Consider the following 44,742-nt stretch of genomic DNA (forward strand, 5'->3'; position numbering starts at 1 on the left):
AGTTTTTCAGAGAATCTCTAACAACTTCAACCACTTGGCTCGCTTCGATCTCTCGTTAGCGGGAGGCGAATTCTACAGCAACTTGCGTTGCTGTCAACTGCCTTTTTCACCGCTTTCGACGTTAAGACCGAAACCTTTCGGAGTCGCTTACTTCGGTTAACTCGTTGAAACTCAAGGAGTTTTCCGTTTCGCTTGCGCCGGAAGTGGGGCGGATTATAGAGAGATTCGAAGGGAGGTCAAGCGTTTATTTCAGAAATGTTTCAGCGTGGCTTTCGAGGCCGCCAAAAAGCAAAAAGGCGGGCCTGCCGGCCCGCCTTCTATATAGCTACGCAGCAATCAGCCCTGCTTGAGGGTAATCCGTGCGAAAGCCTTCTTGCCAGCCTGGCAGACATGCGTCGCTCCCAGTGCGAAGACAAACCCACGATCAACCACTTCGCCATCGATACGCACACTACCCGCCGACAGCAGGTCGCGGGCGGCCGCCGAGTTCTTCACCAGGCCAGCCTGGTTGAGGATCGCGGCGATAGGCATGTCTTCACCACCCGTGAGCTCCACCTCTGGCAGATCTTCCGGCAGCTCACCATCCTTCATGCGGTTGCCCGCACCACGGTGCGCGTTGGCAGCGGCTTCTTCGCCATGGAAACGGGCGACGATCTCTTCGGCCAGCTTGATCTTGATATCGCGCGGGTTGGCACCGGCCTCGACCTCGGCCTTGAAGCCATTGATCTCATCCATGGAGCGGAAGCTCAGCAGCTCGAAGTAACGCCACATCAGCGCATCCGGGATGGACACCAGCTTGCTGTACATAACGCCCGGCGCTTCCTGGATACCGACGTAGTTGCCCAGCGACTTGGACATCTTCTTCACACCGTCCAGGCCTTCGAGCAGCGGCATGGTCACGATGTTCTGGGCTTCCTGGCCGTAGGCGCGCTGCAGTTCACGCCCCATCAGCAGGTTGAACTTCTGGTCGGTGCCGCCCAGCTCGACGTCTGCCTTCAGGGCAACCGAGTCGTAGCCCTGCACCAGCGGGTAGAGGAACTCGTGGATGGCGATGGACTGGTTGGACTTGTAGCGCTTGTCGAAGTCATCGCGCTCGAGCATCCGCGCCACGGTGTACTGGGACGACAGGCGAATGAAGTCCGCCGGGCTCATGGCGTCCATCCAGGTGGAGTTGAACGCCACCTCGGTCTTGGCCGGATCGAGGATCTTGAACACCTGGGCCTTGTAGGTCTCGGCGTTGGCCAGCACCTGCTCGCGAGTCAGCGGCGGGCGCGTGGCGCTCTTGCCACTCGGGTCGCCGATCAGGCCGGTGAAATCCCCGATCAGGAAGATCACGTGGTGCCCCAGCTCCTGGAACTGGCGCAGCTTATTAATAAGCACCGTGTGCCCCAGGTGCAGGTCAGGCGCCGTCGGGTCGAAACCAGCCTTGATACGCAGCGGCTGCCCGCGCTTGAGCTTCTCGACCAGTTCGGCCTCGACCAACACCTCTTCCGCACCACGCTTGATCAGCGCTAGCTGCTCTTCAACCGACTTCATAACCTACCCGCAAGGCTTGGATTCAAATGGAGCCAACGATACAAGATCAGACACCAATTACAAGTTTTTGACTTGCGTGTGACCCCAGGGGCGGGTCGAGGCGTCTGCGAGCTTGCTTTGGCAAGGATTTGGTTATATTTTATACAGTTATTTCATCTTTATCATGTCATTCATCTTTTCCATTTCATCTTTTTTCAAAGTCAAAATTACCTATGACCAGCGAACCGCCTAAAGCGCCTCCGCTTTATCCGAAGAGCCACCTGCTGGCTGCAAGCGGCATCGCCGCCCTGCTCAGCCTAGCCATGCTGATATTTCCCTCCAGCGAAGTGGAAGCCAAGCGCAACTCCACGCCGCTGGAGCTGGAGACCCCAGCCGACCAGCTCAAGCAGGCGCAGAAAGACGCGCCAGCCACCGACCTTGGCGAAGAACAGGCCGCGCCAGCGCCCTTCGCGCACATAGACAACGAAGACGACCAGGACCAGGACACCGCGCAAGACACCCAGGACAAACCGGAACCGGTGGCCAGCGCCGCCGACGACGCGCCCAAGAAGGGCCCGAACCACCGCGAAGTCACCGTGCGCAAGGGCGATACCCTGTCCAAGCTGTTCGACGAAGCCGGCCTGCCCGCCTCCGCCGCCCAGGAAGTCATGGCCAGCGACAAGCAGGCCAAGCAGTTCGCCCAGCTCAAGAACGGCCAGGTGCTGGAGTTCGAGATCGGCCCGGACGGCCAGCTCGCCAGCCTGCACACCAAGCTCAGCAACACCGAGACCATCCGCCTGGTGCGCGGCGCCAAGGGCTTCGCCTTCAACCGCGACGTGATCAAGCCCGTCATGCGCGAGGCCTACGCCCACGGCGTGATCAAGAACTCGCTGTCGCTGTCCGGCCAGCGCGCCGGCCTGTCGCACAACCAGGTCATGGACCTGGTGCGCATCTTCAACTACGACGTGGACTTCGCCCAGGATATCCGCCAGGGCGACGTGTTCGACGTGATGTACGAGCAGAAGGTGCTGAACGGCAAGGTGATCGGCACCGGCAATATCCTCGCCGCGCGCTTCAGCAACCGTGGCAAGACCTACACCGCGGTGCGCTACACCAACAAGCAAGGCACCACCAACTACTACAGCGCCGAGGGCAACAGCCTGCGCAAGGCCTTCGTGCGCTCGCCGGTGGACTTCGCCCGTATCAGCTCGCGCTTCTCGGTGGGCCGCTTCCACCCCATCCTCAACAAGATCCGCGCGCACCAGGGCGTGGACTACGCCGCCCCGCGCGGCACGCCAATCAAGGCTACGGGCGACGGCAAGGTCGAACTGGCCGGGCGCCGCGGCGGCTACGGCAACACCGTGATCATCGAACACGGCAAGACCTACAAGACGCTGTACGCGCACATGCAGGGCTTCGCCAAGGGCATCCACGCAGGCTCGGTAGTGAAACAGGGCCAGGTCATCGGCTACATCGGCACCACCGGCCTGTCCACCGGCCCGCACGTGCATTACGAGTTCCAGGTGAACGGCGTGCACGTCGACCCGCTGGGGCAGAAGCTGCCCATGGCCGACCCGATTGCGCGCAACGAGAAGAGCCGCTTCATGCAAATCTCGCAGCCCCTGATCGCCCACATGGACCAGGAGAAATCCACCATGGTCGCGAGCAAGAAGTAAATCATGGCCCTTTATATCGGCGTGATGTCCGGCACCAGCCTCGATGGGCTGGATATTGCGCTGGTTGAGCAAGGCGCCAGCGTGCGCCTGGTGGCCAGCCTGTACCTGCCTATGCCCAGCGGGCTGCGCGGCGACCTGCTGGCCCTGTGCGCCAGCGGCCCGGACGAGATAGCCCGGGCCGCCCTGGCAGAGAACCAGTGGGCGACCCTGGCCGCGGAAGGCATCCATACCCTCTTGCAACAACAGCACCTCACCCCCGCGGATATCCGTGCCATCGGCAGCCACGGCCAGACCGTGCGCCACGAACCGGCACGCGGTTTCACCGTGCAGATCGGCAACCCGGCGCTGCTGGCCGAGTTGACCGGCATCACCACCGTCGGCGACTTCCGCCGCCGTGACGTGGCCGCGGGTGGCCAGGGCGCGCCGTTGGTGCCCGCCTTCCACGATGCCATCTTCGCCAGCCAGGGCCGGCACCTGGCCGTGCTCAACGTAGGTGGTTTCAGCAACCTGAGCCTGATCGAGGCCGACAAGCCGGTCAGCGGTTTCGACTGCGGCCCCGGCAACGTGCTGCTCGACGCCTGGATCAACGCCCGGCAGGGCCTGGACTACGACCGCGACGGCGCCTGGGCTGCCAGCGGCAGCGTGCACCCGGCGCTGTTGGCCGAGCTGCTCAGCGACCCGTTCTTCGCTGGCACCGGCCCGAAGAGCACCGGCCGCGAGGTATTCAACCTGCCCTGGTTGCAGGCACACCTGGCGAAGGTGAGCGACGTGGCCGATGCCGATGTGCAGGCGACCCTGCTGGAATTGACCGCCCGCACCATCGTCGACTCCCTGCGCCACGCCCAGCCTCACACCGACGAGCTGCTGGTGTGCGGCGGCGGCGCCCACAACCGCGCGCTGATGCAGCGCCTGGCGCAGTTGCTGCCCAACACCCGCGTCGACAGCACCGGTAGCCACGGCGTGGACCCGGACTGGGTAGAAGCCATGGCATTCGCCTGGCTGGCCCATTGCTGCCTGGAAGGGATTCCCACCAACCGCCCCAGCGTCACCGGCGCCCGTGGGCTGCGCGTGCTTGGGGCCATCTACCCCGCCTGAATGCCAGACAGCAAAACGCCGCGTATGAACGCGGCGTCTGGCCTTGCCCTGCAGGTGATCAGATCGAGAACGACTGACCGCAACCGCAAGTGGTAGAGGCATTAGGGTTGTTGATAACGAAACGCGAACCCTCCAGGCCTTCCTGGTAATCCACTTCAGCACCTGCCAGGTACTGGAAGCTCATTGGGTCGACCACCAGGCTCACGCCTTCGCGCTCTACAATGGTGTCATCCTCGGCCACATCTTCATCGAAGGTGAAGCCGTACTGGAAGCCCGAGCAACCGCCACCGGTCACGAAAACCCGCAGTTTCAGACGCTCATTGCCTTCTTCGTCGACCAGGCTCTTCACCTTGTGCGCAGCACCGTGGGTGAATTGCAAAGCCGTGGGTGTGAAGGATTCGACGCTCATGCTGACTCTCTCCCGGCGTAAGCCGCCATAAAACGTAATGGCGGCATTATCCGCTTCTCCTAGAAAAAGGGTCAACAATTGTGCGCTGACCGGCTTTGGGGCTTACGGCAGCATGCCGGCGTGGGACAGGCCCAGGCGCTCGTCGAGGCCGAAGAGGATGTTCAGGTTCTGCACGGCCTGGCCCGACGCGCCCTTGACCAGATTGTCGATGACCGACAGTACCACCACCAGGTCACCGCCTTGTGGGCGATGAACGGCGATGCGGCAGACGTTGGCGCCACGCACGCTGCGGGTTTCCGGGTGGCTGCCGGCCGGCATGACGTCGACGAACGGTTCATCGGCATAACGCTTCTCGAACAGCGCCTGCAGGTCCACGGCCTTATCCACCACGGTTGCGTAGAGGGTGGAATGGATGCCACGGATCATCGGCGTCAGGTGCGGCACGAAGGTCAGGCCCACGTCGCCACCGGCGGCGCGGCGCAGGCCCTGGGTGATTTCCGGCAGGTGACGGTGGCCCTTCACCGAATAGGCCTTCATGCTTTCGCCGGCCTCGCAGAACAGCGAGCCCACGGCAGCGCCACGGCCAGCGCCGCTGACACCGGACTTGCAGTCGGCGATCAGGCGCGAGGCATCGGCCAAGCCAGCTTCCAGCAGCGGCAGGAAGCCCAGCTGGGTGGCGGTCGGGTAGCAGCCAGGCACGGCGATCAGGCGGGCGTTGCGGATCTGCTCGCGGTTTACTTCCGGCAGGCCGTAGACGGCGTCTTTCAGCAGTTCAGGCGCGCCATGGGGCTGGCCGTACCACTTGGCCCACTCTTCGGCGTCCTGCAGGCGGAAGTCCGCCGACAGGTCGATGACCTTGGTGCCCGCGGCCAGCAGCTCGCCCGCCAGGGAGTGCGCGACGCCGTGCGGGGTGGCGAAGAACACCACGTCGCAGGCGCCCAGGGTCTTGGTGTCCGGCACGCTGAAGGCCAGGCCATCGTAGTGGCCGCGCAGGTTGGGGTACATGTCCGCCACGGGTACGCCCGCCTCGGAGCGCGAGGTGATGACGGCGACTTCCGCCTGCGGATGCGACGCCAACAGACGCAGCAGCTCGACCCCGGTGTAACCCGTGCCGCCGACAATACCGACCTTGACCATATACCTGCCCCTTTCAACGAACCGACTAGGAAACCGCTGATAATACGGGGCCAGAGCATCTGCTAACAACCGTTGAGGTGACGTGCGGCAGCCTGGGGCACTACTATCGGCGCTACCGTGAACCTGGAAACTTCAAAAAATGCTCTATCTATGGATCAAAGCCCTGCACATCATCAGCATGGTCTGCTGGTTTGCCGGCCTGTTCTACCTGCCGCGCCTGTTCGTCTACCACGCCAGCAGCGAGGACGAGCCCAGCAAGCAACGCTTCATGGTCATGGAGCGCAAGCTGTACCGCGGCATCATGGGCCCTTCGATGATCGCCACCCTGGTGTTCGGCGCCTGGCTGCTCTATCTGCTCCCCGGCTATTTGAGCCAGGGCTGGTTGCACGCCAAACTGACCTTCGTGTTCCTGCTGATTGGCTACCATCATATGTGCGGCGCCCAGGTGAAACGCTTTGCCCGTGGCGAAAACACCCGCAGCCATGTCTTTTATCGCTGGTTCAACGAAGTTCCCGTGCTGTTTTTGCTGGCTATCGTAATTCTGGTGGTGGTGAAACCGTTCTAGGATCAACCCAACCCACAAGAGAAACCATCATGTCGCTGCCCCCATCGCTGGACCAACGCCTGCGCCTGCCCGTGGTGGCGGCACCGATGTTTCTCATCTCCAACCCGCAACTGGTGCTGGCCTGCTGCCGCAACGGCGTGGTCGGCAGCTTTCCCGCGCTGAACCAGCGTGACAGCGCAGGCTTCAAGGCCTGGCTGGTCGAGATCGAGGCCGGCCTGGCGGCGCTGGACAAGCCGGCGCCCTATGCCGTCAACCTCATCGTGCACAACAGTAACCCCCGCCTGGAAGCCGACCTGGCGATCTGCATCGAACACAAGGTGCCGATTGTCATCACCAGCCTGGGCGCGGTGAAGGAAGTGGTGGATGCCGTGCACAGTTATGGCGGCCTGGTCTTTCACGACGTCACTACCCGGCGCCACGCCGAGAAAGCCGCCCAGGCCGGCGTCGATGGCCTGATTGCCGTGGCCGCCGGCGCCGGTGGCCATGCCGGCACCTGGAGCCCATTCGCGCTGGTGGCCGAAATACGCCAGTTCTTCGACAAGACCCTGCTGCTGGCCGGCTGTATCAACCATGGCCGCGAGATTCTTGCCGCGCAGCTGCTGGGCGCCGACCTGGCGTACCTGGGCACGCGTTTTATCGCCTGCCAGGAAAGCCACGCACCTGCGGCCTATAAAGACATGCTGCTGGCAGCCCATGCCGCCGATATCATCCACACCCCGGCGGTGTCCGGGGTGCCGGCCAGTTTCATGCGCAAGAGCCTGGAAGATGCCGGTTTCGACCTGGCCACCCTCGCCGCCGCCGGCGCACAAGCCAAACTCAAGCCCATCGATGACGAGGCCAAGGCGTGGAAGACCATCTGGTCCGCCGGCCAGGGTGTCGGCGAGATCGACGACATACCCAGCGCCGACGAGCTGATCGAGCGCCTCGACAACGAATACCGCAAGGCGCTGGTACGGGCCTGCCGCTTGCCCGACCACTGGCCGCGCTGAACCGGCCGCCACTTTCACGACAAGGATGCCAGCATGACAACACTGTTCAAGATCGTCTTCGAAGGCAGCACGCTGCCGGGGGTCGCCCTGGAAACTGCCAAGGCCAACCTGGCCGAGCTGTTCCGTAGCGATCTGTTGGCCGTGGAAAAGCTGTTTACCGGGCGCAAGGTGGCGCTCAAGCGCAACCTGTCCCAGGAGACCGCCGAGAAGTATCTGGATGCGTTGCACCGGGCCGGCGTCGAGGCGCGCCTGGAAGAAGAGGCGCCGGTTGAGTTGAGCCTGGAAGAGGTCGAGCCTTCCCCCGCTCCACGGCCATTTTCGCCCTACGCACCGCCACAATCGGACGTCGCCCCCACCGTGGCTATCTATGGCCCGCTCAAAGTGATGACCGTGCAGGGCCGTATAGGCCGGCTGCGCTACCTGGCCTGGTCGATGGTGCTGGGCTTTACCTTCTGCGCAATCTTCGCCGTTTGCCTGCTGCTGAGCCTCGCATCGAAGCCGCTGGGGATCGGCGTAGGCGCCGTTGCCGTCGCGGCATTCCTGACCATTAGCGTACAGATCGGCGTACAACGCATGCACGATGCCGGCTGGAGCGGCTGGTGGTGGCTGGTGACGTTCGTGCCTTTTGTCGGCAGCTTATTCCCCTTCGTTATCATGGCCGTGCCGGGTCACGCCGGGGTCAATCAATATGGCCCACCCGCCCCACCCGATAGCAAGGCTGTGAAAGTAATGGCCGTGCTGGCATTGATATTCATGGCGATAGGGCTGCTGGGAATACTGCTTGGCGACTTCGCCTCGTTGGCTCGCCTGGCCCACCCCCTTTAACGAACTCGGCACAACCGCGCGGCGCACGGTAGACTAGCGCCCCTGAGTAGACGCCCCCGTGCGCCCCGCCTCATCGACGAGCCGGGGCCGGGGGCGTTCGTATGGAGATTTGCATGACCCGTTACGCCTTGATCACCGGCGCCTCCCGAGGGCTGGGCCTGGCGCTGGCCGAGGCCCTGGCCCGGCGCGGCCGCAACCTGATCCTGGTAGCCCGCCAGCGCGACCCCCTGGAAGCGGTGGCCATCGAGCTGACCCAACGTTTTGGCGTGGAAGTACTGTTCCGTGCCTGCGACTTGAGCGAACCCCTGCGCCTGTCCGGCCTGCTGATGGAACTTGAGGAAAGCGGCCGCCACATTGATCTGCTGGTGAACTGCGCCGGGCTGCGCTCCTACGGGCATTTCCTGGCCCAGGACTGGATGCAGGAGCAAGACCTGATCGAGGTCAACATCCTCGCCCTGGCGCGCCTGTGCCATGTGGTCGGCAACGCCATGGCGGTGCACGGCGGCGGGCAGATCCTCAACGTCGCCTCCCTGGCCGCCTTCCAGCCTGGCCCGTGGATGAGCAGCTACGCGGCCAGCAAGGCCTACGTGCTGAGTTTCTCCGAAGGCCTGCGCGAAGAGTTGCGCCAGTCGGGGGTGAAGGTCTCGGTGCTGTGCCCTGGCCCGGTGCGCTCGTCGCAACGGGTGATAGAACGCCTGAACAACAGCCAACGCGTGCTCAGCCCGGAGGAAGTGGCGCTGTTCACCGTGCGCGCCCTGGCCCGCAACCGGGCGGTGATCATACCCGGGCGGCGCAACCGCCTGCTCACCTACGGCGCCCGCCTGGGCTCGCGCTGGCTGGTGCGCAAGATCGCCGGCGCCATCAACCTCGCCTACCGCCCACGTTGAGCATTGAGTACACTCGAGCCCGACGTCAAACATGGAGCAACCGTTGTGGATACTCTGTTCACCAAGATCATCAACAGAGAAATACCCGCGAAAATCATCTACGAGGATGACCAGGTACTGGCCTTCCACGATATCGCACCCCAGGCACCGGTCCATTTCCTGGTGATCCCGAAGAAGCCGATCCGCACCCTCAACGACCTCACCGAGGAAGACAAGGGCCTGGCTGGTCACATTCTGTTCACCGCCCAGCGCCTGGCCAAGGAACTGGGCTGCGAGGAAGGCTTCCGCGTGGTCATGAACTGCAATGAATTGGGCGGCCAGACGGTCTACCACATTCACATGCATGTGCTGGGGCAGCGCCAGATGCACTGGCCGCCGGGCTGATCGCCGTGTGGCCGCTGCCCCGGGCAGCGGCCACAGGATTGTGTTGACGTGCCGCAGGCTCTGGCACGGTATTTTGAGTTAAACTGCACCCCGTGATTCTATCCGGAGGTGCCCAATGGCTACCGAACGTCACTACTCCCCCCTCGACCGACTGCTGCTGCAGGCCGACACGGCCATGCGCACGCTGCTGCCTTTCAGCGGCCAGCCGTCGCGGCCGTCCCCGGCCATTGTCCAGCCGGACCCCAAGCTCAGTGATGACGAAACCCGCCATGTGGCCGGCCTGATGCGCATCAACCACACCGGTGAAGTGTGTGCGCAGGCGTTGTACCAGGGGCAGGCGCTGACCGCCAAGCTGCCGCAGGTGCGCAAGGCCATGGAACATGCCGCCGAGGAAGAAGTGGATCACCTGGCCTGGTGCGAGCAACGCATCCGCCAGTTGGGCAGCCACCCCAGCGTGCTCAACCCGTTGTTCTACGGCATGTCGTTCGGCATAGGTGCGGTGGCTGGGCTGATCAGCGACCGTGTCAGCCTGGGCTTCGTTGCCGCCACTGAACACCAGGTGTGCAAACACCTGGATGAACACCTGGAACAACTGCCCGTGGAAGACGAGAAGTCACGCGCCATCCTCGAACAGATGCGCGTGGATGAAGAGCAGCACGCCGATTCGGCGCTGGACGCCGGCGGGTTCCGCTTCCCGGCGCCGGTCAGGTTCGGCATGAGCCTGGTGGCCAAGGTCATGACCAAGAGCACCTACCGCATCTAACATCGTAGCCGCTGCCGCCAGGCTGCGCTGGCCCTCATCTACGCACAGGGGCCAGCGCAGCCTGGCGGCAGCGGCTACAAGCGTGCGGTGCTAATCAACCCAGCTCGACGATCTCGTAGTCGTGGGTGATTTCCACCCCGGCACGGCCCAGCATGATCGAGGCCGAGCAGTATTTCTCAGCCGACAGTTCCACCGCCCGCTTCACCTGGGCTTCCTTCAGGCCGCGGCCTTTGACCACGAAATGCAGGTGGATCTTGGTGAATACCTTGGGGTCCTCGGTGGCCCGCTCGGCTTCCAGGAAGGCTTCGCAGCTTTCCACCGGCTGACGCGACTTCTTCAGGATGCTGACCACGTCGAAATTGCTGCAGCCACCCAGGCCCAGCAACAGCATCTCCATGGGGCGCACGCCCAGGTTGCGACCGCCGCTCTCGGGCGGGCCGTCCATCACTACCACATGACCGCTGCCCGACTCGCCAAGAAACATGGCTTCGCCTGCCCACTGGATACGTGCCTTCATCACCAGGACTCCACTGTAAAAAAGGCCGCCAGCTTAGCACAGCAGTTTGCATAAGCCCTGTAGCCCAGCCGTTGCCTGCCGATAAGGTGGTTAGTAAATTGCCTGATACAAACTTGCGTGTCTGATAAGCTGGCGCCAAATCACTGGCGCTTACGCCAGCACTCCTTACCGTTCACTTGCCGTAGACAGTCTTGCCCCGGGATTCAGCCATGGTTGCGCTCACGCGTCCGATCCAGAACATCGATAAACTCTTGGCTCATTGCCAGCGCCGCCGCTATGGCGCCAAGAGCAATATCATCTGCGCCGGCGACCAGTCCGAAACCTTGTCCTACATCATCAAGGGCTCGGTGACGATTCTGATCGAGGACGACGACGGCCGCGAAATGATCATTGCCTACCTCAACGCCGGCGACTTCTTCGGCGAGCTGGGGCTGTTCGAGTCGCCCAACCACGGGCCGCTGCGCAGCGCCTGGGTGCGGGCCAAGACCGAATGCGAAGTAGCGGAAATCAGCTACGGCAGGTTCCGCGAAGTGGCGGTGCAGCATCCCGATATCATGTTCGCCCTGGGCTGCCAGATGGCCCAGCGCCTGCGCGACACCACGCGCAAGGTCGGCGACCTGGCGTTCTTCGACGTCACAGGCCGGGTGGCGCGCTGCCTGCTGGAACTGTGCAAGCAACCCGACGCCATGACCCACCCCGACGGGATGCAGATCAAGATCACCCGCCAGGAGATCGGCCGTATCGTCGGTTGCTCGCGAGAAATGGTCGGGCGGGTGCTCAAGGACCTCGAAGAGCGCAACCTGGTGAACGTGAAGGGCAAGACCATGGTGGTCTTCGGCACACGCTAGGGCTTGGCGCGAATTTCGGCCAGCAACTGGCCATAGGCCTGGGCCAGGTCGGCCAGCAACTGCGGCGCCGGATAGTGTTCGTGCAAGGCCACATGGCTTTGCGGGTCACACCGCTGGGGCAGTTCACACGCCTGGTTGAAGCCATTCACCGCCGCCACCATCGGCTCGCGCTGGTTGTCCATCAGCATGGCGCCGTGCACCAGTACCACCGGCCGCGTGCCGCTCAGGCCTTGGCGCCAACGCTGCGCCGTGCCCACCCATTTGCGTCCGGCAATATTGACGTTGTAGCGACCATCGCAGAACGCCCCCGCCACCTCGCCCACCGACGCCTGCCCGCCCAACGCCGTGACGGCGTCGCACAGCGGCTGGCACAGGCGCTGATAAGCGGTTTCGATGCGGTGTTGGTCGCCTTCGCTGCGCGGTGCCACGTACACCAGCGCGACATTGATGGTGGCCGGCGATTGCGGCACCGGCTCGCCGCCGGTTTCACGCAGCAGCACCGGCCAACCAGCTGCGGCCGATGCCGCGCAGGCGGCATCGAACGCCGGCAGGCGGTTCATACGCCGGGGCATGACCAGGGTTTGATCGGTGGACTGCCAGAACAGCAGGCCATCAGGCTGCTCGCCGCGGCACACGGCGGCAAGCAGGTCCTGTTCGGCCTGCAGGCCCGCCTGGGTGTCGATTCGCAGAGGGTGTTGCATGAGACCTCCGTAGCAGCGGCCGCGAGGCCGCGTCATGGGCCGCGCGATACATGACATCGTCCTGGCACCCCGACGCGGCCTGGCGGCCGCTGCTACGGGCGGGTCAAGACTGGAAGAACAGCCGTTGCAGCTCTTCGCCAGGATGCTCGGCGCGCATGAACGCCTCGCCCACCAGGAACGAATACACCTCGTTGATTTCCATCAGCTCCACGTCGGCGCGGTTGAGGATGCCGCTTTCGGTCACCACCAAGCGCTCACGCGGGATCAGCGGCAGCAGGTCGAGGGTGTTTTCCAGGCTGACTTCGAAGTTGTGCAGGTTGCGGTTGTTCACCCCCAACAGCGGCGACTTCAAGTGCTTGAGCGCACGCTCCAGCTCCTCGGCGTTGTGCACTTCCACCAGCACGTCCAGGCCAACGCCAAAGGCGACGGACTCCAGCTCGGCCATCTTCGCGTCGTCCAGCGCCGCGACGATCAGCAGGATGCAGTCGGCGCCCAGCGCGCGGGATTCGACGATCTGGTACGGGTCGACCATGAAATCCTTGCGGATCACCGGCAGGCTGCAGGCCGCACGGGCCTGCTGCAGGTAGGCGTCGGCGCCCTGGAAGTAATCGATGTCGGTGAGCACGGACAGGCAGGTGGCGCCGCCCTTCTCGTAGCTCTGGGCGATTTCGGCGGGCACGAAGTGCTCACGGATGACGCCCTTGCTCGGCGAGGCCTTCTTGATTTCGGCGATGACTGCCGGCTTCTTGGTCGCCGCCTGGTCGATCAGCGCCTTGGCAAAGCCACGCGGTGCATCGGCGGCAGCAGCCAGGCGCTCCAGTTCGGCATAGCTGACACGCTGCAGGCGTTCGGCAACTTCCTGGGCCTTGCGCGCCAGAATCTTCTCCAGAACTGTCGGCACACTCATCCTTCATTCTCCTGCTTGAATACCGCGGTAAAGGCGCCCAGCTCGTCGAGCTTCTCGCGGGCCAGCCCGGTGTGCAGCGCATCGTGGGCCAGGGCCACGCCTTCCTTCAAGGAAGACGCGTGGTCGGCGGCATACAGGGCAGCGCCAGCGTTGAGTACGATCATTTCAGCGGCTTTCTGGCCGTTTTCGGTCTTGCGCCGGCCCAAGGCATCGCGGATCAGTTCCAGCGACGCCTGCGGGCTTTCCACGGCCAGGCCGTGCAGGGTCTGGCTCTTTATACCGAGGTCTTCGGGTTCTACCCAATACTCGGTAATTTCGCCATTTTTCAGCTCGGCCACGAAGGTGGGCGCGGCCAGGCTGAACTCGTCCAGCCCGTCCTTGGAATGCACCACCAGCACATGCTTGCTGCCCAGGCGCTGCAGCACCTCAGCCAGCGGCCGGCACAGGGCCTGGCTGAACACGCCGACCACCTGGTGCTTGACGCCCGCCGGGTTGGTCAGCGGCCCGACCATGTTGAACAGGGTGCGCAGGCCCAGGTCGCGGCGCGGCCCGGCAGCGTGCTTCATGGCACCGTGGTGCGCCTGGGCGAACATGAAGCCGATGCCCACACTGTCGATGCAACGTGCAACCTGCACCGGCGTCAGGTTGAGGTACACGCCGGCGGCTTCCAGCAGGTCGGCGCTGCCGCTCTTGCCGGACACCGCGCGGTTGCCGTGCTTGGCCACGGTGCAGCCGGCCGCCGAGATGACAAAGGCCGACGCCGTGGACACGTTGAAGATGTTGGCGCCGTCGCCGCCGGTGCCGACGATGTCGACCACGCCGTCGAGGGTCTTGAGTTCAACCTGGCCTGCCAGCTCGCGCATCACCGAAACGGCACCGACGATCTCGTCGATGCTCTCGCTCTTCATGCGCATGCCCATCAGGAAGGCACCGATCTGTGCGTCGGTGCATTGGCCGGTCATGATCTGGCGCATCACATCGCGCATCTCATCCGTGCTCAGGTCCAGCTGCCCGACGATGCGGTTCAGCGCGCTCTTGATATCCATGATGGTTCCTTAGCCCTGACGGCTGCCGCCGGTCTGCTTGAGAAAGTTGGCGAACAGCTCGTGGCCCTGCTCGGAAAGGATCGACTCGGGGTGGAACTGCACGCCCTCGACGTTCAGCGTCTTGTGGCGCAGGCCCATGATCTCGTCCACGGAGCCGTCGGCGTTGGCGGTCCAGGCGGTCAGTTCCAGGCAGTCAGGCAGGGTTTCGCGCTTCACCACCAGCGAGTGGTAGCGGGTCACGGTCAGCGGGTGGTTCAAGCCTTCGAACACGCCCTTGTCTTCGTGCACCAGCGGGCTGGTCTTGCCGTGCATGGCCACGCGGGCGCGCACCACGTCACCGCCAAAGGCCTGGCCGATGGACTGGTGGCCCAGGCACACGCCCAGGATCGGCAGCTTGCCGGCAAAGTGCAGGATGGCCTCGATGGAGATGCCCGCCTCACTCGGCGTGCACGGCCCCGGGGAGACGACGATGCGCTCGGGGTTCATGGCCTCGATGTCGGCGATGGTCACCTCATCGTTGCGCACCACTTTCACGTCCGCGCCCAGCTCGCCCAGGTACTGCACGACGTTGTAGGTAAAGGAGTCGTAATTGTCGATCATCAGCAACATGGTCTGCTTCCTCAGGCGTCTTTCGGGGAGGTTTGTTCGGCCAGCGCTACAGCGCGGAACATCGCGCGGCGCTTGTTCAGGGTTTCCTCCCACTCCAGGGCCGGCACCGAGTCGGCGACGATACCCGCCCCCGCCTGCACGTGCAGTTCACCGCCCTTGATAACGGCCGTGCGAATGGCGATGGCCGTGTCCATGTTGCCGTTCCAGGCAAAGTACCCCACCGCGCCGCCGTACACGCCGCGTTTCACCGGTTCCAGCTCGTCGATGATCTCCATGGCGCGAATCTTCGGCGCCCCGGACAGAGTGCCCGCCGGCAGGATGGCGCGCAGGGCGTCCATCGCGGTCAGGCCGCTTTTCAGTTGGCCGGTGACGTTCGAGACAATGTGCATCACGTTGGAGTAGCGCTCGATCACCATCTTCTCGGTGAGCTTCACCGAGCCAATCTCGGACACACGCCCGGTATCGTTGCGGCCCAGGTCAATCAGCATCAGGTGCTCGGCCAGCTCTTTCTTGTCACTGAGCAGGTCCTGCTCCAGCGCCAGGTCAGCCTCTTCGGTAGCACCGCGCGGGCGGGTACCGGCAATGGGGCGAACGGTGATTTCGTTGTCTTCCACCCGCACCAGCACTTCCGGCGAACTGCCCACCACGTGGAAGTCGCCGAAGTTGAAGAAGTACATGTAGGGCGTCGGGTTGAAGCAGCGCAGCGCCCGGTACAGGTCGATGGGCGCCGCCTTGAAGGCGATGGACATGCGCTGGGACGGCACCACTTGCATGCAGTCGCCGGCCAGGATGTATTCCTTGATGGTATCGACGCCGCGCTCGAAGTCTTCCTGGGTGAAGCTGGAGCGGAATTCCGGCTCGGCCGCAGGCGGGCGGTCCAGCTCCAGGCCACGGCGCGGGGTGATCGGCTGGCGCAGTTTTTCCATCAGCGCGTCGAGCTGGGCCTGGCCCTGCTCGTAGGCCTCGGCCTGGGCCGGGTCGGCCAGCACGATGGCGTGCATCTTGCCGGCCAGGTTGTCGAACACCACCACGGCGTCGGACACCATCAGCAGGATGTCAGGCACGCCGATAGGATCGGGGTTGGGGCACTTGCCCAGGCGCTTCTCGACGTAGCGCACGCAGTCGTAGCCGAAGTAACCCACCAGGCCGCCATTGAAGCGCGGCAGGCCGGGGATGGTCGGCACGTTGTAGCGGGCCTTGAAGACCTCGACGAAATCCAGCGGGTCCTCGACATGGTCGTGGCGCTCCACCTCGATGCCGTCGCGGGTGATGATTACCTGATGGTCATGCACGCGCAGCACGGTGCGGCACGGCAGGCCGATGATGGAATAGCGGCCCCATTTCTCGCCGCCCTGCACCGACTCCAGCAGGTAGGAGTTGGGCGCATCGGCCAGTTTCAGGTAGATCGACAGCGGGGTATCGAAGTCAGCCAGGGTTTCGCGGGCAAGCGGAATGCGGTTGTAGCCGGCAGCGGCCAAGCGCAGGAATTCTTCGCGGATCATGATCAGCCTCGTGGCATGAGGGACAAAACGGTCAGGTATGCAAACGCGCCGGCAGGGCCGGCCAGGTAAAAGTCAGGCGCGCCAACGCCAACGGGCCAAGGCCTTGATGACTTTCATCCAGAGTTTGCGAGTGACCACCACGATGGAATCTCTGCGAGGGGTAGGTGTGATATCCCCCAACGTTATCTCAGCTGTGGGATCTAAGCAACTGATCAGGCCCCGCAGGTTGTCAACAACCATTGCCGGGGACTCCTCGGCGATGGGCCGGCCGTGGTTGTAGCCATAGCTCAGGGCCACGCAGGCCACGCCCGCCGCCTTGGCCGCCAGCACGTCGCTGCGCGAATCACCGACGAACAGGGCATCGGCGGGTTTCACCCCGGCCATCTTCATCACGTACAGCAGCGCCGCGGGGTCGGGCTTCTGCTGGGGCAAGGTGTCGCCGCCAATGATCCACTTGAAGAAGCGCCCCAGTTTCAGCTCGTCGAGCAGCGGCGCGACGAACTGTTCCGGCTTGTTGGTGATCAGCGCCATCTTCACGCCGCGCTTCTGCAGCCATTTCAAGCTCTCGCGCACGCCGGGGTAGCACTTGGTCAGCGCGTGGCTGCCGGCATAGGCGTCCATGAACAGCGCCAGCGCCTGGTCGGTGTCGGCCTCGCCGATGGCGGCGTGGTCCATGCCGCCAGCCAGCCCACGGCGCACCAGCACCCGGGCGCCGTTGCCGACATAGGTGCGGGCGGCGTCGAGGCCGGCCGGCGCGCGGCCAAGCTTGAGCAGCGTGGTGTCCAGGGCAGCCGCCAGGTCGGGGACGGAGTCGATCAGGGTACCGTCCAGATCGAACATCACCAGGCGTGGCAGCTTGCCCGGGAACAGCTGCTCGAAGCCGCTCATGGGCGTGCCAGGGCCAGTTCGGCGCGCATCTTGTCGATGACTTCCTTGTAGTTCGGCGCGTTGAAGATCGCCGAACCGGCCACGAAGGTGTCGGCGCCAGCGGCGGCGATCTCGCGGATGTTGTTGACGTTCACGCCGCCGTCGATCTCCAGGCGGATGTCACGGCCACTGGCGTCGATCAGGGCGCGCGCCTCGCGCAGCTTGTCGAGGGTGCCAGGAATGAACTTCTGCCCGCCGAAGCCTGGGTTCACGCTCATCAGCAGGACCATGTCGACCTTGTCCATCACGTACTTGAGCACGTCCAGCGGGGTGGCCGGGTTGAACACCAGGCCGGCCTTGCAGCCGCTGTCGTGGATCAGCTGCAGGGAGCGATCGACGTGCAGGGTGGCTTCAGGGTGGAAGGTGATGAAGCTGGCGCCGGCCTCGGCGAAGTCGCCGATGATGCGGTCGACCGGGCTGACCATCAGGTGTGCGTCGATGGGCGCGGTGATGCCGTACTTGCGCAGCGCGGCGCAGACCATCGGGCCGATGGTCAGGTTGGGCACGTAGTGGTTGTCCATGACATCGAAATGGACGATGTCGGCGCCAGCGGCCAGGACATTGTCGACTTCCTCGCCCAGACGGGCGAAATCTGCGGAGAGAATGGACGGAGCAATTGCAAAGGGCTGCATGACGCACCTTTCTGGGCTGGAATCACGGTGGCGCGCATTGTACATCAGCTTGTAGGGATGGGGGCGCCAAGGTCGACCACCAACCCGTAGCAGCTGCCGAAGGCTGCGTCGGGGCCCTGGACGCGGCCTTGTCAGTAGGCGCTGCGGTAGATCTGCTCGATATCCCTGGCGCTGAGCTTGCGGGGGTTGTTGCGCATCAGCCGGTCGATGCCACTGGCCTCCCGGGCCATGTCGGCGATGGCTGCCTCGGGCACGCCGAAGCTGCGCAAGCCCTTGGGTATTTCCACCGCCGCGCACAGCTCGGCCATCGCGCGCACTGCGGCGTCGGCGGCTTCCTGGTCGGACAAGCGCGCCACCTGCAGCCCCATGGCCACGGCAATATCGCGAAACCGTTCCAGGCAGGCGAGTTTGTTCCAGGCCATGACATAGGGCAGCAACAACGCGTTGCTTACCCCATGGGCGATGTTGAACTGCCCGCCCAGGGGGTACGCCAGGGCATGTACCGCCCCAACTCCGGCGTTGCCGAACGCCATGCCGGCCATCAGGCTGGCGGTGGCCATGTCTTCCCGGGCCTGCAGGTTGGCCGGGTTGGCGTAGGCCTTGGGCAGGGCGCGCACGATCAGGCGGATGGCGCCCAGCGCCAGCGAATCGGTGATGGGCGAGGCGTTTACCGAGATATACGACTCGATGGCATGCACCAGCGCATCGACGCCACTGGCGGCAGTAACCCCGCGCGGGCAGGTCAGGGTCATCTGCGGGCTGACCAGCGCCACGTCGGGCAGCAGGTAATCGCTGACGATGCCTTTCTTCAGGTGCGCGGCCTTGTCGGAAAGAATTGCCACGTTGGTCACCTCCGAACCAGTGCCGGCCGTGGTCGGAATGGCGATCAGCGGCGGCCCCTTGCGCGGCACCAGGCCCACGCCGAACAAGGCCTCCAGCGGACCGTCGTGGCCGGCATAGGCGGCAACGCTCTTGGCGATGTCGATGGCACTGCCGCCGCCCACGCCAATCAGGCCGTCATGGCCGCCCTCGCGGTAGGCCTGCATGCAGTCCTCGACGATGGCGATTTCCGGCTCCGGGCGCACGCGGTCGAACACGCCATGGCGGCGGCCGCCCAGTTGCGCCAGCGCCAGGGCTACGGTGCCGGACTCCACCAGGATGGCATCGGTGACAATCAGCGGGTTATGCACGTTCAGGCGGGTCAGCTCGCCGTCCAGTTGCTCGATGGCGGCAGCGCCGGTGAGCAGTTTGCTGGCGATCTTGAAAGCGGAGAGGGTCATGAATGCGGCCTTTTTTCCAGACAAGGGCTGCATTCAGACTAGTCGGGGCAGCCGGCCAACGAAGGATCATTGGCCGGCGTGATGACGATCGATCAGGCCTGGGCAGTACGCAGTTTCTCGCTGCGGCCGCGCAGCCATTCCAGGGTCAGCAACAGCACCACGGAGAAGGCGATCAGCAAGGTGGCCGCTGCGGCAATGGTAGGGCTGAGGTTCTCACGGATGCCGCTGAACATCTGCCGGGGCAAGGTGGCCTGCTCCGGGCCGGCCAGGAACAGCGTCACCACCACTTCGTCAAAGGAGGTGGCGAAGGCGAACAGCGCACCGCTGATCACCCCCGGGGCGATCAACGGCAGGGTCACCCGGCGAAACGCGGTCAACGGCGAGGCGCCCAGGCTGGCTGCGGCGCGCACCAGGTTGTGGTTGAAGCCCTGCAGGGTCGCCGACACCGTGATAATCACAAACGGCACGCCCAGCACCGCGTGCACCAGAATCAGCGAAGTGAAGCTGTTGCCCAGCCCCAGTGGCGCGAAGAACAGGTAGCTGGCGACGCCGATGATCACCACCGGCACCACCATGGGCGAGATCACCAGGGCCATCACCAGCGACTTGCCGGGGAAATCCCCGCGGGTCAGGCCGATGGCCGCCAGGGTGCCGAAGACCATGGCCAGCACCGTCGCCGCCGGGGCGACGATGATGCTGTTCTGCAGGGCGCGCATCCATTCGGGCGAGGCGAAGAAGTCCTGGTACCAGTGCAGGGAAAAGCCCTGCAACGGGTACACCAGGAAGCTGCCGGCGTTGAACGACAGCGGGATGATCACCAGCACCGGCAGAATCAGGAACAGCAGGATCAAGCCGCAGAGAATACGCAGGCTGTAGAACCACACCCGCTCCACGGGGGACATGTAAGGGCTCAGCATTTTCCTATTCTCCTCAGCTCAGGCGCAGGCGGCTGGCGCCCACCAGCTTGCTGTACACCAGGTACAGCAACACGGTGGCCAGCAACAGCAGGCCGCCCAGCGCGGTGGCCATGCCCCAGTTGATGCTGGTGTTGGTGTAGAAGGCCACGAAGTAGCTGACCATCTGGTCGTTGGGGCTGCCCAGCAGCGCCGGGGTGATGTAATAGCCGATGGCCAGGATGAACACCAGCAGGCAGCCAGCGCCCACGCCTGCGTAGGTCTGCGGGAAATACACGCGCCAGAAGCTGGCGAACGGATGGCAACCCAGCGAGATCGCCGCCCGCATGTAGGTGGGCGAGATGCCCTTCATCACGCTATAGATCGGCAGGATCATGAACGGCAGCAGAATGTGCACCATGGAGATGTATACCCCGGTGCGGTTGAACACCAGTTCCAGCGGCTTGTCGATGACGCCCATGGCCATCAGCGCGCTGTTGATCAGGCCACCGGACTGCAGCAGCACGATCCAGGCCGCCACGCGCACCAGGATCGAGGTCCAGAACGGCAGTAACACCATGATCATCAACAGGTTGCTCTGGCGTGCCGGCAAGTTGGCCAGCAGGTAGGCCAGCGGGTACGCCAGCAGCAGGCAGATGACGGTAATCACCAGGCCCATCCAGAAGGTGCGGGCGAAAATATCCAGGTAAATGGCCTGGTCCGGGGTGGCCGGGGCCACTTCGCCGAGGTCGTCGATACGGTGGTCGACGGCCGCCAGCAGGTAATAGGGGGTGACGTTGCTGGTGTTGCGGCGGATGGCCTGCCAGTACGCAGGGTCGCCCCAGCGCTCGTCGAGGCTTTCCAGCGCATCCTTGTAAGAAGCCGGCGCGGGGGTGAACGGCAACGCCCGGGCGGTTTTCGACAGCAGGCTGCGGTAGCCGGCCAGTTCCATGTTCAGGCGCTTGGACAGGTCGCCCAGGGTCTGATTCTTGCGCGCGTCCACCAGGTCATCGCTCAAGGCCTTGAACACCGCCTCGTCGGGCAGGCTCTTGCCATCCCAGGCTTTCACCGCCACGACGGTACGCGGCAGGCCCTCGACCACTTCCGGGTTGCCGACGCTCTTGTACAACAGCACCGCAATCGGCACCAGGAACACCAGCAGCAGGAACAGCACCAACGGTGCTATCAGCGCCTGGGCCTTGAGACGGTTGAAGCGTTCGGCCCGGGCCAGGCGCTGTTTCAGGTTAGGGCTGGCGACCTCTTTGAGGGGCACTGCAAGGGCCATGGTCAACTCCGCGAATCTTTGAACTGAAGGCGCGCCACCCACCGGTGGCGCGCCGCCTGCTTGGGCTTACTTGGCAGCCCAGGCGTTGAAGCGCTGTTCCAGTTGCTCACCGTTGTCAGCCCAGAAGCCCACGTCGATCTGCACCTGGTTGGCGATGTTCTCCGGGGTGGTGGGCATGTCCTTCAGGATGCCCTTGTCCAGCAGCGGCACTGCCTGGCTGTTGGCCGGCCCGTAGGCGATGTTCTCGGAGTAGATCTTCTGCTGCTCGGGCTTGACCGTGTAGGCGATGAACTTGCGTGCCTCGTCGGCGTTCTTCGCGCCCTTGGGAATGGCCCAGGCGTCGAAGTCGTAGACGCCGCCGTTCCACACCACCTTCAGGTTGCTCTCTTTCTGCACCGCGGCGATGCGGCCGTTGTAGGCCGAGCTCATGACCACGTCACCGGAGGCCAGGTACTGCGGCGGCTGGGCGCCGGCTTCCCACCACTGGATGCTGGGCTTGAGCTCGTCGAGTTTCTTGAAGGCGCGGTCCTGGCCTTCCTTGGTGCCCAGCACCTTGTACACATCCTTGGGCGCCACGCCGTCGGCCATCAGGGCGAATTCCAGGGTGTACTTGGCGCCCTTGCGCAGGCCGCGCTTGCCCGGGAATTTCTTCACGTCCCAGAAATCGGCCCAGCTGGTAGGTGCGGTCTTGAGCTTGTCGGCGTTGTAGGCCAGCACCGTGGACCACACGAAGAAGCCCACGCCGCAGGGCTGGATGGCACCCTTCACATAGTCCGATTCCTTGCCGAACAGGGCCGGGTCGAGCTGTTCGAACATGCCTTCGTCACAGCCACGGGCCAGCTCCGGCGACTCCACTTCCACCAGGTCCCAGGACACGCTCTTGGTGTCGACCATGGCTTTGACCTTGGCCATCTCGCCGTTGTACTCACCGGCGACGATCTTGCCCTGCCCGGACTTTTCCCACGGCTGGTAGAAGGCTTTCTCCTGGGCGGCCTTGTTGGCGCCGCCGAACGAAATCACGGTCAGGTCGGCCGCCGCCATGGCCTGGCCCGCGCCCATCAGGCCCAGGGCCAGGGCGGTGAACTGCAAGTGCTTGAGCATGTGTTGTTCTCTCCACAGGGTTAGTGTTGCTTCGGGCGATTGGGCTCGCCTCTAGTCGACTGACAACGGATCCAGCGCACGCGCGTGCTCGACCTGCCAGCCGAGCGGTACCACATCGCCCACGGCCAATGCCGGGTCCAGCTCGGCGATTGGCTGCTTCACGAAGAAATCCGACTTGCCGCACACCTCCAGGCGCACGCGTACGTGGTCGCCCAGGTAGATGAACTCGGCAACCCGGCCAGAGAATCGGTTGCTGCATTGCTCGCTGTGGCCGTTGAGGGACACGCGCTCCGGGCGAATCGACAGGGTCACCGGGTCACCCGGTTCGCCGACGTTCACCGCCAGCGCGTGGACCTTCTCGCCACGCTCCAGGCCGACGATGCAACGGTCGCCGTCCTGGGTAATCAGGCGGCCGTTGAGGCGGTTGTTCTCGCCGATGAAGTTGGCCACGAAGGTGTTGCGGGGTTCTTCATAAAGGGTGCGCGGCGGGGCGATCTGCTGGATCTCGCCCTGGTGGAACACCGCCACGCGGTCGGACATGGTCAGCGCCTCGCCCTGGTCGTGGGTGACGTACACCACGGTGACGCCCAGGCGCTGGTGCAGGTGCTTGATTTCCATCTGCATGTGTTCGCGCAGCTGCTTGTCCAGCGCACCCAGGGGTTCGTCCATCAGCACCAGCTGCGGTTCGAACACCAGCGCCCGCGCCAGGGCCACGCGCTGTTGCTGGCCGCCGGACAGCTGCGCCGGGTAGCGCTGGGCGAACTTGCCCAGTTGCACCATGTCCAGCACGCGCTTCACCCGCTCGGCGATGTCGGTCTTGCTCAGGCCGCGCACCGACAGCGGGAACGCCAGGTTCTCGGCCACGGTCATGTGCGGGAACAGCGCGTAGTTCTGGAACACCATGCCGATGTCGCGTTTGTGCGGCGGCACATTGTTGATGGAGCGCCCGCCCAGCAGGATCTCGCCGGCGGTGGGTGTCTCGAAGCCGGCCAGCATCATCAGGCTGGTGGTCTTGCCCGACCCGGAGGGCCCGAGCAAGGTCAGGAATTCGCCCTTGCGAATGTCCAGGTTGAGGTCTTTGACGATCAGCACTTCACCGTCGTAGCTTTTCTGCACGCCACGGAAGCTGACCAGCACATCGCTCGAATTCACCTCGCTCATACCCCACGCCCTATGTGTTTGACTGCCGTGCACTAAGCCTAGTGAAGGCTGCAGGCCGCGCAAATCGGGGGCTGGGAGAGAATCGCCTCAGGGCGATGGAAGGCTTGTTGTAGGGATTGCCCTACACAGGTGGCGGGGATAGATATGTTTTTCCAGCAATGCCCTGAAACCGGCATTCGCCCTTGTCGCGAACAGACAAACCACCCGTAGCAGCTGCCGCAGGCTGCGTCAGCAAACACCACGGTGCGGGGCCGGGTGACATCACACCAACTTGTGCTCCATGGCGTACTTCACCAGTTCCGCCAGGGAGCTGACGTTGAGCTTCTGCATCAACCGGGCCTTGTGGGTGCTGATGGTCTTGCTGCTCAGCGCCAGCTGCTGGGCGATGTCGTTGACGTTGGCGCCCTGGGCCAGGCGCTCGAACACCGAGAATTCGCGTTCCGACAGCAGCGAGTGCAGCGGCCGCGAGTCGGTGAGGCCCACCTCGAAGACCATGCGGTCGGCCAGGTCCGGGTCGATGTAACGCCCGCCATTGGCCACCCGACGAATGGCGGTCAGCAGCAACGCGGGGTCGCTGTCCTTGGTGGCATAGCCGGCGGCGCCCACCTTCAGCGCCCGCGCGGCCATCTGCGCCTCGTCGTGCATGGACAGCACCAGGATCGCCGGCGGATTGTTCAGCGCGCGGATGCGCGGTATCGCTTCCAGGCCGTTGACCCCAGGCATGGAGATGTCCAGCAACACCACGTCGCAAGGGGTGTGCCGCAGCGTGTCGAGCAACTGCTCGCCGTTGCTGGCCTCACCCACCACCGCCAGATCCCGGGCCAGCCCGATCAACTGCTTGATGCCCTCGCGCACGATCGTGTGATCTTCCGCCACCAGTACCCGAATCACTGCCCTACCCCCGCTGCCACTCGCTCATGAACCGGTACGCGAACCCGCAAGGTGGTGCCCTGCCCTGGTTCGCTGTGCAACTGCAATTCCCCACCCAACATCAACACACGCTCGCGCATGCCCACCAGGCCAAACGAGGTGGAGGGCCCGTTGCCCACCACGAAGCCGCGGCCATCATCGCTGATGCTCAGCGCCAGCCAATCCTCTTCGACTTCCAGGGCAATGTCGACTGTATGTGCCTGGGCGTGGCGCATGACGTTGGTCAGCGCCTCCTGCAGGATGCGGAACAGGCCCACGGCCTTGCCGTCGGACAAGGCCGGTACCTGCTCGGGCACCTGCACCAGGCAGGGGATCTGCGTGCGCGCCTCGAAACGCCGGGCCTGCCATTCGATGGCCGAACCGATGCCGGCATCCAGGATCGGCGGGCGCAAGGCGGTGGCCACGTCGCGCACCAGCTGGAACAACTGGGCGATCAGGCGCTTCATGCTGTTGAGGCGCTCCTGCAGGCCCGGGTCGAGGCTGGCGTAGGCCAGTTCGCACATGGAGGTCTCCAGCTTGAGCACCGTGAGCATCTGCCCCAGCTCGTCATGCACCTCACGGGCGATGCGCGCCTTCTCTTCCTCGCGCACGCTCTCCAGGTGCGCCGACAACTCGCGCAGCTGGTCCTGGGAGCGCGCCAGTGCCAGCTCGGCCCGCTTGCTTTCGCTGATGTCCCAGACAATGCCGTCCCACACCCGGCCCTCGCCCTGGCCCCGGGAGATGGCCTTGATCTCGGCCCAGCGCTCCAGCCCCTCACGGGTGAGGATACGGCCCTGCCACGACCAGTCGCTGTCGGTGTCCAGCGCCTGGTCCTGGGTGCGGTGGTAGCTGGCGCGGTCCTGGGGGTGGACCAGGTTGCGCAGGCCCATGTCTGGGTGGCGCAAGGCAGCCGGCGAGTAGCCCACCAGGCTCTCGCTGCCCTCACTGATGTAAGCAAACTCCAGCAGGCCGCCAGCCTGCAGGCGCTCCAGGCGAAACACCAGGCCCGGCACGTTGGCGGCAATGCCCTGCAGGCGCGCCTCGCTCTCCTGCAGGGCGGCCGTGGCCCGGCGACGCTCGGTGACATCGGTGAGGTAGACCACCAGGTACTCGGCATCATGAAAGCGCAGGAAACTCAGGGACACGTCCGCCGGCAGCCAGCTACCGTCGCCCCGCAGGCACTGGCTCTCGAAGCTCAGCGGCTCGCCATCGCTGGCGCGGGCGCGCTTCCACAGGTTCAGCCAGCGGTCCATGTGCAGGTTGGGCTCGAAATCGATCAGCGGGCGGTTCAGCACGCCGCCCGCCGCATACCCCAGCATGCTCTCGGCGGCGCGGTTGGCGTAGCGCACGTGGCTGTCCCAGTTGACCCAGAGGATGCCCACGGTGCTCTGGTCGATGGAGAACTGGGTCAGGCGCAGCGCCTCCTCCCCCGCCTGGCGCCGGGTCAGCTCGTCCCGGGCCTCCATCAGCCGCCCCTCCAGCCAGTGCTGCTGGCGCCGCTGCCAGAACACGATGGCGATCGCCGAAAGGCCCAGCACCGCGAACAGCAGGCTCAGGTTCTGCCAGAAGCCTGGCGACTCGGTGAGCCTGGGGTAGCGCGGCTGCAACCAGCGGCCATGCAGTTGTTCCAGGTCCTTGGCGGGAATGGCCTGCAGCGCGGCCTGCAGCACTGCGGCCAGCTGCGGCCAGTCGCGCCGCGAGGCGATGCGCAGCAGCTGCGGCAGGCCGATGTCGCCGACCACGACCAGGTCGGCAAAATCGCTTTCGCCCGACAACCGCCCCAGCTGCGCCTCGTCGATGACCGCGTAGCGCGCCTGCTGGCCGACCAACAGCTGCAAGGCCTGGCGTTCCATGGGCACGCCCTGCAGGTTGAGGTTGGCGTAGGTGCTACGCAGGTAGTCGGCCACTGCGCTGGGCATGCGCACCGCCACGCGGTCCTTGCTGTCGAGTTTTTCCAGGTCCACGGCCACGGCGCCGGTGCGCTCGCCCACCACCAGTTGCGGGATGCGCATATAGGGGTCGGAGAACAGCCACAGCCGCAGCCCCGCAGGGGTCTGGGTCAAGCCGGGGGCCAGGTCGATCTCGTCATCGCGCAGGGCCTGCTCCAGCGCCGCCTGGTCGGGAAAATTGCGCCAGTGCAGCTCCAACTGCAGGCTCTTGGCCAGCCAGTTGATCACCTCCACGTTCACCCCGGACAGTTGCTGCAGGCGCCGGTCGTACTGGGCGAACGGCGCCTGCAGCACCACGCCCACGCGCAGTTCGCGGTGCTGGTCCAGCCACGCCTGCTGCTCGGACGTCAGCGTCACGGGGGCGCCCCGGGCGATCAAGGGAATGAGCGAACAGCCGATAAGCACGCAGCACAGTCGAATCATCGCAACTCTCATCACCCATGAACGACGCTACATTTGGCGGTTCGGGACAAATACCATTAGGCTGCCAGCACTACCCTGGCGTGGAAAATCCGATGTCTTCAATCTACCGCACAACGCTGCCAGCGTTTTGCCTATCGCTGATGCTGCCCCTGGCACTGCCGGCAGTGGCCGACGATGCGGCGCAGAAACCGGCCACCGAGAAGGCCGCCGAGCAACCGAAAGTCGAGCGCCAACCGCTGCTGGAGCGCAGCCAGGAAGACGCCCTGGCCCTGGAGCGGCAGCTGCCCCAGGACGAACAGCAACAACTGCAGGCTGGTAGCGACAGCTTCCTGGCCTTGTGGAAACCGGCCAACAGCAGCAACCCGGCCGGCGCCGTGGTGATAGTGCCAGGCACCGGCGAGACCGCCGACTGGCCCAACGCCGTGGCCCCCATCCGCAACAAACTGCCGGACGCCAACTGGAGCAGCCTGAGCATCAGCCTGCCGGACCTGAGCACCGACGCCCCGCAGCCACGGGTCGAGGAAAAGCCGCCCGCGCCCAAGGAAGCCGATAGCAAGTCGACGCCACCGGCCAACCCGTCCGTGGAACAGGCCACCGCCACCGAGCCGGACAAGGCCCCGCCGCAATCACCTGATGAGCTGGCCAAGGCCGACGCCGAGCGCATCTTCGCGCGCATCGATGCCGCCGTGACCTTCGCCCAGCAGCAGAAGTCGCGCACCGTGGTGCTGCTCGGCCATGGCACTGGCGCCTACTGGGCCGCCCGCTACCTCAAGGAACGCCCGCAGCCTCACGCCCAGCGCCTGGTCATGGTGGCGCCGATGACGCCGAACAATGCCAGCAAGACCCTGCAGGAACTGGCGCCCAGCCTGAAAGTGCCGACCGCGGACATCTACTACGGCGACAGCCCTACCGCCCAGGACGCCGCCCGCGTGCGCCTGCAGACCAGCAAGCGGTTGAAGGACACCGGCTATACGCAGATTTCCCTGAACGCCCTGCCGGCAGACAAGGCCTCCGAGCAGGAACAGCTGTTCCGCCGCGTGCGCGGCTGGCTCAGCCCCAAGCCTGTGGATTGATGACGCAACCTGCGGCTGTAGCAGCGGCCGCAGGCCGCGTCAGCGCGCTCAGCGAAAATCCCGACGTTCACGGATCAACGCATAGGCGCTCTGCAATTCCCGGGTACGCTCGGTCGCTTCGCGCACCTGCGCCGGGGTCGCCCCGCTGCCCGCCAGCTTGTCCGGGTGGTGGCGGCTAAGCAGCCTGCGGTAGGCCCGCTTGATCTGCGCCGGCTCCGTGGTCGCCCCTACCCCCAGCAACCGCATGGCCTCTTGGTAGCTGCCGCCACTGTTGGCCAGCGGCTTGCGCGCCGGCTCGTAATCGGCCGACAGGCCCTGCACCTGCACAGAACTCCAGCCCAGCCACTTGCCCCATTGCAGGATCAGCTCGCGCTCGCTGCGGCTGGCCTTGCCATCGGCCCACACCATGCGCCAACAGGCACGCAGCACGCCCTCCGCCGAATTGGCCTGCTGCCCCAGGCGTTGCAGATGATGCTGCAACCGGTCGCGCCCGCCCTTGCCACGGTTGAACGCGGCAATGGCCCCCCGCTGCTGCGCCTCGTTCAGCCCCAGCAGGCGCATTTCGTGGCGCGCCTGCTGGATATGCTGCTGCACCACCCGGCCGTCGCACTTGGCCAGGCGGCCCAGCAGCACGAACAGCACCTGGTCATCGCGCAGCTTCGGCTTGCCGCGCAGCCGGTCGAACAGCTCGCCCCAACTGTGCAACTGCAGGCGCCGGTCAAGCGCCTGCCCCAGCAAGGCGCCCAGCAGCGCCCCGGGAATGCTGGCAATGGCAAAGCCGGCGCCGGCGCCCACCACGGTCCCTGGCCAGAGCATCTCAGCGCTGCCCTTGCACTAGCGCTTCGACTTCCGCCAGGCGCTCGTGGGTGCCGACGTCCACCCAGTGGCCGGTGAAGCGTTCGCCACTGACCTTGCTGCCCGCCATGGCCTGGCGCAGCAGCGGCGCCAGCTTGAAGGCCCCCGCCGAGCAGCCGGCGAACAGCGCCGGGTGCAGCACGGCAATGCCGCTGTAGGTAAAGCGCGCGCCGCCGGCCGTGTCGCTGACCGCCCCGGCCTGCAGCGCGAAGTCGCCGCCCGGGTGGTGCGCCGGGTTATCCACCAGCACCAGGTGCGCCAGGCCTGCCAGCGGCTGGCGCAGGCGGCTGAAGTCGTAGTCGGTCCAGATATCGCCGTTGACCACCAGGAAGGGCTCCACGCCCAGCAGCGGCAGCGCCTGGAAGATGCCGCCACCCGTCTCCAACGGCTCGCCCTCGGGGGAATAGACAATGCTGAGCCCGAACTGCGAGCCGTCGCCCAGGTGATCCTCGATCTGCTGGCCCAGCCAGGCGTGGTTGATGACGATCTCGCTGAAGCCGGCCGCCGCCAGGGCGCGCAGATGGTATTCGATCAACGGCACGCCACCGGCGCGCACCAGCGGCTTGGGGGTATGCAGCGTCAGCGGGCGCAGGCGCTCGCCCTTGCCCGCCGCCAGGATCATCGCCTTCATGCCCGCGCCTCCACGGCTGCGCGCAGGCTGGCCAGCAGTTCGCCCAACTCGGCCAGCTCCGGCCGGCGGGCCAGCACTGCTTCTATATAAGCAAAGAAGCGCGGCACGTCGGCCAGGTAGCGGGGCTTGCCATCACGGTGGCAGATGCGCGCAAAGATACCGATGACCTTCAGGTGGCGCTGCACACCCATCAGGTCGCTGGCGCGCAGGAAGTCCTCGAATTGCTCCTGCACCGGGATGCCCGCGGCGCGAGCCTGCTGCCAGTAGCCCAGCAGCCAGGCGTCGACCCGCTCCAGTGGCCAGCTGAGGAAGGCGTCCTTGAACAGGCAGGTGATGTCATAGGTGACCGGGCCATACACCGCATCCTGGAAGTCCAGCACGCCGGGGTTGGGCTCGCTGCGCATCAGGTTGCGGGGCATGAAGTCACGGTGCACCAGCACCTTGGGCTGGGCCAGGGCGCTGTCGATCAGCAGGGCGCTGGCGCGTTGCCACTGTTGCTGCTGGGTTGCGCTGAACTGCAGGCCCAGCTCGCGCGCCACGTACCATTCCGGGAACAGCTCCACTTCACGGCGCAGCAGTGCCACGTCATAGCTGGGCAGCGGCGCGTCCATGGGCAGCTGCTGGTAGGCCAGCAAGGCGTCGATGGCATCCTTGAACAGTGCGTCGGCGTTGTCGCCATTAATCACGTCCAGGTAGGTCTGGTTGCCCAGGTCGTTGAGCAGCAGGAAGCCGCGCTCCAGGTCCTGGGCGTAAATATGCGGCACATTGATGCCGGAAGTCGCCAGCAGGGCAGCAATATCCACGAAAGGTTTGCAGTTTTCCTGCGGGGGCGGTGCATCCATGACGATAAAACTGCGGCCACCTCCTTCCCAGCGAAAATATCGGCGGAAGCTCGCATCGCTGCTAGCAGCGGTCAGCGAAGACGGGGGTACAGGGCCCCAGCCCCCGGCCACAAAGAGTTTCGACAGTTGCTCGGCGAGCCATGGCTGGAGCTGTTGCAGGCGTACATCTTGATCGGGCATTACAGAGGTCTCCGACGGCGCTAGCCGTCAAGCGGGTCATGCTTTATTATCCAGCATCTTTTTCAGACCATCGAGAGGCGTGCGGCCCCACCGCGGGCAGATGGCACGCAGGAAGCCCGGACTAATAAGATGGCATTGAAATCCCCCGCGTTTCGTAAAAAATTCCCGTTGCTGGTCACCGGCGGTTTGCTGGCGATGCAACCCCTGGCCGTGCCGTTCGCGGTGGCCGCCGAGCAGTATGACTGTACTGTCTCCGCGGCGGGAGCCTGGGATTGCAAACCCAAGGCCCCCGTTGGCGTCCTGCCGCCTCGCCCTGTCCATGACGGCAGCGCGGAATCGTCTGCGCCTGAAAGCGCTGGCGAGACCAAGCCTGGCGCCGAGGACAAGGCCAAGGGCCCCATGCTCGTTACCGAGAGCAAGGGCCGTGGCCTGAAATCGCGCAGCGCCGACTACAGCCATCTCGATTGGGTCCCCCGGGACAAGCTCACGGCCGCCCAGCTGGCCGAGACCGGCCCGTACTGCGAAGGCGCCTATGTGGAGCCGATCCGGCCCGGCATGGACGACAAGACGGCGAAGAAAGACGCGCCGACCTTCATTGGTGCCAAGGTATCGCGCTACGACCAGGAGCAGCAGACCGCTACCCTGGCCGGTGACGTGGTGATGCGCCAGGGCAGCATGCAGGCCGAAGGTGACGAGGCCAGCCTGCACCAGGCCGAGAACCGCGGCGAGATCACCGGCAACGTCAAGCTGCGCGACCAGGGTGCCCTGCTGGTGGGCGACCACGCCGAAATCCAGCTGGACACCGGTGCCGCCCAGGTCGACAACGCCGAGTACGTGATGCACAAGCAGCGTATCCGCGGCAGCGCCCTGTACGCCAAGCGTGGCGAAAACGCCATCATCCGCCTCAAGGACGGTACCTATACCACCTGTGAGCCGGCGAGCAACGCCTGGGAAATCAAGGGCAACAACATTACCCTGAACCCGGCCACCGGCTTCGGCACAGCGACCAACGCCACCCTGCGCGTGCACGACATCCCAGTCCTGTACACGCCGTACATCTATTTCCCGATCGACGACCGTCGCCAGTCCGGCTTCCTGCCTCCAAGCATTGGCAGCGGCAGCAAGACCGGCTTCTCGCTGGTCACGCCGTACTACTTCAACCTGGCGCCCAACTACGACGCCACGTTATACCCGCACTACATGAGCAAGCGCGGCATGTTGACCGAGGGCGAGTTCCGCTACCTGACGCCAAACAGCGAAGGGCAGTTCGGTGGCGCGTACCTGAACGATTCGGATACCGACCGTCGGCAGCAGACGTATTCTTCGCAAGACCGCTACATGATCAACTGGCAGCACAAGGGTGATCTGGACCAGCGTCTGACCTATAAGGTCGACTACACCAAGATCAGCGACCCGTACTACTTCCAGGACCTGGAAACCAACCAGATCGGCGTGAAGAACACCGACTACCTGAACCAGCAGGCAGCGGCTTACTACCGCGGCGACAACTGGACCGCAGGGCTGAACGTCCAGGGTTACCAGCTGACCACCGTGACCGACATCACGCCGTACGACCGCCTGCCCCAGATCACCTTCAACGGTGCCCTGCCTTATCACCCGGGCGGCCTGGACTTTACCTACCAGACCGAAGCGGTACGGTTCCAGCGCAACCTGCGCAACGGGACGTATTACAACGAAGACGGCGTGCTGGATACCACAGTCGACTCCCTTGGCCACACGGTCGACTACAACGTCAAGGGCCTTGCGCGCGCCAACGGCGACCGCCTGACCCTGGCACCACAGATGAGCCTGCCGTTGACGGCGTCGTGGGGTTATATCAAGCCATCGGTCAAGTTCGTCTACACCGACTACCAGCTTGACCTCGACAGCCTCGGCAAGACCTCGCTGGTCACTTCGGGCAATTCTCCCGAGGTGTACCACAGCAACCTCGATCGCTCGATCCCGATCTACAGCGTGGACAGCGGCCTGTACTTCGACCGCAATACCTCGCTGTTCGGCACCAACTACCGCCAGACCCTGGAACCACGGGCGTACTACCTGTACGTGCCTTACGAGAACCAGACCGACATCCCGATCTTCGACAGCGCGGAAAACCAGTTCAGCTACTCCTCGCTGTGGCGCGATAACCGTTTCTCCGGTTATGACCGCATCGGCGACGAGAACAAGATCTCGCTGGGCGCGACCACCCGCTGGATCGAGGACAACGGTTTCGAGCGTCAACGGTTCAGCTTCGGCGAAGCCTTCTATATGCAGGACCGCAAGGTGCAGCTACCAGGCATCGACTACGCGACCCGCGCAGAGGCGACTGCCAGCCGCTCCCCGTACGCGCTGGAGTACGAGTACCACTTCAACCGCGACTGGCGCTTCAACTCGGACTTCAACTGGGACCCGGACACCCGCAGCACCCGGTCGGGCAGCGCGATGTTCCACTACCAGCCTGAAGACAACCCGAACAAGGTCATCAACCTCGGCTACCGCTACCGCGACGACATCGTTCACTACGATTCGGCCACCGGTAAGTGGGGCTTCGGTGGCGACTATGGCACCGCTGGCCAGGCTGGCTACATCAAGGACTACTACAAGATCCAACAGCATGATTTCTCGATCATGTGGCCGGTGCTTCCGCAGTGGAACGCAATCGCGAAGTGGGATTACGACTACAACCGCAACCGTACTCTGGAATCCTTCGCCGGTTTCGAATACGACAACTGCTGCTGGAAATTGCGCTTCATCAGCCGCTACTGGGTCGACTACGACGACTTCAGCCAGGCGCTGCCGCAGAACGAAAAAGGCGACCACGGTGTCTTCCTGCAAGTCGTGCTCAAGGGGCTCGGCGGCGTAGTGGGCAATAAAGTCGAGTCTTTCCTCGACAAGGGCATTCAAGGTTATAAAGAACGTGAAGAGCAAGCTAACTAAGTGTTTGCGCCCGCTGCTCCTGGGCGCACTGTTGTTGAGTGGCGCGGTTCATGCCGAAGTCCAACCGCTTGATAGCGTGGTTGCCATCGTCGATAACGACGTGATCATGAAGAGCCAGCTAGACCAGCGCGTCCGCGAGGTCCAGCAGACCATCGCCAAGCGTGGCGGCACCAACATGCCGCCTGCCGACGTGCTGGAGAAGCAGGTGCTGGAGCGCTTGATCGTCGAAAACCTGCAGCTGCAGATCGGCGAGCGCTCCGGCGTTCGCATCACCGACGAAGAGCTGAACCAGGCCATCGGCACCATCGCCCAGCGCAACAACATGAGCGTGGCGCAGTTCCAGGCGGCCCTGGCCCACGACGGCCTGTCGTACCAGGACGCCCGTGACCAGGTGAAGCGCGAGATGATCATCAGCCGTGTGCGCCAGCGCCGCGTGGCCGAGCGCATCCAGGTGTCGGAGCAGGAAGTGAAGAACTTCCTCGCCTCGGACCTGGGCAAGGCCCAGCTGTCTGAAGAGTTCCACCTGGCCAACATCCTGATCGCCACCCCGGAAAGCGCAAACTCCGAAGCGATCCAGGCGGCGGCCCACAAGGCAGGCGACATCTACACCCGCCTGAAGCAAGGTGCCGACTTCGGCCAACTGGCCGTGGCCAACTCGGGCAGCGACAACGCCCTGGAAGGCGGCGACATGGGCTGGCGCAAGGCAGCCCAGCTGCCACCGCCGTTCGACGCCCAGGTCAGCGCCCTGAGCCAAGGTGACGTCACCGAGCCAACCCGCACCCCAGGCGGCTTCATCATCCTGAAGCTGCTGGAGAAACGCGGTGGCGGTACCGTTACCCGTGATGAAGTGCACGTGCGCCACATCCTGCTCAAGCCCAATGAAGTACGCAGCGAAGCCGAAACCAAGGTGCTGGCAGACCGTCTGTACGACCGCATCAAGGGTGGTGAAGACTTCGCCGAACTGGCGAAGAGCTACTCCGAAGACCCAGGTTCCGCCCTCAACGGTGGCGACCTGAACTGGGTCGACCCGCAGTCGCTGGTGCCCGAGTTCCGCCAGGTCATGGCCGACAGCCCGCAAGGCGTCGTGTCCAAGCCGTTCAAGACCCAGTTTGGCTGGCACATCCTGGAAGTACTGGGCCGTCGTGCCACCGACAGCACCGAACAGGCGCGCGAGCAGCAAGCCATGATGATTCTGCGTAACCGCAAGTACGACGAAGAGCTGCAGAGCTGGCTGCGCCAGATCCGCGACGAAGCCTACGTCGAGATCAAGCTTCCTGGCGCCGAACAGGCTGCCCAGGCCGACCAGTGAAGCCCACGCGCTTCGCGCTGACGCCCGGCGAGCCGGCGGGCATAGGTCCTGACCTGTGCCTGCTGCTGGCCGCGCAACGCCAGCCACACCCCCTGATTGCCATTACCAGCCGCGACCTGCTCCTTGAGCGGGCCGCGCAACTGGGCGTGGCCGTCAGCGTGCTGGCGGTCGACCCCGATGCCCTGCCCGACCAGCCGGCCGACGCCGGTAGCCTCTACGTGTGGGACACGCCGCTGGCGGCGCCCGTCGTTACCGGCCAGCTGGACCGTGCCAACGCAGCCTTCGTCCTCGAAACCCTGACCCGCGCGGGCCAGGGCTGCCTGGACGGCCGTTTCGCCGGCATGATCACCGCCCCGGTGCACAAGGGTGTGATCAACGAGGCCGGCATCGCCTTTTCCGGCCACACCGAATTCCTGGCCGAGCTGACCCACACCGAACAGGTAGTGATGATGCTCGCCACCCACGGCCTGCGCGTGGCCCTGGTGACCACTCACCTGCCCCTGCGCGCGGTAGCCGATGCAATCACCGAAGAACGCCTGGAGCGGGTGACCCGCATCCTGCACGCGGATCTCAAGGACAAGTTCGGCATCGCCCAGCCCCGCATCCTGGTCTGTGGGCTCAACCCGCATGCCGGCGAAGGCGGCCACCTGGGCCGTGAAGAGATCGAGATCATCGAACCGACACTGGAACGCCTGCGCAGCGAGGGCATGGACCTTCGCGGCCCGCTGCCAGCCGACACTCTGTTTACCCCCAAATATCTGGAGCACTGCGACGCAGTGCTGGCGATGTACCATGACCAGGGGCTGCCCGTACTCAAGTACAAAGGCTTTGGCGCCGCGGTGAATATCACCCTGGGCCTGCCGATCATCCGCACGTCGGTGGACCACGGCACTGCCCTGGACCTGGCCGGCAGCGGCCGGATCGACACCGGCAGCCTCAAGGTCGCGCTGGACACCGCCTACCAGATGGCCGAGACCCGTATATGACCGAGCAATACCAACACCGGGCGCGCAAGCGCTTCGGCCAGAACTTCCTGCACGATGCCGGCGTCATCGACCGCATCCTGCGTTCCATCCATGCCCGCGAAGGCGAGCGCATGCTGGAAATCGGCCCGGGCCAGGGTGCCCTCACCGAAGGCCTGCTGGGCAGTGGCGCACAGCTGGACGTGGTGGAACTGGACAAGGACCTGGTGCCCATCCTCAACCGCCAGTTCGCCGGCCGCGGCAACTTCAACCTGCACCAGGGCGACGCCCTGAAGTTCGACTTCACCACCCTGGGCGCCGCCCCCGGCACCCTGCGCGTGGTCGGCAACCTGCCGTACAACATCTCCACGCCGCTGATCTTCCACCTGCTGGCGAACGCCGAGCTGATCCGCGACATGCATTTCATGCTGCAGAAGGAAGTGGTCGAGCGCATGGCCGCAGGCCCTGGCGGCGGTGACTGGGGCCGGCTGTCGATCATGGTCCAGTACCACTGCCGCGTGGAACACCTGTTCAACGTTGGCCCGGGCGCGTTCAATCCGCCGCCCAAGGTCGACTCGGCGATCGTCCGCCTGGTGCCGCACACCACCCTGCCGCACCCGGCCAAGGACCACCGCCTGCTGGAGCGCATCGTCCGCGAAGCCTTCAACCAGCGCCGCAAGACCCTGCGCAACACCCTCAAGGCCCTGCTCAGCAGCGAAGCCATCGAAGCCGCCGGCGTCGACGGCAGCAAGCGCCCCGAGCAGCTGGACCTGGCCGCCTTCGTGCGCCTGGCCGACAAGCTGTTCGAGCAGACCAGCGCCAGCTGATCGCCCTCATCGTGCGTCCCGGACTACTGCCCGGGCGCACGATGGCCTAGACTCAAGACACCGGCACCCCGAATGCCCTTCGTTTTTTGCAATAAGGCCCCCTTGCATGTCCGATCCCCGCTATCAGATCGACGTCAGCGTCGTCACCCGCTTCCTCGCCGAACAATCGCAGCCTGAACACCAGCGGTTCGCGTTCGCCTACACCGTTACCGTGCGCAACAATGGCCAATTGCCGGCCAAGCTGGTCTCGCGGCACTGGGTCATTACCGACGGCGACGGCAAGGTCGAGGAAGTGCGCGGCGCCGGCGTGGTTGGCCAGCAACCGCTGATTGAAGCAGGCCAGAGCCACACCTACAGCAGCGGCACGGTCATGGCCTCCCAGGTGGGCACCATGCAGGGCAGCTACCAGATGGTGGCCGAGGACGGCAAACACTTCGACGCCATCATCGCGCCCTTCCGCCTGGCCGTACCCGGGGCCCTGCACTGATGGCGGTGTACGCGGCCGGAGACCTGCAAGGCTGCCTGCAACCGCTCAAATGCCTGCTGGAGAAAGTGCGCTTCGACCCTGCCCACGACCGCCTGTGGCTGGTGGGCGACCTGGTCAACCGCGGCCCCGAGTCCCTGGAAACCCTGCGCTTCCTGTATGGCATGCGCGAGTCGCTGGTGTGCGTGCTGGGCAATCACGACCTGCACCTGCTGGCCGCCGGCCGCAACATCGAGCGCCTGAAGAAAAGCGACACCCTGCGCGAAATCATCGAGGCGCCGGACGCCCCGCAGTTGCTCGACTGGCTGCGCCGGCAAAAGCTGATGCACTACGACGAACAGCGCAACATGGCCCTGGTGCACGCCGGCATTCCACCCCAGTGGTCACTGAAGAAAGCCCTGCGCTGCGCCGAAGAGGTGGAACAGGCGCTGCGCGACGACAACCTGTTCCCGCCGTTCCTGGACGGCATGTACGGCAACGAGCCAGCCAAGTGGCATAACGACCTGACTGGCGTCGAGCGGCTGCGGGTGATCACCAACTACTTCACCCGCATGCGCTTCTGCACCCCCGAGGGCAAGCTCGACCTCAAGGGCAAGGAAGGCGCCGACACCGCGCCACCGGGCTATGCGCCCTGGTTCCAGATTCGCGAGCGCAAGACCCGCGGCCTGAAGATCATCTTCGGCCACTGGGCGGCGCTGGAAGGCAAATGCGACGAACCTGGCATCTTTGCCCTGGACACCGGCTGCGTGTGGGGCGGCGCCATGACCCTGATGAACGTCGACACCGGCGAACGCCATGGCTGCGCCTGTGACGAACACGGCAACATACGCGGCTCGATAGGGCAACCTTGACGCGGTAGAATCGGTGGATAGCCGCGCGACCCCCGCGCCCGTAGCCGCAGCCGCCAGGCTGCGCTGGCCCTGGGCCTCACTTGAGATTCGGAGTGAACCTGAGGGCCAGCGCAGCCTGGCGGCAGCGGCTGCAAGCCGATCATACCCAGGAGCCTGTCATGACCGAATTCAAACGCATCCCGCCGCAAACGGCCCATGAGCTGCTCGCCAATGGCGCGACCATCGTCGACGTGCGCGACGCCCAGACCTTCGCCGCCAGCCACATCCCCAACGCGCAGCACCTGGACAACCACTCGGTGCAGGACTTCATCCGCGGCGCCGACCTCGACAAACCCCTGGTAGTGGTCTGCTACCACGGCAACTCCAGCCAGGGCGCCGCAGCCTACCTGGTCAGCCAGGGCTTTGCCGAGGTGTACAGCCTGGATGGCGGCTTCGAGCTGTGGAAAGTCACCTACCCCGAGCAAACCGCGCAAGGCATCGCGGAATAAATTTTTTCTGACGCCAAGCCCCCGCCCCACGGGGCTTCGCGCGGGCTGACGAACGGTCGGCCCATAACATATCGCTCATTGCACCTTGAAGTCTGAGATTCCCAACTATCCTTAGGTTCAGGCCATCCAAAACAGGGGAGAGCCGGTACACCGACGCGCGGGTCATCGGTAGCGACTTAGAGGTGTTCTGGGGGGTATACAGCGGCCGATCGTTTCGACTGCTGCCAGCATCAACTGATTGATCCGACGTCGGCTCCACGTATCGAGCGAGGTGACGTCATGAGTATTTTTAGCCACTTCCAACAGCGTTTCGAGTCCACTCGTCAGGAAGAACTCTCGCTGCAGGAGTATCTCGAGCTCTGCAAAAAGGATCGCAGTGCCTACGCTTCTGCCGCCGAACGCATTCTGATGGCAATCGGGGAACCGGAGTTGCTCGACACGTCGACCAATTCGCGGCTGTCGCGCATCTTCTCCAACAAGGTGATCCGGCGCTATCCAGCCTTCGAAGACTTCCACGGCATGGAGGAGTGCATCGACCAGATCGTCTCGTACTTCCGCCACGCCGCGCAGGGCCTGGAAGAGAAGAAACAGATCCTCTACCTGCTGGGCCCGGTGGGCGGCGGCAAATCGTCCCTCGCCGAAAAACTCAAGCAACTGATCGAGAAAGTACCCTTCTACGCCATCAAGGGCTCGCCGGTGTTCGAATCGCCCCTGGGGCTGTTCAACGCCACCGAGGATGGTGCCATCCTGGAAGAGGACTTCGGCATCCCGCGCCGCTACCTCAACACCATCATGTCGCCGTGGGCCACCAAGCGCCTGGCCGAGTTTGGCGGCGACATCAGTCAGTTCCGCGTGGTCAAGCTGTACCCGTCCATCCTCAACCAGATCGCCGTGGCCAAGACCGAACCGGGCGACGAGAACAACCAGGACATCTCCGCGCTGGTGGGTAAAGTCGACATCCGCAAGCTGGAGGAATACCCACAGAACGACGCCGACGCCTACAGCTACTCGGGCGCGCTGTGCCGGGCCAACCAGGGCCTGATGGAATTCGTCGAGATGTTCAAGGCGCCGATCAAGGTCCTGCACCCCTTGCTCACCGCCACCCAGGAAGGCAACTACAACAGCACCGAAGGCCTGGGGGCCATCCCCTACTCCGGCATCCTGCTGGCCCACTCCAACGAATCGGAATGGCACAGCTTCCGCAACAACAAGAACAATGAGGCGTTCATCGACCGGATCTACATCGTCAAGGTGCCGTACTGCCTGCGCGTCAGCGACGAGATCAAGATCTACGACAAGCTGCTGTTCAACAGCTCCCTGTCCAAGGCCCATTGCGCCCCCGACACCCTCAAGATGCTGGCCCAGTTCACCGTGCTGTCGCGCCTCAAGGAGCCGGAAAACTCCAACATCTACTCGAAGATGCGCGTCTACGACGGCGAGAACCTCAAGGACACCGATCCCAAGGCCAAGTCGATCCAGGAATACCGCGACAGCGCCGGCGTGGACGAGGGCATGAACGGCCTGTCGACCCGCTTCGCGTTCAAGATCCTGTCCAAGGTGTTCAACTTCGACCCGCATGAAATCGCCGCCAACCCGGTGCACCTGCTGTACGTGCTTGAACAGCAGATCGAGCAGGAGCAATTCCCGGCGGAGGTGCGCGAACGCTACCTGCGCTACCTGAAGGAATACCTGGCGCCGCGCTACATCGAGTTCATCGGCAAGGAAATCCAGACCGCGTACCTGGAGTCCTACAGCGAGTACGGCCAGAACATCTTCGACCGCTACGTGCTGTACGCCGACTTCTGGATTCAGGACCAGGAATACCGCGACCCGGAAACCGGCGAAATCCTCAACCGCGTGGCCCTCAACGAAGAACTGGAGAAAATCGAGAAGCCAGCCGGCATCAGCAACCCGAAGGATTTCCGCAACGAGATCGTCAACTTCGTGCTGCGCGCCCGGGCCAACAACAACGGCAAGAACCCCACCTGGCTCAGCTACGAGAAGCTGCGGGTGGTCATCGAGAAGAAAATGTTCTCCAACACCGAGGACCTGCTGCCCGTCATCAGCTTCAACGCCAAGGCCAGCAAGGAGGACCAGCAAAAACACAACGACTTCGTTACGCGAATGGTCGAACGCGGGTACACCGACAAACAGGTACGGCTGCTCTCCGAGTGGTACCTGCGGGTCAGAAAGTCGCAGTGAAGCAGCGGTAAGCTTCAAGCTGCACGCCTTGGGGCACCGCCACCGCGCCGGTGCCCCGAGGTCGCGGCCTGTAGCTTTTGACTTGCGGCTTGCAGCTTAAGGCTTGCAGCTGCCCGGAGGGCCTATGAGCTACGTGATCGACCGACGCCTGAATGGCAAGAACAAGAGCACGGTGAACCGCCAGCGTTTCCTGCGGCGCTACCGTGACCACATCAAGAAGGCGGTGGAAGAGGCGGTCAGCCGTCGCTCCATCACCGACATGGAACATGGCGAACAGATCAGCATCCCTGGCCGCGACATCGACGAGCCGGTGCTGCACCATGGCCGCGGCGGCAAGCAGACCGTCGTGCACCCCGGCAACAAGGAATTCACCGCCGGCGAGCACATCGCCCGGCCCCAGGGGGGCGGCGGCGGTGGCAAGGGCCCCGGCAAGGCGGGCAATTCCGGCGAAGGCATGGACGAGTTCGTGTTCCAGATCACCCAGGAAGAGTTCCTGGAGTTCATGTTCGAAGACCTCGAACTGCCCAACCTGGTGAAACGCAACCTCAGTGGCACGGACACCTACAAGACCGTGCGCGCGGGTATCAGCAACGAAGGCAACCCCTCACGCATCAACATCATCCGTACCCTGCGCTCGGCCCATGCCCGGCGAATCGCCCTGTCAGGCAGCAGCCGCGCCAAGCTGCGCGAGGCCAAGGCAGAACTCGAGCGGCTGCGACGGGAAGAGCCGGACAACTTCGGCGATATTCAGGAAATGGAGACGGAAATCGAGCGTCTCAGCGCGCGCATCCATCGCGTGCCATTCCTTGATACCTTCGACCTCAAGTACAACCTGCTGGTCAAGCATCCCAACCCCAGCTCCAAGGCGGTGATGTTCTGCCTGATGGACGTGTCCGGGTCCATGACCCAAGCCACCAAGGACATCGCCAAGCGCTTCTTCATCCTGCTGTACCTGTTCCTCAAGCGGAACTACGACAAGATCGAAGTGGTGTTCATCCGCCACCACACCAGCGCCCGCGAAGTGGACGAGGAAGAGTTCTTCTACTCCCGGGAAACCGGCGGCACCATCGTCTCCAGCGCCCTGAAGCTGATGCAGGAGATCATGGCCGAGCGCTACCCCACCAATGAATGGAACATCTACGCGGCGCAGGCGTCGGACGGCGACAACTGGAACGACGACTCGCCCATCTGCCGCGAGATCCTGACCAAGCAGATCATGCCGTTCGTGCAGTACTACACTTATGTGGAGATCACCCCGCGCGAACACCAGGCATTGTGGTTCGAGTACGAACGCATCGGCGAAGCCTTTGCCGACACGTTCGCCCAGCAGCAACTGGTATCGGCCGGGGATATCTACCCGGTCTTCCGTGAACTCTTCCAGCGCAGGTTAGTGACATGACCGCCAGAGAGCAGAAACGCCAACCCCTGTCCACGGGCTCCGAGTGGACCTTCGAACTGATCCAGGCCTACGACCGGGAAATCAGCCGGATTGCCGAGCGTTATGCACTGGATACCTACCCCAACCAGATCGAGGTGATCACGGCTGAACAGATGATGGACGCCTACGCCTCGGTAGGCATGCCCCTGGGCTACCATCACTGGTCCTACGGCAAGCACTTCCTCAGCACGGAAAAATCCTACACCCGTGGGCAGATGGGCCTGGCCTACGAGATCGTCATCAACTCCGACCCGTGCATCGCCTACCTGATGGAGGAAAACACCATCTGCATGCAGGCGCTGGTGGTGGCCCATGCCTGCTATGGCCACAACAGCTTCTTCAAGGGCAACTACCTGTTCCGCACCTGGACCGACGCCAGCTCGATCATCGACTACCTGGTGTTCGCCAAGCAGTACATCATGCAGTGCGAGGAACGCCACGGCATCGACGCGGTGGAAGACCTGCTGGACTCCTGCCATGCCCTGATGAACTACGGCGTGGACCGCTACAAGCGCCCCTACCCGATCTCTGCCGAGGAAGAGCGGCGGCGGCAGAAGGACCGCGAGGAGCACATGCAGAAGCAGATCAACGATCTGTGGCGCACCATCCCGAAAAGCGCGGACAAGAACAGCGAGCGTGACAACGCCCGCTTCCCGGCCGAACCCCAGGAGAACATCCTCTACTTCATCGAGAAGCACGCGCCGCTGCTGGAGCCCTGGCAGCGCGAGGTGGTACGCATCGTGCGCAAGATCGCGCAGTACTTCTACCCTCAGCGCCAGACCCAGGTGATGAATGAAGGCTGGGCGACATTCTGGCACTACACACTGATGAACGACCTGTACGACGAAGGCCTGGTCACCGACGGCTTCATGATGGAATTCCTGCAGTCGCACACCAGCGTGGTGTTCCAGCCCGGCTTCGACAGCCCCTACTACAACGGCATCAACCCCTACGCGCTGGGCTTTGCCATGTACCGCGACATCCGCCGCATGTGCGAAGAACCAACGGAGGAAGATCGCCGCTGGTTCCCGGAAATTGCCGGCACGGATTGGCTTTCTACCATCAAGTTCGCCATGACCAGCTTCAAGGACGAGAGTTTCATCCTGCAGTACCTGTCGCCCAAGGTCATCCGCGATTTGAAACTGTTCAGCATCATGGATGACGATCAGCGCGATGACCTGCTGGTGCCTGCCATCCACGATGAAGGCGGCTACCGCATCATTCGCGAGACCCTGGCCGCGCAGTACAACCTGGGCAACCGCGAACCCAACGTGCAGATCTGGAGCATCGACCGCCGTGGCGACCGTTCGCTCACCCTGCGCCATCAACAACATGACCGCAAACCCCTGGGCGAGTCCACCGACGAGGTGCTCAAGCACCTGCACCGGCTGTGGGGCTTCGACATCCACCTGGAAACCCTGCAGGGCGACCAAGTCATGAAGACCCACCATGTTCCCCCAAAGACGGAACACAGCGAAGGTGACTACGGACGCCTTGACCTCGCTGTCGTTCACCTCTAACCAAGGCATCTGACCTCCCCGGGCCCGGCAGACAGGTTATCCTGTCGGGTCTACGGAGGTTTTTTCATGCAGATTTTCAAAGTCGGCGGCGCGGTGCGCGACCGTCTCCTGGGCCGCCCGGTCACCGACATCGATTGGGTGGTGGTGGGCGCCACCGTCGAGCAGATGCACGCCCTGGGCTACCGGCCGGTGGGCGCGGATTTCCCGGTGTTCCTGCACCCGAAAACGGGCGAGGAATACGCCCTGGCGCGCACCGAACGCAAGAGCGGCCACGGCTACGGCGGCTTTGTGTTTCACGCCAGCCCCGACGTTACCCTGGAGCAGGACCTGATCCGCCGTGACCTGACCATCAACGCCATGGCCGAGGACGATGACGGCAATGTGGTCGACCCCTACCACGGCCAGGCCGACCTGGAACGACGAATTCTACGCCACGTTTCCCCGGCGTTCGCCGAAGATCCCCTACGTGTGCTACGCGTTGCCCGCTTTGCCGCGCGCTACGCCGAGACAGGATTCACCGTCGCCGCCGACACACTGGATTTGATGCGCGTGCTGAGCGAATCAGGTGAGCTGCAAGCACTGACCGCCGAACGCAGCTGGAAGGAAATCGCCCGGGCGCTGATGGAAAACCAGCCACAGGTGTTTATCCAGGTGCTGCACGACTGCGGCGCCCTGAAGCAGCTGATGCCGGAACTGGAGGCCCTGCCAATCGAACGCCTGGGCGCCCTGGAACAGGCTGCACGCCACGAACAACCACTGACCGTGCGCTGGGCGTGCCTGGCAGGCGGCCTGGGCAAGGCCATCAACGAACGCTTCAAGGTGCCCCGCGACTGCCAGGAGTTGGCGATGCTGGTAGGTCAGTACGGCGAGGATGGCCGCCGCGCGCTGCAACTGGAAGCCGCACAGCTACTGGAATTGCTGCAGGGCTTCGACGTGTACCGTCGGCCGCAGCGCTTTGAGGAGTTCATCAGGGTGGGCGAGATGGAGGCGCTCGCCCGCGGCGAAAGTTATCCACAGGCCGATTACCTACGCGGCGCAGCGGATGCAGCCCGCGGGGTAGCGGTAAAACCGCTGGTGGAAGCCGGCTATACCGGACAACACTTGGGCGAGGCGCTGAAAGCCGAACGCCTGAAGGCCTTGCAGGCCTACACGGCTTGAAACCGCGTCGCCTGCATCGCGACCAAGGTCGGCTCCTACCCAAATCGGCG

Annotated in this window: 42 protein-coding genes; 21 read left to right on the forward strand and 21 right to left on the reverse strand. The window is 64.2% G+C overall.

Going from position 1 to position 44,742, the window contains the following annotated elements; genetic code table 11:
• Window positions 1-336: 336 nt before the first annotated feature.
• Window positions 337-1,536 carry a tyrosine--tRNA ligase gene (gene tyrS, locus AC0Z2B_RS29315; RefSeq protein ID WP_476301361.1) on the reverse strand — a complete coding sequence of 400 codons (1,200 nt, stop codon included), beginning with the start codon at window positions 1,534-1,536 and terminating at the stop codon, window positions 337-339.
• A gap of 212 nt (window positions 1,537-1,748) precedes the next feature.
• Between tyrS and AC0Z2B_RS29320 the strand changes: the two genes are divergently transcribed.
• The gene (locus tag AC0Z2B_RS29320; protein WP_476301364.1) at window positions 1,749-3,191 is read left to right on the forward strand and encodes an OapA family protein; all 1,443 of its coding nucleotides are present in this window, start codon (window positions 1,749-1,751) and stop codon (window positions 3,189-3,191) included.
• A gap of 3 nt (window positions 3,192-3,194) precedes the next feature.
• Window positions 3,195-4,286, forward strand: coding sequence for an anhydro-N-acetylmuramic acid kinase (locus tag AC0Z2B_RS29325; RefSeq protein WP_476301365.1), 1,092 nt, complete (start codon window positions 3,195-3,197; stop codon window positions 4,284-4,286).
• Window positions 4,287-4,344: 58 nt separating this feature from the next.
• Here the strand turns inward: AC0Z2B_RS29325 and erpA are convergent, their stop codons facing one another.
• Entirely contained in the window at window positions 4,345-4,695 is a 351-nt protein-coding gene (gene erpA / locus AC0Z2B_RS29330; protein WP_416427135.1) for an iron-sulfur cluster insertion protein ErpA, read from the reverse strand.
• Between the two features lie 102 nt (window positions 4,696-4,797).
• Entirely contained in the window at window positions 4,798-5,832 is a 1,035-nt protein-coding gene (gene argC / locus AC0Z2B_RS29335; RefSeq protein ID WP_416427136.1) for an N-acetyl-gamma-glutamyl-phosphate reductase, read from the reverse strand.
• A gap of 139 nt (window positions 5,833-5,971) precedes the next feature.
• On the opposite strand from argC, the gene hemJ reads away from it, so the two are divergent.
• The 6 genes from hemJ to coq7 all read left to right on the forward strand — a co-directional run bounded on the left by hemJ (window position 5,972) and on the right by coq7 (window position 10,245).
• A complete protein-coding gene (gene hemJ / locus AC0Z2B_RS29340) occupies window positions 5,972-6,397 on the forward strand; it encodes a protoporphyrinogen oxidase HemJ (protein WP_416427137.1) in 426 nt (141 codons plus the stop codon).
• A gap of 29 nt (window positions 6,398-6,426) precedes the next feature.
• Window positions 6,427-7,386 (forward strand): nitronate monooxygenase, encoded by a 960-nt coding sequence (locus tag AC0Z2B_RS29345; protein WP_473004655.1) that lies wholly within the window; start codon window positions 6,427-6,429, stop codon window positions 7,384-7,386.
• A gap of 33 nt (window positions 7,387-7,419) precedes the next feature.
• Window positions 7,420-8,211 (forward strand): DUF805 domain-containing protein, encoded by a 792-nt coding sequence (locus tag AC0Z2B_RS29350; protein ID WP_476301368.1) that lies wholly within the window; start codon window positions 7,420-7,422, stop codon window positions 8,209-8,211.
• A gap of 113 nt (window positions 8,212-8,324) precedes the next feature.
• Window positions 8,325-9,098, forward strand: coding sequence for an SDR family NAD(P)-dependent oxidoreductase (locus AC0Z2B_RS29355; RefSeq protein ID WP_416427140.1), 774 nt, complete (start codon window positions 8,325-8,327; stop codon window positions 9,096-9,098).
• Window positions 9,099-9,143: 45 nt separating this feature from the next.
• Window positions 9,144-9,482, forward strand: coding sequence for a histidine triad nucleotide-binding protein (locus AC0Z2B_RS29360; protein WP_027980374.1), 339 nt, complete (start codon window positions 9,144-9,146; stop codon window positions 9,480-9,482).
• A gap of 115 nt (window positions 9,483-9,597) precedes the next feature.
• Window positions 9,598-10,245, forward strand: coding sequence for a 2-polyprenyl-3-methyl-6-methoxy-1,4-benzoquinone monooxygenase (coq7, locus tag AC0Z2B_RS29365; protein WP_416427141.1), 648 nt, complete (start codon window positions 9,598-9,600; stop codon window positions 10,243-10,245).
• Window positions 10,246-10,339: 94 nt separating this feature from the next.
• Here the strand turns inward: coq7 and AC0Z2B_RS29370 are convergent, their stop codons facing one another.
• Entirely contained in the window at window positions 10,340-10,762 is a 423-nt protein-coding gene (locus AC0Z2B_RS29370) for an OsmC family protein (RefSeq protein ID WP_416427142.1), read from the reverse strand.
• A gap of 209 nt (window positions 10,763-10,971) precedes the next feature.
• Between AC0Z2B_RS29370 and crp the strand changes: the two genes are divergently transcribed.
• Window positions 10,972-11,610 carry a cAMP-activated global transcriptional regulator CRP gene (crp, locus tag AC0Z2B_RS29375; protein ID WP_416427143.1) on the forward strand — a complete coding sequence of 213 codons (639 nt, stop codon included), beginning with the start codon at window positions 10,972-10,974 and terminating at the stop codon, window positions 11,608-11,610.
• Here the strand turns inward: crp and AC0Z2B_RS29380 are convergent.
• From AC0Z2B_RS29380 to AC0Z2B_RS29445, 14 genes are all read right to left on the reverse strand, one after another.
• Window positions 11,607-12,311, reverse strand: coding sequence for a lipoate--protein ligase family protein (locus AC0Z2B_RS29380; RefSeq protein WP_476301370.1), 705 nt, complete (start codon window positions 12,309-12,311; stop codon window positions 11,607-11,609). The genes crp and AC0Z2B_RS29380 overlap by 4 nt on opposite strands.
• Before the next feature lie 103 nt (window positions 12,312-12,414).
• The gene (gene trpC, locus AC0Z2B_RS29385; protein ID WP_416427145.1) at window positions 12,415-13,218 is read right to left on the reverse strand and encodes an indole-3-glycerol phosphate synthase TrpC; all 804 of its coding nucleotides are present in this window, start codon (window positions 13,216-13,218) and stop codon (window positions 12,415-12,417) included.
• The gene (trpD, locus tag AC0Z2B_RS29390) at window positions 13,215-14,264 is read right to left on the reverse strand and encodes an anthranilate phosphoribosyltransferase (protein WP_473004661.1); all 1,050 of its coding nucleotides are present in this window, start codon (window positions 14,262-14,264) and stop codon (window positions 13,215-13,217) included. Before trpD ends, trpC begins: the two co-directional genes overlap by 4 nt.
• A 9-nt stretch (window positions 14,265-14,273) precedes the next feature.
• The gene (locus AC0Z2B_RS29395) at window positions 14,274-14,873 is read right to left on the reverse strand and encodes an aminodeoxychorismate/anthranilate synthase component II (protein ID WP_416427147.1); all 600 of its coding nucleotides are present in this window, start codon (window positions 14,871-14,873) and stop codon (window positions 14,274-14,276) included.
• An 11-nt stretch (window positions 14,874-14,884) separates the two neighbouring features.
• Window positions 14,885-16,375: an anthranilate synthase component I gene (trpE, locus tag AC0Z2B_RS29400; RefSeq protein ID WP_476301373.1), complete on the reverse strand. Its 1,491-nt coding sequence runs from the start codon at window positions 16,373-16,375 to the stop codon at window positions 14,885-14,887.
• A 72-nt stretch (window positions 16,376-16,447) separates the two neighbouring features.
• Window positions 16,448-17,263, reverse strand: a complete 816-nt coding sequence (locus AC0Z2B_RS29405) for a phosphoglycolate phosphatase (RefSeq protein WP_476301375.1) — start codon at window positions 17,261-17,263, stop codon at window positions 16,448-16,450.
• Window positions 17,260-17,934 (reverse strand): ribulose-phosphate 3-epimerase, encoded by a 675-nt coding sequence (rpe, locus tag AC0Z2B_RS29410; protein WP_416427150.1) that lies wholly within the window; start codon window positions 17,932-17,934, stop codon window positions 17,260-17,262. Before rpe ends, AC0Z2B_RS29405 begins: the two co-directional genes overlap by 4 nt.
• A 131-nt stretch (window positions 17,935-18,065) precedes the next feature.
• Complete coding sequence (locus AC0Z2B_RS29415; protein ID WP_476301377.1) at window positions 18,066-19,214, reverse strand: iron-containing alcohol dehydrogenase; 1,149 nt, start codon at window positions 19,212-19,214, stop codon at window positions 18,066-18,068.
• A gap of 92 nt (window positions 19,215-19,306) precedes the next feature.
• A complete protein-coding gene (locus AC0Z2B_RS29420) occupies window positions 19,307-20,131 on the reverse strand; it encodes an ABC transporter permease (protein ID WP_416427152.1) in 825 nt (274 codons plus the stop codon).
• A 13-nt stretch (window positions 20,132-20,144) separates the two neighbouring features.
• Window positions 20,145-21,392: an ABC transporter permease gene (locus tag AC0Z2B_RS29425; RefSeq protein ID WP_476301379.1), complete on the reverse strand. Its 1,248-nt coding sequence runs from the start codon at window positions 21,390-21,392 to the stop codon at window positions 20,145-20,147.
• A 66-nt stretch (window positions 21,393-21,458) separates the two neighbouring features.
• Window positions 21,459-22,493 carry an ABC transporter substrate-binding protein gene (locus AC0Z2B_RS29430; RefSeq protein WP_416427154.1) on the reverse strand — a complete coding sequence of 345 codons (1,035 nt, stop codon included), beginning with the start codon at window positions 22,491-22,493 and terminating at the stop codon, window positions 21,459-21,461.
• 51 nt (window positions 22,494-22,544) lie between these two features.
• Window positions 22,545-23,654 (reverse strand): ABC transporter ATP-binding protein, encoded by a 1,110-nt coding sequence (locus AC0Z2B_RS29435; protein WP_416427155.1) that lies wholly within the window; start codon window positions 23,652-23,654, stop codon window positions 22,545-22,547.
• A 261-nt stretch (window positions 23,655-23,915) separates the two neighbouring features.
• Window positions 23,916-24,545, reverse strand: coding sequence for a response regulator (locus AC0Z2B_RS29440; RefSeq protein ID WP_416427156.1), 630 nt, complete (start codon window positions 24,543-24,545; stop codon window positions 23,916-23,918).
• Entirely contained in the window at window positions 24,542-26,935 is a 2,394-nt protein-coding gene (locus AC0Z2B_RS29445; RefSeq protein WP_476301381.1) for a PAS domain-containing sensor histidine kinase, read from the reverse strand. The genes AC0Z2B_RS29440 and AC0Z2B_RS29445 overlap by 4 nt, the downstream gene beginning before the upstream one ends.
• A 92-nt stretch (window positions 26,936-27,027) precedes the next feature.
• On the opposite strand from AC0Z2B_RS29445, the gene AC0Z2B_RS29450 reads away from it, so the two are divergent.
• Window positions 27,028-28,008 carry an alpha/beta hydrolase family protein gene (locus tag AC0Z2B_RS29450; RefSeq protein ID WP_476301383.1) on the forward strand — a complete coding sequence of 327 codons (981 nt, stop codon included), beginning with the start codon at window positions 27,028-27,030 and terminating at the stop codon, window positions 28,006-28,008.
• Window positions 28,009-28,056: 48 nt separating this feature from the next.
• On the opposite strand, the gene AC0Z2B_RS29455 is transcribed toward AC0Z2B_RS29450, so the two are convergent.
• From AC0Z2B_RS29455 to AC0Z2B_RS29465, 3 genes are read right to left on the reverse strand one after another with little or no spacing between them, the layout of a single operon-like run.
• A complete protein-coding gene (locus tag AC0Z2B_RS29455; RefSeq protein ID WP_476301385.1) occupies window positions 28,057-28,824 on the reverse strand; it encodes a TerB family tellurite resistance protein in 768 nt (255 codons plus the stop codon).
• A 1-nt stretch (window position 28,825) separates the two neighbouring features.
• On the reverse strand, window positions 28,826-29,494 hold the full coding sequence (gene murU / locus AC0Z2B_RS29460; protein WP_476301387.1) for an N-acetylmuramate alpha-1-phosphate uridylyltransferase MurU: 669 nt from the start codon (window positions 29,492-29,494) through the stop codon (window positions 28,826-28,828).
• Complete coding sequence (locus tag AC0Z2B_RS29465) at window positions 29,491-30,516, reverse strand: aminoglycoside phosphotransferase family protein (protein ID WP_476301389.1); 1,026 nt, start codon at window positions 30,514-30,516, stop codon at window positions 29,491-29,493. Before AC0Z2B_RS29465 ends, murU begins: the two co-directional genes overlap by 4 nt.
• Window positions 30,517-30,645: 129 nt before the next feature.
• Here AC0Z2B_RS29465 and AC0Z2B_RS29470 point away from each other — a divergent pair, with 129 nt between their 5' ends.
• From AC0Z2B_RS29470 to AC0Z2B_RS29520, 11 genes are all read left to right on the forward strand, one after another.
• Window positions 30,646-33,453: an LPS-assembly protein LptD gene (locus tag AC0Z2B_RS29470; RefSeq protein WP_476301391.1), complete on the forward strand. Its 2,808-nt coding sequence runs from the start codon at window positions 30,646-30,648 to the stop codon at window positions 33,451-33,453.
• Window positions 33,434-34,762, forward strand: a complete 1,329-nt coding sequence (locus AC0Z2B_RS29475) for a peptidylprolyl isomerase (protein WP_476301392.1) — start codon at window positions 33,434-33,436, stop codon at window positions 34,760-34,762. Before AC0Z2B_RS29470 ends, AC0Z2B_RS29475 begins: the two co-directional genes overlap by 20 nt.
• Window positions 34,759-35,748: a 4-hydroxythreonine-4-phosphate dehydrogenase PdxA gene (gene pdxA / locus AC0Z2B_RS29480; protein ID WP_476301394.1), complete on the forward strand. Its 990-nt coding sequence runs from the start codon at window positions 34,759-34,761 to the stop codon at window positions 35,746-35,748. The genes AC0Z2B_RS29475 and pdxA overlap by 4 nt, the downstream gene beginning before the upstream one ends.
• Window positions 35,745-36,551: a 16S rRNA (adenine(1518)-N(6)/adenine(1519)-N(6))-dimethyltransferase RsmA gene (gene rsmA, locus AC0Z2B_RS29485; protein WP_416427165.1), complete on the forward strand. Its 807-nt coding sequence runs from the start codon at window positions 35,745-35,747 to the stop codon at window positions 36,549-36,551. Before pdxA ends, rsmA begins: the two co-directional genes overlap by 4 nt.
• 106 nt (window positions 36,552-36,657) lie before the next feature.
• A complete protein-coding gene (gene apaG / locus AC0Z2B_RS29490; RefSeq protein WP_416427166.1) occupies window positions 36,658-37,038 on the forward strand; it encodes a Co2+/Mg2+ efflux protein ApaG in 381 nt (126 codons plus the stop codon).
• Window positions 37,038-37,886 (forward strand): symmetrical bis(5'-nucleosyl)-tetraphosphatase, encoded by an 849-nt coding sequence (locus AC0Z2B_RS29495; protein WP_476301396.1) that lies wholly within the window; start codon window positions 37,038-37,040, stop codon window positions 37,884-37,886. The genes apaG and AC0Z2B_RS29495 overlap by 1 nt, the downstream gene beginning before the upstream one ends.
• Before the next feature lie 158 nt (window positions 37,887-38,044).
• Complete coding sequence (glpE, locus tag AC0Z2B_RS29500) at window positions 38,045-38,374, forward strand: thiosulfate sulfurtransferase GlpE (RefSeq protein ID WP_476301398.1); 330 nt, start codon at window positions 38,045-38,047, stop codon at window positions 38,372-38,374.
• 279 nt (window positions 38,375-38,653) lie between these two features.
• Entirely contained in the window at window positions 38,654-40,576 is a 1,923-nt protein-coding gene (locus tag AC0Z2B_RS29505) for a PrkA family serine protein kinase (protein WP_158153224.1), read from the forward strand.
• A 124-nt stretch (window positions 40,577-40,700) separates the two neighbouring features.
• Window positions 40,701-41,975 (forward strand): YeaH/YhbH family protein, encoded by a 1,275-nt coding sequence (locus AC0Z2B_RS29510; RefSeq protein WP_416427169.1) that lies wholly within the window; start codon window positions 40,701-40,703, stop codon window positions 41,973-41,975.
• Window positions 41,972-43,534, forward strand: a complete 1,563-nt coding sequence (locus tag AC0Z2B_RS29515) for a SpoVR family protein (RefSeq protein ID WP_473004674.1) — start codon at window positions 41,972-41,974, stop codon at window positions 43,532-43,534. The genes AC0Z2B_RS29510 and AC0Z2B_RS29515 overlap by 4 nt, the downstream gene beginning before the upstream one ends.
• 66 nt (window positions 43,535-43,600) lie before the next feature.
• Complete coding sequence (locus AC0Z2B_RS29520; RefSeq protein ID WP_476301401.1) at window positions 43,601-44,692, forward strand: tRNA nucleotidyltransferase/poly(A) polymerase-related protein; 1,092 nt, start codon at window positions 43,601-43,603, stop codon at window positions 44,690-44,692.
• Window positions 44,693-44,742: the final 50 nt, after the last annotated feature.

The organism is Pseudomonas sp. GYB4201 (assembly GCF_056312595.1).

Excerpts from the sequence above, each read along its gene's own strand:
- argC (WP_416427136.1), bottom strand. The coding sequence starts at position 5,832 with ATGGTCAAGGTCGGTATTGTCGGCGGCACGGGTTACACCGGGGTCGAG.
- trpD (WP_473004661.1), bottom strand. The coding sequence starts at position 14,264 with ATGGATATCAAGAGCGCGCTGAACCGCATCGTCGGGCAGCTGGACCTG.
- AC0Z2B_RS29450 (WP_476301383.1), top strand. The coding sequence starts at position 27,028 with ATGTCTTCAATCTACCGCACAACGCTGCCAGCGTTTTGCCTATCGCTG.
- AC0Z2B_RS29380 (WP_476301370.1), bottom strand. The coding sequence starts at position 12,311 with ATGCAACACCCTCTGCGAATCGACACCCAGGCGGGCCTGCAGGCCGAA.
- coq7 (WP_416427141.1), top strand. The coding sequence starts at position 9,598 with ATGGCTACCGAACGTCACTACTCCCCCCTCGACCGACTGCTGCTGCAG.
- AC0Z2B_RS29415 (WP_476301377.1), bottom strand. The coding sequence starts at position 19,214 with ATGACCCTCTCCGCTTTCAAGATCGCCAGCAAACTGCTCACCGGCGCT.
- AC0Z2B_RS29405 (WP_476301375.1), bottom strand. The coding sequence starts at position 17,263 with ATGAGCGGCTTCGAGCAGCTGTTCCCGGGCAAGCTGCCACGCCTGGTG.
- AC0Z2B_RS29445 (WP_476301381.1), bottom strand. The coding sequence starts at position 26,935 with ATGATTCGACTGTGCTGCGTGCTTATCGGCTGTTCGCTCATTCCCTTG.
- AC0Z2B_RS29510 (WP_416427169.1), top strand. The coding sequence starts at position 40,701 with ATGAGCTACGTGATCGACCGACGCCTGAATGGCAAGAACAAGAGCACG.
- tyrS (WP_476301361.1), bottom strand. The coding sequence starts at position 1,536 with ATGAAGTCGGTTGAAGAGCAGCTAGCGCTGATCAAGCGTGGTGCGGAA.
- AC0Z2B_RS29370 (WP_416427142.1), bottom strand. The coding sequence starts at position 10,762 with ATGAAGGCACGTATCCAGTGGGCAGGCGAAGCCATGTTTCTTGGCGAG.
- rsmA (WP_416427165.1), top strand. The coding sequence starts at position 35,745 with ATGACCGAGCAATACCAACACCGGGCGCGCAAGCGCTTCGGCCAGAAC.
- trpE (WP_476301373.1), bottom strand. The coding sequence starts at position 16,375 with ATGATCCGCGAAGAATTCCTGCGCTTGGCCGCTGCCGGCTACAACCGC.
- AC0Z2B_RS29455 (WP_476301385.1), bottom strand. The coding sequence starts at position 28,824 with ATGCTCTGGCCAGGGACCGTGGTGGGCGCCGGCGCCGGCTTTGCCATT.
- hemJ (WP_416427137.1), top strand. The coding sequence starts at position 5,972 with ATGCTCTATCTATGGATCAAAGCCCTGCACATCATCAGCATGGTCTGC.
- AC0Z2B_RS29425 (WP_476301379.1), bottom strand. The coding sequence starts at position 21,392 with ATGGCCCTTGCAGTGCCCCTCAAAGAGGTCGCCAGCCCTAACCTGAAA.
- erpA (WP_416427135.1), bottom strand. The coding sequence starts at position 4,695 with ATGAGCGTCGAATCCTTCACACCCACGGCTTTGCAATTCACCCACGGT.
- glpE (WP_476301398.1), top strand. The coding sequence starts at position 38,045 with ATGACCGAATTCAAACGCATCCCGCCGCAAACGGCCCATGAGCTGCTC.
- apaG (WP_416427166.1), top strand. The coding sequence starts at position 36,658 with ATGTCCGATCCCCGCTATCAGATCGACGTCAGCGTCGTCACCCGCTTC.
- AC0Z2B_RS29355 (WP_416427140.1), top strand. The coding sequence starts at position 8,325 with ATGACCCGTTACGCCTTGATCACCGGCGCCTCCCGAGGGCTGGGCCTG.
- rpe (WP_416427150.1), bottom strand. The coding sequence starts at position 17,934 with ATGCAGCCCTTTGCAATTGCTCCGTCCATTCTCTCCGCAGATTTCGCC.
- AC0Z2B_RS29435 (WP_416427155.1), bottom strand. The coding sequence starts at position 23,654 with ATGAGCGAGGTGAATTCGAGCGATGTGCTGGTCAGCTTCCGTGGCGTG.
- AC0Z2B_RS29470 (WP_476301391.1), top strand. The coding sequence starts at position 30,646 with ATGGCATTGAAATCCCCCGCGTTTCGTAAAAAATTCCCGTTGCTGGTC.
- AC0Z2B_RS29395 (WP_416427147.1), bottom strand. The coding sequence starts at position 14,873 with ATGTTGCTGATGATCGACAATTACGACTCCTTTACCTACAACGTCGTG.
- AC0Z2B_RS29520 (WP_476301401.1), top strand. The coding sequence starts at position 43,601 with ATGCAGATTTTCAAAGTCGGCGGCGCGGTGCGCGACCGTCTCCTGGGC.
- murU (WP_476301387.1), bottom strand. The coding sequence starts at position 29,494 with ATGAAGGCGATGATCCTGGCGGCGGGCAAGGGCGAGCGCCTGCGCCCG.
- crp (WP_416427143.1), top strand. The coding sequence starts at position 10,972 with ATGGTTGCGCTCACGCGTCCGATCCAGAACATCGATAAACTCTTGGCT.
- AC0Z2B_RS29505 (WP_158153224.1), top strand. The coding sequence starts at position 38,654 with ATGAGTATTTTTAGCCACTTCCAACAGCGTTTCGAGTCCACTCGTCAG.
- AC0Z2B_RS29345 (WP_473004655.1), top strand. The coding sequence starts at position 6,427 with ATGTCGCTGCCCCCATCGCTGGACCAACGCCTGCGCCTGCCCGTGGTG.
- AC0Z2B_RS29350 (WP_476301368.1), top strand. The coding sequence starts at position 7,420 with ATGACAACACTGTTCAAGATCGTCTTCGAAGGCAGCACGCTGCCGGGG.
- trpC (WP_416427145.1), bottom strand. The coding sequence starts at position 13,218 with ATGAGTGTGCCGACAGTTCTGGAGAAGATTCTGGCGCGCAAGGCCCAG.
- AC0Z2B_RS29325 (WP_476301365.1), top strand. The coding sequence starts at position 3,195 with ATGGCCCTTTATATCGGCGTGATGTCCGGCACCAGCCTCGATGGGCTG.
- AC0Z2B_RS29465 (WP_476301389.1), bottom strand. The coding sequence starts at position 30,516 with ATGCCCGATCAAGATGTACGCCTGCAACAGCTCCAGCCATGGCTCGCC.
- AC0Z2B_RS29320 (WP_476301364.1), top strand. The coding sequence starts at position 1,749 with ATGACCAGCGAACCGCCTAAAGCGCCTCCGCTTTATCCGAAGAGCCAC.
- AC0Z2B_RS29420 (WP_416427152.1), bottom strand. The coding sequence starts at position 20,131 with ATGCTGAGCCCTTACATGTCCCCCGTGGAGCGGGTGTGGTTCTACAGC.
- AC0Z2B_RS29430 (WP_416427154.1), bottom strand. The coding sequence starts at position 22,493 with ATGCTCAAGCACTTGCAGTTCACCGCCCTGGCCCTGGGCCTGATGGGC.
- AC0Z2B_RS29495 (WP_476301396.1), top strand. The coding sequence starts at position 37,038 with ATGGCGGTGTACGCGGCCGGAGACCTGCAAGGCTGCCTGCAACCGCTC.
- AC0Z2B_RS29515 (WP_473004674.1), top strand. The coding sequence starts at position 41,972 with ATGACCGCCAGAGAGCAGAAACGCCAACCCCTGTCCACGGGCTCCGAG.